This window comes from Calothrix sp. PCC 6303 (assembly GCF_000317435.1).
Taxonomy (GTDB): domain Bacteria; phylum Cyanobacteriota; class Cyanobacteriia; order Cyanobacteriales; family Nostocaceae; genus PCC-6303.
Genome location: NC_019751.1, coordinates 4,152,347 through 4,210,017, shown reverse-complemented (window position 1 = coordinate 4,210,017; position 57,671 = coordinate 4,152,347). Strand labels below are relative to the sequence as shown.

Annotated in this window: 51 protein-coding genes and 1 pseudogene (2 of these 52 running past the window's edge); 35 read left to right on the top strand and 17 right to left on the bottom strand. The window is 40.8% G+C overall.

The window, feature by feature from the left end:
• Positions 1–1,364 carry the 5' end (the start) of a DUF4347 domain-containing protein gene (locus tag CAL6303_RS17280; RefSeq protein ID WP_015199104.1) on the bottom strand. 1,792 nt of this gene lie to the left of the window's left edge, so the window shows 1,364 of its 3,156 coding nt (coding positions 1–1,364); it begins with the start codon at positions 1,362–1,364; its stop codon lies off the left edge, out of view.
• A gap of 462 nt (positions 1,365–1,826) precedes the next feature.
• Here CAL6303_RS17280 and CAL6303_RS17275 point away from each other — a divergent pair, with 462 nt between their 5' ends.
• The 3 genes from CAL6303_RS17275 (at position 1,827) to CAL6303_RS29390 (ending at position 4,484) form a co-directional block, all read left to right on the top strand.
• Positions 1,827–2,024: a hypothetical protein gene (locus tag CAL6303_RS17275; RefSeq protein ID WP_238993708.1), complete on the top strand. Its 198-nt coding sequence runs from the start codon at positions 1,827–1,829 to the stop codon at positions 2,022–2,024.
• A 401-nt stretch (positions 2,025–2,425) separates the two neighbouring features.
• Positions 2,426–4,060, top strand: a complete 1,635-nt coding sequence (locus CAL6303_RS17270; RefSeq protein ID WP_015199103.1) for an iron uptake porin — start codon at positions 2,426–2,428, stop codon at positions 4,058–4,060.
• A 340-nt stretch (positions 4,061–4,400) separates the two neighbouring features.
• On the top strand, positions 4,401–4,484 hold the full coding sequence (locus tag CAL6303_RS29390) for a pyridoxine 5'-phosphate oxidase C-terminal domain-containing protein (RefSeq protein WP_083866324.1): 84 nt from the start codon (positions 4,401–4,403) through the stop codon (positions 4,482–4,484).
• Positions 4,485–4,739: 255 nt separating this feature from the next.
• On the opposite strand, the gene CAL6303_RS28590 is transcribed toward CAL6303_RS29390, so the two are convergent.
• The 5 genes from CAL6303_RS28590 to CAL6303_RS17245 form a co-directional block, all read right to left on the bottom strand.
• Positions 4,740–5,450, bottom strand: coding sequence for a peptidoglycan-binding domain-containing protein (locus CAL6303_RS28590; RefSeq protein ID WP_015199102.1), 711 nt, complete (start codon positions 5,448–5,450; stop codon positions 4,740–4,742).
• Positions 5,451–5,887: 437 nt separating this feature from the next.
• The gene (locus CAL6303_RS17260; RefSeq protein WP_015199101.1) at positions 5,888–6,721 is read right to left on the bottom strand and encodes a DUF3153 domain-containing protein; all 834 of its coding nucleotides are present in this window, start codon (positions 6,719–6,721) and stop codon (positions 5,888–5,890) included.
• Positions 6,722–6,766: 45 nt separating this feature from the next.
• Positions 6,767–7,294, bottom strand: a complete 528-nt coding sequence (locus CAL6303_RS17255; RefSeq protein ID WP_015199100.1) for a tetratricopeptide repeat protein — start codon at positions 7,292–7,294, stop codon at positions 6,767–6,769.
• Positions 7,295–7,397: 103 nt separating this feature from the next.
• Entirely contained in the window at positions 7,398–8,294 is an 897-nt protein-coding gene (gene argB, locus CAL6303_RS17250; protein WP_015199099.1) for an acetylglutamate kinase, read from the bottom strand.
• A gap of 112 nt (positions 8,295–8,406) precedes the next feature.
• A complete protein-coding gene (locus CAL6303_RS17245) occupies positions 8,407–10,566 on the bottom strand; it encodes a Tex family protein (protein WP_015199098.1) in 2,160 nt (719 codons plus the stop codon).
• Positions 10,567–10,672: 106 nt separating this feature from the next.
• Between CAL6303_RS17245 and CAL6303_RS17240 the strand changes: the two genes are divergently transcribed.
• The 11 genes and pseudogenes from CAL6303_RS17240 (at position 10,673) to psb35 (ending at position 20,558) form a co-directional block, all read left to right on the top strand.
• Positions 10,673–11,287, top strand: a complete 615-nt coding sequence (locus CAL6303_RS17240) for a hypothetical protein (RefSeq protein ID WP_015199097.1) — start codon at positions 10,673–10,675, stop codon at positions 11,285–11,287.
• 28 nt (positions 11,288–11,315) lie between these two features.
• Positions 11,316–11,678 (top strand): hypothetical protein, encoded by a 363-nt coding sequence (locus CAL6303_RS17235; protein WP_015199096.1) that lies wholly within the window; start codon positions 11,316–11,318, stop codon positions 11,676–11,678.
• Between the two features lie 91 nt (positions 11,679–11,769).
• Entirely contained in the window at positions 11,770–12,015 is a 246-nt protein-coding gene (locus CAL6303_RS17230; RefSeq protein WP_015199095.1) for a DUF2281 domain-containing protein, read from the top strand.
• A gap of 3 nt (positions 12,016–12,018) precedes the next feature.
• Complete coding sequence (locus tag CAL6303_RS17225; RefSeq protein ID WP_015199094.1) at positions 12,019–12,411, top strand: type II toxin-antitoxin system VapC family toxin; 393 nt, start codon at positions 12,019–12,021, stop codon at positions 12,409–12,411.
• Positions 12,412–12,474: 63 nt separating this feature from the next.
• Positions 12,475–12,573: pseudogene (locus CAL6303_RS29385) on the top strand (transcriptional regulator); the annotation flags it as partial.
• 59 nt (positions 12,574–12,632) lie between these two features.
• Positions 12,633–13,700: a tetratricopeptide repeat protein gene (locus CAL6303_RS17220; protein WP_015199093.1), complete on the top strand. Its 1,068-nt coding sequence runs from the start codon at positions 12,633–12,635 to the stop codon at positions 13,698–13,700.
• Positions 13,701–13,924: 224 nt separating this feature from the next.
• Entirely contained in the window at positions 13,925–14,971 is a 1,047-nt protein-coding gene (locus CAL6303_RS17215; protein WP_015199092.1) for an NAD(P)/FAD-dependent oxidoreductase, read from the top strand.
• 187 nt (positions 14,972–15,158) lie between these two features.
• Entirely contained in the window at positions 15,159–16,406 is a 1,248-nt protein-coding gene (locus CAL6303_RS17210; protein WP_015199091.1) for a glycosyltransferase, read from the top strand.
• 75 nt (positions 16,407–16,481) lie between these two features.
• Positions 16,482–18,149 (top strand): hypothetical protein, encoded by a 1,668-nt coding sequence (locus tag CAL6303_RS17205; protein WP_015199090.1) that lies wholly within the window; start codon positions 16,482–16,484, stop codon positions 18,147–18,149.
• Between the two features lie 194 nt (positions 18,150–18,343).
• Entirely contained in the window at positions 18,344–20,089 is a 1,746-nt protein-coding gene (locus tag CAL6303_RS17200; RefSeq protein ID WP_015199089.1) for a helicase HerA domain-containing protein, read from the top strand.
• Positions 20,090–20,336: 247 nt separating this feature from the next.
• The gene (gene psb35, locus CAL6303_RS17195) at positions 20,337–20,558 is read left to right on the top strand and encodes a photosystem II assembly protein Psb35 (RefSeq protein ID WP_015199088.1); all 222 of its coding nucleotides are present in this window, start codon (positions 20,337–20,339) and stop codon (positions 20,556–20,558) included.
• A gap of 200 nt (positions 20,559–20,758) precedes the next feature.
• Here psb35 and CAL6303_RS17190 read toward each other — a convergent pair whose 3' ends face one another.
• A complete protein-coding gene (locus CAL6303_RS17190) occupies positions 20,759–21,805 on the bottom strand; it encodes an HAF repeat-containing PEP-CTERM protein (RefSeq protein ID WP_015199087.1) in 1,047 nt (348 codons plus the stop codon).
• Positions 21,806–22,536: 731 nt separating this feature from the next.
• Between CAL6303_RS17190 and recN the strand changes: the two genes are divergently transcribed.
• Positions 22,537–24,339 (top strand): DNA repair protein RecN, encoded by a 1,803-nt coding sequence (gene recN, locus CAL6303_RS17185; protein WP_015199086.1) that lies wholly within the window; start codon positions 22,537–22,539, stop codon positions 24,337–24,339.
• Between the two features lie 115 nt (positions 24,340–24,454).
• Here the strand turns inward: recN and CAL6303_RS17180 are convergent, their stop codons facing one another.
• Complete coding sequence (locus CAL6303_RS17180) at positions 24,455–25,306, bottom strand: acyl-CoA desaturase (protein ID WP_015199085.1); 852 nt, start codon at positions 25,304–25,306, stop codon at positions 24,455–24,457.
• Positions 25,307–25,576: 270 nt separating this feature from the next.
• Here CAL6303_RS17180 and CAL6303_RS17175 point away from each other — a divergent pair, with 270 nt between their 5' ends.
• Positions 25,577–26,800 carry a TetR/AcrR family transcriptional regulator gene (locus CAL6303_RS17175; RefSeq protein WP_015199084.1) on the top strand — a complete coding sequence of 408 codons (1,224 nt, stop codon included), beginning with the start codon at positions 25,577–25,579 and terminating at the stop codon, positions 26,798–26,800.
• A gap of 218 nt (positions 26,801–27,018) precedes the next feature.
• Positions 27,019–27,216 carry a heterocyst-inhibiting protein PatX gene (gene patX / locus CAL6303_RS31755; RefSeq protein WP_015199083.1) on the top strand — a complete coding sequence of 66 codons (198 nt, stop codon included), beginning with the start codon at positions 27,019–27,021 and terminating at the stop codon, positions 27,214–27,216.
• Between the two features lie 746 nt (positions 27,217–27,962).
• On the opposite strand, the gene CAL6303_RS17165 is transcribed toward patX, so the two are convergent.
• The gene (locus CAL6303_RS17165) at positions 27,963–29,018 is read right to left on the bottom strand and encodes a class I SAM-dependent methyltransferase (protein WP_015199082.1); all 1,056 of its coding nucleotides are present in this window, start codon (positions 29,016–29,018) and stop codon (positions 27,963–27,965) included.
• Positions 29,019–29,227: 209 nt separating this feature from the next.
• Between CAL6303_RS17165 and CAL6303_RS17160 the strand changes: the two genes are divergently transcribed.
• The 7 genes from CAL6303_RS17160 (at position 29,228) to CAL6303_RS17130 (ending at position 36,323) form a co-directional block, all read left to right on the top strand.
• A complete protein-coding gene (locus CAL6303_RS17160) occupies positions 29,228–30,118 on the top strand; it encodes an N-acetylmuramoyl-L-alanine amidase (protein ID WP_015199081.1) in 891 nt (296 codons plus the stop codon).
• A gap of 223 nt (positions 30,119–30,341) precedes the next feature.
• Positions 30,342–30,590 (top strand): TIGR02450 family Trp-rich protein, encoded by a 249-nt coding sequence (locus tag CAL6303_RS17155; protein WP_015199080.1) that lies wholly within the window; start codon positions 30,342–30,344, stop codon positions 30,588–30,590.
• Between the two features lie 1,265 nt (positions 30,591–31,855).
• A complete protein-coding gene (gene bchL, locus CAL6303_RS17150) occupies positions 31,856–32,722 on the top strand; it encodes a ferredoxin:protochlorophyllide reductase (ATP-dependent) iron-sulfur ATP-binding protein (protein ID WP_015199079.1) in 867 nt (288 codons plus the stop codon).
• Between the two features lie 31 nt (positions 32,723–32,753).
• Positions 32,754–33,455 (top strand): DUF5331 domain-containing protein, encoded by a 702-nt coding sequence (locus CAL6303_RS17145; protein ID WP_015199078.1) that lies wholly within the window; start codon positions 32,754–32,756, stop codon positions 33,453–33,455.
• A 74-nt stretch (positions 33,456–33,529) separates the two neighbouring features.
• A complete protein-coding gene (locus CAL6303_RS17140; RefSeq protein ID WP_015199077.1) occupies positions 33,530–34,930 on the top strand; it encodes a ferredoxin:protochlorophyllide reductase (ATP-dependent) subunit N in 1,401 nt (466 codons plus the stop codon).
• Positions 34,931–35,399: 469 nt separating this feature from the next.
• Positions 35,400–35,963 carry a thermonuclease family protein gene (locus CAL6303_RS17135; protein WP_015199076.1) on the top strand — a complete coding sequence of 188 codons (564 nt, stop codon included), beginning with the start codon at positions 35,400–35,402 and terminating at the stop codon, positions 35,961–35,963.
• A 3-nt stretch (positions 35,964–35,966) separates the two neighbouring features.
• Positions 35,967–36,323: a VOC family protein gene (locus CAL6303_RS17130; RefSeq protein WP_015199075.1), complete on the top strand. Its 357-nt coding sequence runs from the start codon at positions 35,967–35,969 to the stop codon at positions 36,321–36,323.
• Between the two features lie 176 nt (positions 36,324–36,499).
• On the opposite strand, the gene CAL6303_RS28585 is transcribed toward CAL6303_RS17130, so the two are convergent.
• From CAL6303_RS28585 to CAL6303_RS17110, 4 genes are all read right to left on the bottom strand, one after another.
• Complete coding sequence (locus CAL6303_RS28585) at positions 36,500–40,765, bottom strand: filamentous hemagglutinin N-terminal domain-containing protein (RefSeq protein WP_015199074.1); 4,266 nt, start codon at positions 40,763–40,765, stop codon at positions 36,500–36,502.
• 157 nt (positions 40,766–40,922) lie between these two features.
• Positions 40,923–41,876: a DUF1822 family protein gene (locus CAL6303_RS17120; RefSeq protein ID WP_015199073.1), complete on the bottom strand. Its 954-nt coding sequence runs from the start codon at positions 41,874–41,876 to the stop codon at positions 40,923–40,925.
• Positions 41,877–42,017: 141 nt separating this feature from the next.
• Entirely contained in the window at positions 42,018–42,449 is a 432-nt protein-coding gene (locus CAL6303_RS17115) for an NUDIX hydrolase (RefSeq protein WP_015199072.1), read from the bottom strand.
• 46 nt (positions 42,450–42,495) lie between these two features.
• Entirely contained in the window at positions 42,496–42,867 is a 372-nt protein-coding gene (locus CAL6303_RS17110) for a hypothetical protein (protein ID WP_015199071.1), read from the bottom strand.
• Positions 42,868–43,150: 283 nt separating this feature from the next.
• On the opposite strand from CAL6303_RS17110, the gene folD reads away from it, so the two are divergent.
• The 4 genes from folD to CAL6303_RS17090 all read left to right on the top strand — a co-directional run bounded on the left by folD (position 43,151) and on the right by CAL6303_RS17090 (position 46,152).
• Positions 43,151–44,023 (top strand): bifunctional methylenetetrahydrofolate dehydrogenase/methenyltetrahydrofolate cyclohydrolase FolD, encoded by an 873-nt coding sequence (folD, locus tag CAL6303_RS17105; protein WP_015199070.1) that lies wholly within the window; start codon positions 43,151–43,153, stop codon positions 44,021–44,023.
• A gap of 155 nt (positions 44,024–44,178) precedes the next feature.
• Positions 44,179–45,105, top strand: coding sequence for a geranylgeranyl diphosphate synthase CrtE (gene crtE / locus CAL6303_RS17100; RefSeq protein WP_015199069.1), 927 nt, complete (start codon positions 44,179–44,181; stop codon positions 45,103–45,105).
• Positions 45,106–45,321: 216 nt separating this feature from the next.
• Positions 45,322–45,789: a divergent PAP2 family protein gene (locus CAL6303_RS17095; protein ID WP_015199068.1), complete on the top strand. Its 468-nt coding sequence runs from the start codon at positions 45,322–45,324 to the stop codon at positions 45,787–45,789.
• Between the two features lie 39 nt (positions 45,790–45,828).
• Positions 45,829–46,152 carry an IS66 family transposase gene (locus CAL6303_RS17090; RefSeq protein ID WP_051036690.1) on the top strand — a complete coding sequence of 108 codons (324 nt, stop codon included), beginning with the start codon at positions 45,829–45,831 and terminating at the stop codon, positions 46,150–46,152.
• A 100-nt stretch (positions 46,153–46,252) separates the two neighbouring features.
• On the opposite strand, the gene CAL6303_RS17085 is transcribed toward CAL6303_RS17090, so the two are convergent.
• The 3 genes from CAL6303_RS17085 to CAL6303_RS17075 form a co-directional block, all read right to left on the bottom strand.
• Positions 46,253–47,419, bottom strand: a complete 1,167-nt coding sequence (locus CAL6303_RS17085) for a sugar phosphate nucleotidyltransferase (protein ID WP_015199067.1) — start codon at positions 47,417–47,419, stop codon at positions 46,253–46,255.
• A 484-nt stretch (positions 47,420–47,903) separates the two neighbouring features.
• Positions 47,904–48,722, bottom strand: coding sequence for a segregation/condensation protein A (locus CAL6303_RS17080; protein WP_015199065.1), 819 nt, complete (start codon positions 48,720–48,722; stop codon positions 47,904–47,906).
• Positions 48,723–49,245: 523 nt separating this feature from the next.
• Positions 49,246–50,334: an AI-2E family transporter gene (locus CAL6303_RS17075; RefSeq protein WP_015199064.1), complete on the bottom strand. Its 1,089-nt coding sequence runs from the start codon at positions 50,332–50,334 to the stop codon at positions 49,246–49,248.
• A 374-nt stretch (positions 50,335–50,708) separates the two neighbouring features.
• Between CAL6303_RS17075 and pdxH the strand changes: the two genes are divergently transcribed.
• The 5 genes from pdxH (at position 50,709) to pth (ending at position 55,156) form a co-directional block, all read left to right on the top strand.
• Positions 50,709–51,353, top strand: coding sequence for a pyridoxamine 5'-phosphate oxidase (pdxH, locus tag CAL6303_RS17070; RefSeq protein WP_015199063.1), 645 nt, complete (start codon positions 50,709–50,711; stop codon positions 51,351–51,353).
• 237 nt (positions 51,354–51,590) lie between these two features.
• The gene (gene mnmA, locus CAL6303_RS17065) at positions 51,591–52,658 is read left to right on the top strand and encodes a tRNA 2-thiouridine(34) synthase MnmA (RefSeq protein WP_015199062.1); all 1,068 of its coding nucleotides are present in this window, start codon (positions 51,591–51,593) and stop codon (positions 52,656–52,658) included.
• 184 nt (positions 52,659–52,842) lie between these two features.
• Complete coding sequence (obgE, locus tag CAL6303_RS17060) at positions 52,843–53,877, top strand: GTPase ObgE (protein ID WP_015199061.1); 1,035 nt, start codon at positions 52,843–52,845, stop codon at positions 53,875–53,877.
• Positions 53,878–54,185: 308 nt separating this feature from the next.
• On the top strand, positions 54,186–54,434 hold the full coding sequence (locus CAL6303_RS17055; protein ID WP_015199060.1) for a TatA/E family twin arginine-targeting protein translocase: 249 nt from the start codon (positions 54,186–54,188) through the stop codon (positions 54,432–54,434).
• Between the two features lie 92 nt (positions 54,435–54,526).
• Positions 54,527–55,156 carry an aminoacyl-tRNA hydrolase gene (pth, locus tag CAL6303_RS17050; protein ID WP_015199059.1) on the top strand — a complete coding sequence of 210 codons (630 nt, stop codon included), beginning with the start codon at positions 54,527–54,529 and terminating at the stop codon, positions 55,154–55,156.
• A gap of 212 nt (positions 55,157–55,368) precedes the next feature.
• On the opposite strand, the gene rpsU is transcribed toward pth, so the two are convergent.
• Entirely contained in the window at positions 55,369–55,548 is a 180-nt protein-coding gene (gene rpsU, locus CAL6303_RS17045) for a 30S ribosomal protein S21 (protein ID WP_015199058.1), read from the bottom strand.
• A 201-nt stretch (positions 55,549–55,749) separates the two neighbouring features.
• Between rpsU and CAL6303_RS17040 the strand changes: the two genes are divergently transcribed.
• Both CAL6303_RS17040 and sigC read left to right on the top strand, forming a co-directional pair.
• A complete protein-coding gene (locus CAL6303_RS17040) occupies positions 55,750–56,682 on the top strand; it encodes an NAD(P)H-dependent glycerol-3-phosphate dehydrogenase (protein WP_041740724.1) in 933 nt (310 codons plus the stop codon).
• Between the two features lie 729 nt (positions 56,683–57,411).
• On the top strand, positions 57,412–57,671 hold the start of the coding sequence (gene sigC, locus CAL6303_RS17035) for an RNA polymerase sigma factor SigC (protein ID WP_015199056.1). Its footprint extends 1,069 nt past the window's final position; the window shows 260 of its 1,329 coding nt (coding positions 1–260); it begins with the start codon at positions 57,412–57,414; its stop codon lies off the right edge, out of view.

Below are 57,671 nucleotides of genomic sequence, written 5' to 3'. Positions count from 1 at the left end.
TTGAGAGCATTCCAAGTGGAGCCACCATTGGTGGTGTAGTAGAGCGTTCCGCTATTAACACCTGTAACTGCAAGACCAGGACTTCCACCCGGATTGGTAAAGTTGTCTAAACCGCCTCCTGTATCGCTGTTATCGATCAAAGCGGAAACTAGAGTTGCACCTATCGTTGAGCCATTGGTTGGTGCGGAGATGTCTTCAACGGTGTTTGACAAAGTTGGCGATGCGTTGGTATTCAGGGTCGGGGCTGGAATGACAACGCGAATATTATCAATGTAGAGTGTAGAACCTACGGCTCGACCAAAGGTGGCATCATAGGAGCCTGCTGTGAAAACAAACTTCCATTGGCTACTTGTGACAGGTAGAGTTACGGAGGTGGTAGTCCAGTTACGCAAGGTTCCAACTTCTGAAATGATGGTGGATCTTTGCCCCGTGCTGTCGTTGACTATTTCTCCCTTGACATCATAGTAATCGCTAGTCTGTAGCGCCTTCCAGTCAAACAGAATTGTGTCACCTGCATCTCCCTCGAAATAGCTGCTAGTAATTGTTGGTCCGTAGGCTGTGCCTCCTCCTGTACTTACAGATCCCGAAATGTCTATCTTTGCGCTATAAGTGCCTTGATTTTTATCGCTTGAGACAACCGTTACAGTTTGGGTTGTGTTCCAATTAGGGCTAGTTAGGTTTTGCACAGTCCAACCAGTCAAGTCACCAGTTTCAAAGCCGGAATTGGTTGGCGATGTTGTCGTTAAAACACCCGAATAGCTTGTCAACATTGCTGGATCAAAGATTAGACCTGTTTCAATTGCTCCCGTTTTTGATTCCAACACCCAGTCTCCGCCGAGAGCCTTACTCCCTGTCAGGTTGTCTGATGCGGCAACATCGGCTCCAGTAATCTGGCTGATGTTTTGGACAAACGCCTGACCGAGTTGTCCTTCGGCAACGTTACAGCCATACAGCAAAATATCGGCATCATTAGTTAGTGCCTTGCCCCAACTCTGCAACTGTGACGTATACCCTGGCAAGTCGCCTAAGTTCATCTGACTGCTGCCAAAATCTAGTCCTCCGGCTTCCCCGTGGGAAACAATGTGCAAGCTGCCGATGTTTTGCCGCCCCAGCAGCGTATTGGTAATCTGGGTAACAGCATCCTGCACCGGGTCAAGCACATGGATTTCCGTGCCTGGTATCACTCCCGCTACCAACTGTTGATAGTCTGTCACCGATCCATCGACAAACAAAAGAGATTGGCTGGCTCCTGCGAGTCCTGTTAAAGAAGTCGTCAAAGTGTTTTGGGCAAAGACAGGCGTTAGGCTGGTTGTAGACAGCACACCAGCAGAAGGAGTACCTAACCCAGGAAGCTCAAAGGACATCGTGTTTCTCTACAAGAAGAAGGTATACAATGAGATAATAAGCGCATAAATACACAGTTCCCATCAGTGAAAACCCGGACATCATTATTCTTTGGATAAGTATAATACCTGCGCCGAATTTATGAACTGGCAGAACAAGGATCGGCAGAGTGGACAGGGTGAACGCATCTAAAAATTAAGCAGGGTGGGGCGTAGGCGCACCGACACCTTCCATGCGATCGCAAAAAAAGATGATCATGGCTCATAATTTAGTTCAATGTATATTTTGTATAAAAAAATACTTTCGCAAAATCAGACAGTAAATATACGTAAGTATATTTATCTATAAAAATTATTAAATATTCAATAACGTTATTTTTAGAATTAAGAACTTAATTGTAAAATTTTTAGCTAAAACAGAAGAAGCCCTACGTCTCACTCACCTTGATCTGTTACTCAAAGCCAGTAAATCAGTTTGAGTTGTTGAAAGAAACACCAGATATATTTCGCTTTCGGTTTAGCCTCGTTACAACTCACAAAATTTCCGGCAAACGTACCCATGATTTACGCATACAAGCAGTGATGCTGGCTTATAACATCAGTCATATTCTGACTTTAAATCCAAAAGATTTTGTTCCAGTTGAAGAAATTACTATTATTCACCCCAATAGCATCATCTAAGTAGTAGTGCAAAATTAATCATACATTCCTAAACGCTCAAACCTTTGGGATTGCTACCCTGTGGGAAGTCTTCGTCTACGTTCCAAGTCCTTCGGACACGGTACGCGTAGCTTGCTTCCACGGAGTGGTACGCGAATGCAATGACAATATATATTTAATTTTGCGTACCCACTTAATGGTAACTTTGAATGAGAGGATTCACGTTAAGTACATAAGTCCTACTATCATCATAAATGGTGTCAAAAAAAATGGGGACTTTCTGTGCAACTACACTCGGAGAAATAAGCTAATCCTATTGTGATGATTTATTAACTATTTGAGAATAATTATTATCATGATATCTTTTTCTAAACAGCATTAGTTAACAACTAATACTTATAAGAATGTGGTGAGGAACGAAAATGCGGAAGCTTTGGAAAATTTTGTTTTTGAGTCCAATGGTTTTAGGTGCAGTTTTCGCTGCAAACGAAAGTGCAGTAGCACAAACTGAAACTGTATCTCCCATCCAGGAAAACACCATTCCTTCAGCAACACAAACAGAGAATAGAGATACTAGCATGGCTCAGGTGACATCAGTGTCCCAGCTATCGGATGTACAGCCTACAGATTGGGCATTCCAAGCACTTCAATCACTGGTAGAACGCTATGGTTGCATTGCTGGATATCCAAATGGTACCTATCGTGGGAATCGAGCCATGACTCGATATGAGTTTGCCGCAGGTGTCAATGCTTGTTTGGAAAGGGTAAATGAACTTATTGCCACAGCTACCGCAGACTTAGTTCGGAAAGAGGATTTGGATGCATTACGCAAACTTCAGGAAGAATTTTCGGCAGAATTAGCAACACTGAGGGGACGTGTTGACGCTTTAGAAGCTAGAACTGCGGAATTGGAAGCAAATCAGTTTTCCACCACCACAAAACTCCAAGGACAAATTGTAGGAGTCATTAGTGATGTTTTGAGTGGTGATGATGTTGATGGTTTTAATGTCAAAGATGAAAATAACACCACCTTGGGAGCAAGGGCAAGAATCGAACTTGTCACCAGTTTTACAGGGAAAGATACCCTATTTACCCGGATTCAAGCGAATAATATTTTAAATCCCGATTTGGGTACACCGGAAGGTAACTTATTTTTTGCAGGTGATGCAGGGGATCTAAATGCAGTCATAGATGCACTGTGGTACAAGTTCCCCCTCGGCAAAAGTACAGAAGTGATTGCCATTGCCAACGCGGGTGCAGCAGATGATTTAACTACCACAGTCAACCTATTCGATGGTGACGGTGCATTTGGAGCTTTATCCACCTTTGGTACCCGCAACCCAATTTATTACAATATGGATGGTGCAGGGTTGGGAGTTACTCAGAACTTTAGTGATAAATTGTCATTGAGTCTAGGGTATTTAGCAACTAACGCCAATGATCCCACCCCCAAAAATGGTTTAACAGATGGAGCCTATGGTGCCTTAGCACAGCTAACATTTAAACCAAGCGATCGCATTAGCGTTGGATTAACCTATATTAATGCCTACAACCAATCTTTAGGAACAGGTAGCAACCGCGCTAACTTTAATGTTCCTTCTCCTTTAAATGGTGGAATCACCGATTTAGTTGATGAAGTTCCCTTCACCAGTAATTCCTACGGTATCCAAGCTTCTATTGGTATCAGTGAAAAACTTGTACTGGGAGGTTGGGCTGGATACACCAATGCCACTAGTTTATCAACCACAGCAGCCTTCCCAGACCGTGGGACAGCAGATATTTGGAACTGGGCAGTCACCCTCGGTTTACCGGATCTTGGTAAAAAAGGTAACTTAGCTGGGTTAATTGTTGGCATGGAACCAAAAGTTACAAGTACAAGCATCGACGGCTTAGGTAAAGATAAAGACACTTCCTTTCACCTAGAAGCCTTCTATCAATACAAAGTATCCGACAACATCACTATTACCCCTGGTGTGATTTGGCTAACAGCACCAGATCACAACAACGATAACAAAGATGTTGTAATTGGTGCATTGCGAACTACTTTTAGCTTCTAGTTATCAAAACAATTCCCAATACTCGTTCTGAGAAAAGCAAACGCGACGGTATGACTTTTTGCGACGGGGATTTAGACAAGGCAGGTTTATGGGGGAAGTTTCCCCCACAAAGCTGCTGGCATAAAAAACTTGAACTAAATAAAAAAGATAAAAAATGACCACCCTACCACAGATGGTCATATACTCAGTTGTCTTATATGTATTTTCTCGATTGGATTCAAACCTGCGTCGCGGCTTTATGGGCTAACAACGGTAAAGTTTTGTTAATGTACAACATTGTAACAGCAAGCACAGATTTTTTTAAAAAATTTTACAAAAAAAAGATATTTAACCGAAAATAATGGGATCTAGCTGTTTACATGATCGTTTACTCTATAGTCATTTAGAAGATGCTAGTTGGAAGATTGAACGGTTATCACCGTAATAGGCAGGAGGTAGTACATAAAATACTCACTTTTCGTCCTGTATTTTATCCCTACCCTCTTCGGGTAGGGACGGTTTTTGCATAGCAAAAATCAGGGAGAGGTTTCATCCGACTCACATTAAAGTAGGGTTAGGCATCAAGGATGAACGTAAGTCTTGTCATTTTCGGATATGTCTATTGAATTTGCATCATCATTAAGACACACCATAAAAATTATCAGTTTTTGTGATTATGATAATTTAGATGTGGATTAGTTTACGACTTCTTCCAAAGTTCAGTAAATCTCTTATATACATCTGGAGATATCTGACGTTGTAAGTAATCGAGCGCTTTATCTTGATGCGGTTTTGCTTCATAAGAATTGCACACATCCGTCAGCTTGACTATTACGGGATTGACATCATTGGTTTCTCGCCATCTGTTGGTAAAGTTCTTTAAAATGTCTGAACTTAACTGAACTTCTAAATATTTTAGTGCCTCGAGATAACTAGGCTTTTTCGGATTAGATTTGAATTGAATACACGCATCTATCAGCCTAATGTTATTCTGTACTAAAGTTGCCTGATTTAAAAGTGTACGTGCTTCTTTGTCAGCAATACCATTTACTGGAAAACCCTGTTTTTGCTCAAATATCGTCACTGCTTTATAAGTAGCAGGTCCATAAAATGGTTTGTCTGAAGGTATTTGAGCTTCAGTAGCAAAGCCATGACGCTTCAAATTATTCTGAAGACTAACAATTGTATCAAATAATATTTTCTTCGTTTGTTCACCAGCAATACCATCAGCTTTTAGAGGTGGGTAATCTTGCTGAAACTTTTTGATTGCAGTGACTGTACGTTCGTCTGTCAAAGGGTTATTATTGGTCTTCCAGGGAGGATTGTTACCAGGAACATTACTATCAGGAACAAGATATCCTAAACCGATTAAGAGATGGCGGATGGATTCGTTACTGTAACTAGTTGACATGTTTTTGGTTCCTTGATGACTATATTACTGATGATGGAAGCTGGGAAAACTACTCTCAATTTTATACCTTCGTAGACGTTAGTGAAGCTTTTGCCAACGCACAATATTATACTTTTTCATATTTTTATGCATTATAAATTAGGGCAAACAACCGTTTGCCCCTACAGTATCCTCGACCATAAACTGTATTTAACTTAACTAAGAACTGTTATATGGCAATTTCTAACCATATAAACTACACTCCCCGCTAAAGCGCATCTTCCCCGAAGCGGGGATAGAATTTAGCAGGGAGGGGGAGGGATTCTTTTTGCCATAGTTTAGTGTAAGTCCAACTTATACCGATTTGAAAAAACAACGCGACAGATAAATATTTGTAGAGACGTAGCACTGCTACGTCTCTACCGTTGCATGTGTTGCAATCATTATTTCAATTGGTATTAACTTTCAGAAATTACAGTTGTAACACTGGGAGTTAATTTGGTGTTAGGGGCAGGCATAAAGGTATAACGTAGATAAAAGCCACCCCAAACAAAGAGGATAATTAGCAAAGCGCCAATTCCTAGGGGACTGGGAAGCCAAAAGACAGCTTCGATGTGGTTCAGTTCACCGGGGGTGAGTTTCCAAACTAGTTGTTTTCCTTGGTGTTCGGGGGGTAAGCTATTTTCAAGTTGGATGCTTTTTGCTCCCCAAGGGGTTTTGAGGCTAAAGTCTAAGTCGAGAATGGAAGCTGTGTTAGCCAGAACGTTACCGTTGTTTGATATCAGTGCTAATGAACGCAAATCGAGATCGTAAACTAGACGATTGCGAACCAACAGTAAAAAGTTATTTTGGAATAGCAATAAGTTGGATTCTATTTTTGGTAAATCTGAGTTTTCTTCAACTGCTTTTGATTTCTGCTTTTGGTTGATATCGGGGTTGAAAAACTCATTAAATTTACTTTGCAGTTCTTGCCCATTGCTAAAGGGAATTGTGACAATAATTTCTTCTTTGGAAATGCGTTTTGTTTTGCCTTCAAGTTGACGGGTGCGGCGTTCTATGCTGTTTAGCCATTCGTATACTGATTCGCCGCTAAAACTAGTTAAGCGTTCACCTAAACGAATATGTTGAACTAATTCGCCACTATTGGGATGATCAAATGTGACTCCAACATCATATTTCACGCATCCGGATAGTAAAAAAGCTGCCAAGATCATTACCCAAACTAGTTTCTTGTGACGAACTAGTAATTGAAGTCTATGTGTAATGTTTTTCTTGACGATTGATAGATTCATAAATAAGTCTCCTCAAGAATTTAGCCGATTGTTACCAAGTACCGACTAATTAAAACCTAACCACAGTAAATATGAAACAGTTATGGCAACTGCTAATAATGCAACCCAAATAAATCGATTATCGCTGGTATTTACTTGATTGAGATCAATATATTCGCGTTCGGGAAGTTTTTTTTGTCCATTGGTTGCACCTTTGGAACTCCTAGCTAGACTGATTTTTTGCTTATTGTCGGATATGTTGCCAAAATCTGGGATTTCAGTCATCCATTCTTGAGGACGCTTTAATTTAGGTGCAGTCCAGATATATTCTAAACGTGATGCTTGTTTGCTGGTTTCGCTGTGGGGGTGACGCTTGAGTTGTTGACAAAGGGCAACTGCATCTTCATTTCTCCCGGCAGCTTCGTAAGCTGTTGCTAACCAAATTCTGATTTCACCACCAAGGCGAGAATTTTTGGCGGTGAGGGAACTGGCTGTTTCTAAATTTTCCACAGCTTCCCGATATTGCCCGTTTTCAAAGGCTGCTTTTCCTTTGTGGTAGCGATTATTTGCAATTTCGATACTTTCTGAAGTCATGTGTCCATACGCAGTAACTTTTTTATTTTGCCAAGGACAGGGAGATTTTTGAAGTGGTTAGATGGGGAAAGGTAGATATTTAGCGTCACCCTTTCAATGGAAACTATTTGCTATAGCGGGAACCTACAAGCATTGTACCAATACCAACATCGGTGAAAATTTCTAGTAAAAGGGCGTGGGGTATGCGACCATCAATAATGTGGGTTGCTTTAACGCCTTGAGCAAGCGATCGCACGCAGCAATTAACCTTGGGAATCATGCCCCCTCCCACGACTCCTGTGGCAATTAAGTCGCGTGCTTCTTGGATGTCAACTTTGGGTACTAGGGTTGATGAATCTGTATAATCTTTGAGGATGCCTCTGGTGTCAGTTAGTAAAATTAGTTTTTCTGCACCTAATGCGGCAGCAATTTCCCCGGCGATGGTGTCAGCGTTGATATTATATGCTTGTCCAGTTTCATCGGCGGCAACACTGGAAACTACAGGAATATAACCACTTTCCGCCAGAGTATTCAAAATACTCACGTCTACATTGCTGACATCCCCAACAAAACCGATACCTTCTTGCCCTTGGGGACGGGCTGTAATTAAGTTCCCATCTTTACCACACAGCCCCACAGCTTTGCCACCAGCTTGGTGAATTAGGGCGACAATTTCTTTATTGACTCTGCCTACCAAAACCATTTCTACTACATCCATGGTGGCGGCATCGGTGACACGTAAGCCGTTTTTAAATTGGGCTTCGATTCCCAGTTTATTCAGCCAACTATTGATTTCTGGTCCACCACCATGGACTACAATGGGTCGCAAGCCGACACAGGATAGGAAAACTATATCCCGGATTACCTGGTTTTTGAGTTTGCTGTCTTTCATGGCTGCACCGCCATATTTCACCACAACGGTGCGTCCGGCAAACTGTTGAATGTAGGGTAGGGCTTCGCTTAATACTTGGACGCGGGTGGCTTCTGCCTGTCTGATGTATTCTGTATCGTTAACGGTCATGGGTTCCTATTAATAGTTAAACTATTGGGAATTTGGGGAGTTTTGTATTGTCAATAATCTCTCACAGAAGCGTCACGATGCATATAGGGTTGAGGGGGAATATGTGATTTATCTATTGCTTAACTGCTTTCATAGATAGGCTAATTCTTTTTAACTTTTCGTTAATTTCTATAACTTTAACCTTGACAACTTGCCCAACCTTGACAACTTTTTTCGGGTCATCAACGAATCTGTCGGCTAGTTGGGAAATATGCACCAAACCATCTTGGTGAACTCCAATATCGACGAATGCGCCAAAATTTGCCACATTGGTGACGCTTCCTTCCAATTCCATCCCCACTGTTAAATCGGAAATTTCTTTAATTCCGGCTTTGAAGGTGGCATACTTAAACTCAGCACGCGGATCTCTGCCAGGTTTTTCCAATTCTTTGAGGATATCTCGTAAAGTTGGTTCCCCAATAGTATCTGTGACATATTTTTTTAAACCTGTTTTTTTCAGGTTTTCGGCGATGTCAGTGACTTGCTTTAATGGTAGTTTCAAGTCAGATGCGATCGCTTCCACGATTTTATAGCTTTCTGGATGGACTGCGGTGTTATCTAGGGGGTTCTCTCCACCCCGAATCCGCAAAAATCCCGCTGCTTGTTCAAATGCTTTTGGTCCTAATTTGGGGACTTTTAGGAGTTGACGACGATTTTTAAAGACTCCGTTTTCATTACGATAACTAACTATGTTGTTGGCAACGGTTGCTGTGATTCCGGAAACGGATGTTAATAGTTCTTTGGATGCTGTATTTAGATCCACTCCCACATAGTTAACACAACTTTCAACGGTTTCTTCTAACTTCTTTTTTAGGAGTTTCTGATCGACATCATGTTGATATTGTCCCACACCGATAGATTTGGGATCAATTTTCACCAACTCTGCTAAAGGATCTTGGAGACGACGACCGATACTAATGGCACCCCGTACTGTAACATCTAAATCGGGGAATTCTTCACCAGCAACTTTACTCGCTGAATATATCGAAGCACCCGACTCATTTACAATCACTTTGATGGGTTTGTTTGTTAAAGTTGAAAACACCTCATTTAAGAATTCATCTGTTTCACGGGAAGCTGTACCATTACCAATGGCAATCAATTCAATTTTGTACTTTTCAATTAGTTTTTTAATACTTTGTGCAGCTTGAATTCGTTTTTCGGCACCTGTATGGGGAAAAACTGCTTGATATTCTAAAAACTTTCCAGTAGTATCGAGAATTGCCACCTTACAACCAGTTCTGAAACCTGGATCTACTGCCATAGTTGGCTTCATCCCCGCAGGTGCAGATAACAGTAACTCCCGCAAATTGGTTTCAAAGGTTTTTATCGACTCAATATCAGCGTAGAGTTTTTTCTCAGCAATTACTTCGCTAATCAAAGAATTCTTCATCAACCGACTAAAAGCGTCCTTGACCATTTCCTGATAGAAACTGCGAATTTGGCGATGCTTCACCCGAATTTCTTGACTCTCCAAATAGGAAAGAATTACATCTTCTTCATAGCTAACTTCAAAACTCAAAACCCCTTCATTATCCCCACGACACAAAGCTAACATGCTGTGGGGAGCGATATTTTTCACCCTAGCTTGAAAATTGCGATACATCTCATACTTTGTCGAACCTTCAGGATGTTCATCTTTGATGCGAGAAACAAACACACCTTCATCCAACAAATACTCCCGAATATATGCCCGCAACTCGGCTTTATCAGCAACTTCCTCAGCTAAAATATCCGCAGCACCCTTGAGTGCATCCTCAGCAGTTTTGACACCCTTTTCCTCAGAGATATATTTGGCGGCTTCATTCTCCAAAGGAACCAAAGCGCCATTTTTAACATTTAAAGCCTGAATGAACTTAACCAAGGGTTCCAAACCCTTTTCCCTAGCGATGGTGGCACGGGTGCGGCGCTTCTGACGGTATGGCAAATAGAGATCTTCCAGTTCCGTCTTTTGTAAACAAGCCTCAATTTTTGCCTTCAACTCATCAGTGAGTTTATCCTGTTGCGCGATCGCATTCAAGATGGAAGCCTTACGTTCCTCCAATTCTGTCAAATAACTAAACCTATCCGACAAATCACGCAACTGAATTTCATCCATTTCCCCAGTGCGTTCCTTGCGGTATCTTGCCACAAAAGGGATCGTCGCACCTTCCGCGAACAATTCTAAGGCATTTTCGATTTGAAACGGCTTGAGATTGAGTTCAGTTGCTAGGAGTTGAGGAATATTCAGCATCGAAGGTTTAGCTTGAAAGGTCTAGGTACAAGTAAAATGGGTGAGAACAGATTATATACCTTTTAGGCAAATTTAGGTCATTCAAGAGAAAATAAATGTACATAGCATGATTTGGGAATCTGGTGATTGGAAAAAAGAACTATTGAAGACAGCTTCAAAAATATCTAAACGAATTGATCAAAAGCGATGGACACAGAGATCTCTCTTTCTGCTTGAGAAAGAGATATTTTTTGCATTTTACTCAATACGAAAACTTATAGAAGCGAAAAAGTTATCAGATTATGTAGTTGAGGCAAAGATATTGATTCATTCCTTCAAGTCAACTGGACTGACTGTGACAAGATTAAATCGAGACAGAATTGATGAACTCTACGATCTTCAAAACTCTTCAAGTGAATCAATTAAACTTCAAACTGTTTGTAATCAGTTCATTCATAGCTATATCTTTGTGCCATGCTTTGGGGAGTTTAATGAATTAGATGGGATCATATTTTGTTCAGATCATACCCGAAAAAATAAAGTATATAAACTTGCAATCACAGACTTAATTGAAATATTTAAAATGATCGGTTCTGATTATCCTACTTCAACGCAATTTGCGTTCGACGAAAAGTTGGACGATTATCATGTTGTAAATTCATCTGGGGATATACCAGAGTTTGATGATCAAGCTTTATATGATTTTTTTAATGTCGATTCTAAATTTTTTCTTGAATCATGATTCAACTTGAATTGAAAAATCACCAAGTATGGCAAATTTGACCAAACTTTTAGAAAACATAGATAGCAATGCGCTTGTGGGAGAACATCTCGAAGCATGTAACTATAAAGTTTGCGGTTACTGGGATGAGGAAGATAGATATTACGAAGAGATTATTTTACCTCATACTTTAATATCAGAATTAATTAGTAGTTCTATCGGCTTTACAGGCAAAGAACGCTTTTTACAGTTCAAATTTATCCTGAAAACTCCTGTTAATACTTCCAAGCAGCTAAGTGATAAAATTCAGAAAATTGGTGAGATTGTTCTAATTTATAATGAAAACCTAGAATTTGTAGATGAGCGTTGGATGTTAGATGTGGATTGTCCTTTGCTAGAGTGTTACAACTAGATGCGATCGCCCCTGGTGAAAGGGTAAGACGAGGGCGATCGCCGTTGGAATGAGCGCAGTGATAGAATAAAATCACTAGGAGGCAATCGTGATGTCACAAACCAATGCGATCGACAGTATCAACTCACTGCTCTCGAAGCTCCCTGAAGCACTCCAAGTCGAGGCATTGCACTATATTGAATACCTCGCCTTCCACAGCACGAATCGACCCTTACCAGAAGTTCTCGAACCGCCAACCCTAACCCAAAAGCGAAACGGCTTCGGCATTCTCAAAGGCAAAGTCACGATCGCCGATGACTTTGATGACCCGCTAGAAGAATTTGCCGATTACCAATAATTTATGAACCTCCTGATCGATACTCACATTCTGATTTGGTATATTGCAGGACATCCCAAACTGAACAAAAAGATGACTACTCTCCTAGAAAATACTGAGAACAACCTCTTTATAAGTGTTGCCAGCCTCTGGGAAATTGCGATTAAAATCGGCAAAGGTAAGCTGAATCTAGGCATTAAATTTCATGAATTGGACATGATTTTAAATCAACTTAATATCCAAATTCTTCCCATTCTATTTAGCGATCTCAATATTCATCTCACATTGCCGTCTCACCATTCTGACCCGTTCGACAGAATCATCATTTCCCAATCGATTAACCAAAATTTAATTCTCATGAGTGCCGATTCAGAATTTAGTGCCTATCCGATACAGAATATCTGGTCAGAGCTTTGATCCTTCCTACGCTCCGTTCCAGTTTTCCCCCTTGCTCCCTGCCCCCTGCCCCTTTTCCCCTTCTTGACATCGAAAGTTGTCAATGGTAAGCGAGAAATTAGCAAAACCCAAGCTAAAGCTTTAGGTGATTTTTTTCATGTAGATCCTGGATTATTTATTTGATTTTGGGAGAGTGTTACCATCTGCTGTAAACCCTCAAACAAAAATCTAAAAATCTATTTATGCTAAAACAGGTTGCTGCTGCGTTTGCACAGAAAGATTATCAAACTGCGAAAAAATTACTCAAACAACTATTTAAAGAATTTCCTGATGATCCTGGGGTTCAACTATATATTGCCAAGTTACAGGAAGTATCAGGCAAGTATCAAGATGCGGAGAAAATCTATCGACGCTTACTACAACAGACAACCAACACAAAAATAATTATGCAGGCAAGGCAGGGTTTGCAACATCTGCAAGAAATTGAACAGCAACAGCAGCAAAAAGCCATCGCTGAAGCAACAGCAAACATAGAAAATTCTGAACCCGGTTTATTAATCCTCGAACCTGTAGATAGCGATCGCAAAACTCAATTAGCCCAGGATTTTGCTAGAATCATGCAAATTGATCCTTACAGTGCCAGGTTAAAGTTACCTAGTCGAGGTTGGCGTTTTTATCAAACTGCGCCTGTTGGCAAACTGGAATTTTATGGTAAACAGTTACAACAGGCAAATATTCCGTGTTTTTGGTGTTCCCTTAGCCAAATCCCCAAAATTCAAGTTTTTCAAGTTCATCATTTCCAAGAAGCTACAGAACAAGCTACTGTTGTTTGTAGCAACCATACCAAACAAATTGGTTCATTGTCCTTTGATTGGTCAGAAGTTAGCGCAGTTGTGATGGGAAGACTACCCATTTTTGAGCAAGTTGTTGATCGGGATGCAAGGGGTAAACTAGAACGTAAAACCAAAATCCTGGATTATGCTGAATTTTGCGACTTACATTTACCAGGCAGAAATTGCATTATGCGATCGCATGATGGTAGTTATGAGTTTGACAAAGGCATCACATCGCCAAAAAATAAAGACACAATCCACGTCAATTGGCAAAATTTATTAACCTACTTTCGTCACCAATTACCTACAACTCCTATTTGGTGTGACTTTACCACCTTTGGCGAAACCATATTAGACCAAAATCAAATCCTCAACAGCATTGAATCTCACGTTCATTTGCTTCGCACAGACAAGACTCCCTGGGACTCAGCATTTCATTTATATAGTGTATTAGTATTAATTAATCACGCCAACTAAACAAGGAATATACTCATCTTTGTAGCTTCACCCTGTTGACTTTTTTCTCAAACTTAATGCCAATTTTAAAAAAGAATGCCATTTTTGAGTTCTTCAATCAAGCCTGCTGTCATAGATACCACAATTTGTCGAAAGTCTTACTGCCGCTTGGGTGCGCCCTCGCTTAAGTTTCTTACCTCAGTGTCAATTGAACCATTTTTCTCCCAAGAATGAAACAGCCCTCTATGACAGATATAGCAGTAATTGGTGCCGGAATTGCAGGTTTAGCATGTGCTCAACAGTTGAATCAAGCGGGTTATTCTGTGGTGGTGGTGGAAAAATCCCGTGGTTTGGGGGGCAGAGTAGCAACTCGCAGATTACATGGGACAATTGCTGATCATGGGGCATGTTTTTTGAAACCCAAGGATGAGTTTTCGAGTCAATTTGTAGAGTCCTTGTGTCAGCGGGATATTTTGCGAATTTGGGAGGGAGAATTTATTGAACAATCTGGAGATGCGTCAACACAACCACGTTATATTGCCCCTGCGGGGATGAGTGCGATCGCTAAACCGCTGGCACGGGGTTTAAATGTTATCCTCAATCAGCGTGTTATTGCCATTAATCCCACTCTCAATCACCAATGGTATTTGACTCTATCGGCGAATAATGAAATCATTACCGCCAAAGCTTTAGTGATTGCGATTCCTGCACCACAAGCTTTAGAACTATTAGAACCTTTGGAAAATAACTTAATTAATAGCCAATTTATTCATCAACTACGTTCTGTAGAATTTATCCCATCCATTAGCGTTATGGCTGGTTATCCAACCACATCCCAACCACTTCCCCCATGGCAAGCTTTGACTTTAGAACAAGATTCAATTCTCGGATGGATTGGATTTGATAGTAGTAAGCGTCTTGATGCATCTCAACCTGTATTTGTAGTTCAAAGTAGCGCTAATTTTGCTATCGAAAACATAGATACGGAAGATTTGCAACCATTCGGCAATCAAATGTTACAAACAGCCGCTCAATTAACAAAATTATTCTGGTTAGAAAATCCCGAATGGTTACAAGTGCATCGTTGGCGTTATGCTTTTCCTAGAAAACCCCTGACAACAGCTTGTTTAACCGCCGAAACACCGCTACCCTTAGTTTGTTGTGGTGATTGGTGCGGGGGAAACTTGATACCAGGGGCAATAAAATCTGGATTAGCTGCGGCAAAATCCGTCAATAGTCAGATGAAAAATTGCGTGATGCAGGATAAATTATCAGATTTTAGCCGTGATTAAATCCCCATTAACAAACCATTTAGTTGTATATATTAGGGACTCACTGCGGGGGTTTTCCCCGTTGTAGCAGGTGACACTGGAGTGGAATGCAACTCAACATTAATAGTCTCGTTAATCTTAGGTTTCCCAAAGCCTCCACCCAACCTACTGTGAAAGTTATACTATTTTCCCCATTGATTGTTTGCGAATGAGTATCATCGAACCAAATTCATTATTGTCAGTACCCATAGGTACACTACAAATCCCTGAATTCCCCCATGGAATTACAAATAGAGAACAGAAAGGAATTTTTTTCTCATTGGTGATACCAACCTACAAAGAAAGGGAAAATATAGCGAATGTGGTACAAACTCTGACTCAATTGTTAGATGATGCCATTGGACACGATTATGAATTGATTATTGTGGATGACGATAGCCCAGATGGCACCTGGGAAGTCGCACACTCATTAATGTCAGAATATCCCCATCTCCAAGTAATGCGACGGCAAAACGAAAGGGGACTATCTTCAGCAGTCATTCGTGGTTGGCAAGCTTCGAGGGGTCGTATTCTCGGAGTAATTGACGGAGATTTGCAACATCCACCCTACGTATTACTACAGCTAATTAGGGCAATGGAAGAAGGAGCAGATTTAGCAGTAGCTAGTCGTCATATTGATGGTGGAGGTGTGAGTAAATGGAGTTTTATCCGAAGATTTTTGTCACGAGGCGCTCAAATCTTAGGATTACTTATGTTGCCAAATATACTAGGGAAAGTATCCGATCCCATGAGTGGTTACTTTCTGGTTAGACGCGATCGCATCACAAATACAAACCTGAATCCAATTGGTTATAAAATCTTACTAGAAGTCCTCGGACGTGGTGACATTCGGGAAATAGCCGAAGTTGGCTACGTCTTTAACGAACGTACCCAAGGAGAAAGCAAAGTCACCTGGAAACATTACCTCGACTATCTCCATCATCTCCTAAGATTGCGCCTCACCACAGGGCACCTGAGAATTTTCAACAAAAAGTTTAACTTCCCCATCCAAAAATTCCTCCGCTTCGGAATCGTTGGATTTAGCGGTGTTTTTGTAGACTTAGCAGTATTTTATTTCCTCCGGCAAAAAATCAACCTCGGATTAACCCGCAGCACCATCCTTTCCTCAGAAATAGCCATCATCAACAACTTCCTGTGGAACGACATTTGGACATTTCGAGACGTATCCAAATGGCAAAAAGGCTGGAAACAACTCCTCAAAAGATTCCTCAAATTCAACGTCGTTTGCCTATCAGGAGTCATCCTGCAAACCCTAATCGTCAACTTCCTATTTAACATCTTAGGTATCAACCAGTATATCTCCAAACTCATAGCGATCGCACTCGTCACCCTGTGGAACTTTTGGATGAACCTCAAACTCAGTTGGAGAGTAACAGACATCAAAAGCGGAAAATAGAACCCAAAATCTCCCACAAACCCCTCTGCGTTTCTCTGCGTTAAAACTCTTTCTCTTTTCTTCCTCTCTTCCTCCATGCAAAACAGGCTAGCACTACTCACCATCATCGGAATCATCCTGAGATTCATCAACCTCAGCGACAAACCACCGTGGACAGACGAATTTTCCACCCTCGTATTTAGTCTCGGCAACAGCTTCCTGGGAGTCCCCCTAAATCAACCCATCCCCATCGATACCCTACTCCAACCACTGCAACCAACATCCACAACAGTCAAAGACGTACTCACCCATCTTTTTTCCGAAAGCAACCACCCACCCCTATACTTCATCCTCACCCATTTATGGCTCAAACTATTCCCCAGTGAGGGCGGACTAGTATCATTATGGGGAGCGCGATCGCTTGCAGCAATTTTTGGCGCTATTTCCGTTCCCGCAATCTACAGTTTTAGTTTTCTCACATTTCGTTCCCGCTTAGTAAGTCAGATTGCCGCAGCAATTATGGCAACCTCACCATTCGGAATTTTCTTAGCACAGGAAACCCGACACTACACCCTCCCAATCCTCTGGGTAATTGCCTCCCTCGCTTGTTTAATTATTGCCACACGCCACCTTGACAAAAACACAAAAATACCAATCAAGGTAGTTGCTGCTTGGATTGCAGTCAACGCATTGGGAATTGCCACCCATTACTTCTTTGTCCTCACCCTCTTCGCCGAAGTAATGGTATTAATCTTCCTGGGATGGCAGCAATGGCGACAAAAAAGCCTGATTTTCTCCAGATGGTGGCGAATTGTCGCAGTTGGATTAGGAACAGCCATCAGCGGATTAATTTGGGTACCAGTATTTTTACAGAATACTTATGGTGGCAAATTAACCGAGTGGATTCAAGGCGATCGCATCGGTTTAGCTTGGATTAGTCCGCTGTTTCAAGCATTCGCCGCCTGGGTGACGATGCTATTTTTATTACCTGTAGAGGCTCCAAATGTAGCCATCATGATCGTCTGTGGAGTGATCATGTTAATATTCGCCATTTGGATCACGCCAATTTTAATAGGTGGCATCAGAATTAGATTGAAGCAACCCAAAACCCAACTAGAAACTCAGATTTTAATCGGTTTCATTGCCAGCGCGATCGCGTTATTCTTTTTCTTCACATATTTCCTCGGCATCGACTTAACCAGAGGTGCCAGATATAACTTTGTTTACTTCCCCGCAGTGATTGTTTTATTGGGGACAAGTTTAGCCATTTGTGCCAGAGCTAAATTAGTAAAACTCTATAAATGGAAGGTTTCTGGACAGCAGGCGATCGCTCTTGTTTATTTGATGTCTTTCCTCAGTGCAATTACTGTAGTTTGTAACTTGGGATATCAAAAATACTACCGTCCTGACCTATTTGTGGAGTTGATTCAAAACACCTCAAAAGTACCCGTCCTCATTGCCACAACCCAAAAAACCCATGTCCACATTGGTGAGATGATGGGTGTAGCCAGGGAATTGAAAATCCACCCAAAACCATCAAATAGCCTGAATTATCAATTTCTTTTAGCACATCAGGACGCAGATCCAAACACCTCAACTGCGGCATTAGAAACAACCATGAAAAATTTACCACGTCCCCTAGATTTATGGATGGTAAACTTTTATGCCGATAACCCCAAAACAATCCAAATTTGTGAAATAGATAAAAATCCGAGTTTTCCAGGAATTAACGGTTACGATTATAAACTTTATCATTGTCTGTAAACTGCCCCAGTGGCGTTTCTAGCTTTTAGATAGTACTGCCTCAGTTTTAAAGGAGTTATATACAGAAAAAATCCCCGATTTATAATTCCCAATATAAGATAAATAAGTCCATTGCAGCAGTTTTTACAAAATAGAGTACAAAATAAAGATCTATAAATTCTGCTGTAACTTCTCGTCACTAAAAGTCAGATGCAATGAATCTAACGCAATTGGGACAACCACTAGGTTCAGTTATTCAAGGTTCCCTTACAGGTGGACTAGAAGTAAGATTACACCCAGATATATCTGTTGAGGATATGCGAGTGGGAAAATTCTTAGTTGTACAGGGAATGCGATCGCGTTTCTTCTGTATGCTAACTGATGTCATCCTCGGTATTTCCAATCAGCGGATTGTTGCTAATCCTCCCGATTGGGAAGACACTTTGTTACGGGAAATTTTAGCAGGTAGCGGGACATTTGGAACTGTCACTTTAGCCCCAATGTTGATGTTTACCCCAGAAACCAAAGAATCATTTCTGGAAATGTCCAACGGGAAATCTGCCAATAGCTTCATCCCTTCAGCCGGAAAAGGTTTAGCATCCTTCCAACCCCAAACCAGCACCACTATGGAATTGTTACCAGTCAAAACAATTCCTACCCATTTTAGCCAAGTTTACGAAGCATCCGCAGAGGATTTTCGTCGAGTATTTGGTTGGGAGGATGACATTCATCGCAAGAATTTTTCCATCGGCAAACCATTAGATATGGATGTTCCTGTATGTATCGATTTAGATCGATTTGTGGAACGTAGTAATGGTGTATTTGGGAAATCTGGAACCGGAAAATCCTTCCTAACTCGGTTACTTTTAGCCGGAATTGTCCGCAAAAATGCCGGGGTAAATCTCATTTTTGATATGCACTCCGAATATGGTTGGCAAGCTGTATGTGAAGGTAAACAATACAGTACCGTCAAAGGTTTAAAACAGCTATTTCCCGACAAAGTAGAAGTATACACCCTCGACCCCGCATCAACCCAGCGTCGTGGTGTGAAAAATGCCATGGATTTGTATCTTAGTTATGATCAAATTGAAGTGGAAGATATTCGTCTTTGTAGTCGAGATTTGGGACTTTCCGAAGCAAGTTTAGATAATGCCAATATTTTATTTGCAGAATTTGGTAAAGGTTGGATTCTGCAACTGATAAATATGACAAACGAGGACATCAAAATGTTCTGCGAGGAAAAACGCGGACACCAAGGTTCAATTACGGCATTACAGCGGAAGTTAATGCGGTTAGAAAACCTGAAATATATGCGTTCATCTTGTCCCCAAAACTACGTTAACCAAATGTTAAAAGCATTGGAAGCAGGGAAAAATATCGTCATCGAATTTGGTTCCCAATCAGATATGCTTTCCTACATGTTGGTGACAAACATGATTACCCGACGCATTCACCATCATTATGTCGCCAAAGCCGAAAAATTTCTCCAAAGTGGCAATGTTCTCGACAAACCCAACCAATTAGTAATTACCATCGAAGAAGCACACCGATTTCTTGATCCGGCAATCGTTGCCAGTACGATTTTTGGGACAATTGCACGGGAGATGCGGAAATACTTTGTCACCCTCTTAGTTGTAGATCAACGTCCATCAGGGATAGATAATGAAGTCATGTCCCAAATTGGTACCCGCGTCACTGCATTACTTAATGACGAAAAAGATATTGAGGCAATTTTTACCGGGGTATCTGGTGGTACCGCTTTGCGTTCAGTTTTAGCGAAGCTAGATTCTAAACAGCAAGCTTTAATATTAGGTCATGCTGTTCCCATGCCTGTTGTTGTGAGAACTCGTCCCTATGATGAACAATTTTACCGCGAAGTTGGTGATCCAATTTGGGAAGAACAAAGCGACGCAGAAGTGTTTGCAGCAGCGGAATTAGCAAAGGCAGATTTAGGATTTTAACTATATCGCCGTAAGTCCCCCATTGAATTTGGTAATCCGAATCAGTGGCGGGATATAAGGCGCTGCTACGTCTCTACGGGATTGTGGATGCGTATATAACCGCCAAAATAAAATTGACAGACTACTAGAGACCTTCCGGTGGAAAGTCTTCTAAGATTTTCCCATCCCTAGGTTAGATTGATGTTGTGTAGTTTATATATTAAGATTTTGTAATAGTCGTTTATTATTATTTACACAGAACAGCACTATGAGTATCTTATTAGCAACAATCGATAAAGCAACCTATGACTGGTACATTCAAGCAGCCTTAGTGCTTTTGGCAATAGGTGGATTTGTCGCCGCAACCGTCATTGGTTCCATTGGTTGGTACAATTCTAAGCGTCCGGCTGGCTGGGAAGACGGTGAAGTACCTGGTTGGGTACCCAAGGTAAAACCCAGAACTAAGAAAACTGCGGTATCTAACGATTAGAAAACAGGAGGCAGTTGCTACGCTTCAAATTTCTGCCTCTATAAAAAGAATTTATCAACTGGTAAGTGGTTACAAAACATAATTGCGTAGCTTGCTTCTCGCTCTGCGAATATTGTGAATTCTTTTAAGTATTCCGCTCAACTAGTTAAGGGAGCCCAATTTCTATCGAATACGCAAAAAATTAATCCTAAAATTCTAGTTTAATTCAAATTTGTAGCTTGTTTGCGTCTTGATTTGGAAATACCACCAACAGCTAATACAGCCAACAAACCAAGTGTAGTATTAGATTCAGGTACAGAAGTTGATGGTTGATATTTCAACAGGAAAGCACGGTAATTCCCATCGAAGTAACCAGTACCGACAATATCACCTGAATTATTAATAGCGTTTGCGTAAGATAAAATCCAACCGCTACGAGGTGAAATCAGGTCATTTAAGTCTTTCATGACTCCGTTTTCCCATAAAAACGCCCCGCTACCAGATTGACCAACTACCTGACCTTTGTCATTGATTCCATTGGCATAACTGGGGTTGTGGGAACCATCAGTACTTAAATAACCAAGATTTTGCATGACTCCGTTTTGCCAAATAAATGCCCCCTCATCCGAGTAACCAACTACTTGACCTTGGTTATTGATGGCAGTGGCACGACTATCGCTACTACCAAAGCTTTGCATGACTCCGTTTTGCCAGATAAATAGCTGTTCACCAGAGTAACCCACTACCTGACCTTGGTTGTTAATGGCAGTGGCATAACTATTGTCAGTGCCAAAATTTTCCATGATTCCATCTTTCCAGATAAATGCCTTGCCAGCAGATTGACCAACTACCTGACCTTGATCATTGATGCCAAGGGCATAACTGCCACTAGTACCTATGCTTTGCATGTTTCCATCTTCCCAGATGAATGCTTTGTCGCCAGATTGACCAACTACCAGACCTTGATTATTGATGCTGTAGGCATAGGTAAAGTTGTAGCCTTCACTACTATTCAAAGCACCAAGATCTTGGATAACTCCATTTTGCCAGATAAATCCTCGATCACTATCCCCATCCACAGAGGATGAGTAACCGACTACTTGACCTTGTTTGTTGAGACTATTGGCAGAACCACCATTGTAATTACTACCCACAGTACCCAGGTCAATAACTGAATATATGGATCCTGCGATTACTGGATGAGATGTTGCCAAACTAAGTATGGTAGAACTGAAAGATGCTAAAGCGATTTTCGATATTAAACGCATTTGTATGTGTTTTTGCGTATTATTTTAGACTGGTTTTGATATTTATACAGGTAGTACTGAGTGACTTATGCTAAGTAGTCGAAACTTCTACCTTGCATTGCAATGATGTAAATTTGTATTGCGTGAGTTCCAATTTGGTTTGTTTAAACACGTTTGGGGTTTAAATCCTCGTCACAAAACAGACTTATTACTCATTACTCATTACTGGTTTTTTAATTTGTGGTACTTCACAAAGTAACATAGTAAAAATCTCAATTAGGAAAATTCATACGTAATTTTTACAATGGGATAATAATATTAATCTATGTCGAGCGTCTGACTTGATCAAGTGTTTATACTGATGTAGACGATTGAAAATTATGTTAAAAACTGACTTCCTTAAACCCTATGAGTCGGGGAATACAAGTAACCAAGCAGAATTAATTACACAATGTCATTGCGTAATTAATTTAAGTCTAGACTTGAGTAGTTATGGGTAAGTTTAACGGAGCGGTAAATCAAACTGATTTTTGTCACCGTTTATTGCAAACAAAGTCAAACTAAGGGAGGTTTGGTACACTCTATAATGGTTGGGACTGATACACTAATTACAAATGCATCCAGCAGGTAATCTTTGGGTCAGTTCTAACGGTGGAATTCTTAGCCAATTTGAGGTTTAGTAATTTGAAAAGCTATCCCAAATATCTTCCAATTTTCCATGTATCCTGTGCCTTGACGGAGATTTGAGCTAGATGTTGATTTCTCTGCGGATCGAAAATTTTGCCCTCATCGACCAGTTAGAATTGGAGTTTGGTGGGGGTTTGAATGTCCTCACAGGTGAAACTGGTGCGGGAAAGTCAATTATTCTTGATGCTATTGATGCAGTTTTGGGTGGTAAAGTATCTAGTCGGGTGATTCGGACTCAAACAAATAGAGCTTTAGTTGAGGGAACTTTCAGTATCAACCCGAATTTGGCTGCTTGGTTGAGTGAGCAAGAAATTGATTTAATTGATGATAACTCCATCGTCGTCAGCCGGGAAATTACGGCAGTGACAAGTAATATCCGCAGTCGTTCACGGGTGAATGGGGTATTGGTAAACCGTCAAGTGATGGTGGGATTGCGGGAAAAGCTGGTGGAAATTACCGCCCAAGGACAGAGTGTACAGGTGGGGCAATCCAACCAGATTCGGGATTGGTTGGATGTTTATGCAGGTGATAGTCCTAATCAACAGCGTCAAATTGTAGCTAGTAGCTTTGCTGAGTATCAACAGGTTCACCAAGCTTTAGAACAACGTCGCACTTCCGAACGCGATCGCTTGCAGCAATTAGACCTATTATCTTATCAAGTTCAGGAATTAAACGAGGCAAATCTCACCGATGCCAACGAATTAGAACAGTTGCAGCAAGAAAGCGATCGCTTAACTCATGTAGTGGACTTACAACAGATGAGTTACACTGCTTACCAAGCTCTCTACCAAAATGATGGAGATAATCCCACGGCAAACGACCTATTAGGGGATACAGAATCATTACTCACCGATATGATTGAATATGATTCTGGATTGCAATATCTCTTGGATATGATTCGGGATGCTCAAACTGCGGTGAGTGAAGTCGCTAGAGAAATTAATACCTATGGGGAAGAATTGGAAGCTGATCCCCAACGTTTAGAAGAAGTGGAAGCCAGAATCAGAGAACTTAAGCAAATTTGCCGGAAGTATGGTCCAAGTTTAGCCGAAGTAATTACCCACTACAACCGCGTCCAAGCAGAATTAGCCGCACTCACAGATAGTGAGCAATCGGTTGAAAGTTTAGAGAAACAAGAAAAAGTATGCCTTGACAAATTAACAAAAGCGTGCAGTAAGTTAACACAACTCAGACGCACAGCCGCAGCCCAATTAGAAACTCAGATTATTAAACAACTCAAACCTTTGGCAATGGAAAAAGTCCAATTTCAAGTAGGAATTGTCCCCATTGCCCCCACCCCGGCAGGTGCTGATAAAATTAGCTTTTTATTTAGTCCCAACCCTGGAGAACCACTCCAACCCCTTACAGAAACCGCATCCGGTGGAGAAATGAGCCGCTTTCTATTGGCTTTGAAAGCTTGTTTTTCCCAAATTGATGCACCAGGGACAATGGTATTTGATGAAATTGATGTGGGTGTATCGGGAAGAGTTGCCCAAAGTATCGCCGACAAATTACATCAAATTAGTCAGCAGCAACAGGTATTGTGTGTAACACACCAACCACTGATAGCAGCAATGGCAGATAGACATTTTAGAGTGTCAAAACAGATAGTTAATCAAATTAAAGGTAAAAAAGAGAACAACGGCAATGGGGAAGAGCGCACCGTTGTCCGTGTAGCTGCCCTAGATAACCTCAATAAACGCCGGGATGAACTGGCACAGTTAGCTGGTGGGAAGTCTGCACAGGATGCGATCGCATTTGCCGATTCGTTGTTAAATCAAGCAGCAAACCATCGTCAAACAGAAGCAGGGGAGAAGGGGGCAAGGGGGCAGGGAGCAAGGGGAAAAACTGAGACGGAGCTTGATTAAACATCTGCCGAAAAGATGCAGAGCGGTTAACGGGGGGCTTCGTATCCCCCGTTATGGGTTAAAGAAACTTAAAAGTAGAAATGCTACAGCTACACATAAAATCAGCAGCGCGACATTACGATTTATATAAGATGACTTTTTTCGCTAAACCCAATCTCTGCAATGCTCGAATACTCCACCAAGTAGGATCTATTTCCCACCATTTATACCCAGATTTGGCGACATTGGGATAGGTATGGTGATTATTGTGCCATCCTTCTCCATAGGTGACAACGGAAACCCACCAAAGATTACGGGCATTATCATCTGCGGCAAAAGTTTTATATCCCCATGTGTGTGTTGCGGAATTAACAAACCAGGTTGAGTGCCATAGCAATACTGATTTGACAAAGATTCCGTAGATCACAAAAGACCATCCACCCAAAGCGTATAGTAATAGAGCTAAAGGAACTTGCAACAAGAGGAAATGACGGTCAAGCCATTGATAAAATGGTTGTCGTGCTAAATCTGGGGCAGATTTTTGGTATATTTCGCGGTTGAAAAACTCTGGACGTGGGTAGAAAAGCCACAGTATGTGACTCCACCAAAATCCGCGCTTGGCAGAATAGGGATCTTTATCGACATCCTCTGTATGGGCATGATGTATCCGGTGTCCACCAACCCAAAATATTGGACCACCTTGTAGTGCTAGAGCGCCGCAAATAGCGATCGCATATTCCAACCATTGGGGTACTTGAAAACTTTTATGGCTTAATAATCGGTGATATCCTAAGCAGATGCCAATACTACCACATAGCCAATGCAAAAACAGCGCTGTAAATAAGGCTTGCCAGGAAAAAAACCATGGTGCAAGTAACGCTAACAGATGAAATGCGGCAAAAAATATGATGTATGTCCAATTGAGTGGCTGCGCGATCGCACCAGAATCTCCGCCCGTAGTGGCGTGGGAATTTGATTTAACTGTCATAAAATTTCTTGACTTTATATATATGGGTGTAAAAGCTACTTATTGCTCAATAATTGGCTAAAATGAGGATTTTCGACCCTTAGGTGAGCAAATTTCTTTAATGAACTAGTAGAAGAAAATGAGCCTTGAATATCAAGATATGAATCTTCTACAGGACAAAAGCAAGTATTGCTTACATTTACTAAGTTAGCACCTCTGAAAAATTATTGCAAGTATCGCTTGCAATAATTCCTCAAATTTCCCTACAATATTGTTTTGTTATTCAGTTATATGTCATCTCAACTCAGTCCAGCTCGTCAACGTATAATTAAAACTGCACTTGAGTTATTTACAACTCAAGGTGTCACAAGTACCACAACTAGACAAATTGCCGACTTAGCAGAAGTAAACGAGGTAACTCTATTTCGACAATTTGGAAACAAGTATGGATTACTTTTGGCACTGCTGGAAGAATCAACAGCATTTCAAAATCTGGGAGAATATTTAGCCAAAAACCTCTATAACGAGGGTGATGTCAGTCAAATTATTCACGACTATGCAAGTAATGCTTTACTGAGTTTGGAACAGGTTCCAGAGTTAATGCGATCGCTTATCGGCGAAGCCAGCCAATATCCTACAGAAAATCGGCAGGTATTAGGAAGAGGGATCAAAAAAATAAATCAACAGCTGGGAGACTACCTAGCAAAAGCAGTAACTCAAGGTTCCCTAAACACGAACTTACCTCCCCACAAACTTGCAGCTTTATTAAATGCCACAATTTTTGGATATGCAATTATCGAGTTTACCAGCGAGTTTACCGAGCTATGGCAAAATCAAGACGATTTTATCAACAGTTTAATTAACTTATTTGTAACCCAAAATAATTTATCCACACCAGCTTTTAGTATGAATACGGCGAATTTAGAATTAAGCTCTGAAGTTGTTGACTTACCAGGCAATCTAGTTTTCAAAATCTTACAACAGGCTAGAAAATCAGGATTACAAGATTACGCTTTAGCATACGTGCTATTCGCAGCCGGATTATCAGTCAATGAAATCATTTCCTTGCAAAAAACTCAGCAAATACAAACTCCACAAGCACACATTCTGCAAATCTCTACCCCTACATCCAGCCGTCAGGTACCCCTCAACCAATGGATAATGGGCAAGCACTACGGAGTTTATAACAATAACCCCTTAGCTAAATGGCTTAAAAGCCGCAAAGATGATTATCCCACTATGTTTATCAACGACAAGGGTTCATCAATATCAGAACTAGAAATCCAGCAACGATGGCAAAAATGGACAGACAATATGTATACACCACAATCTCGAAAACCTACGATTATCCAAACACAACACACATGGCGAGTAGAAATGTTAATGCGTGGCATCAGTATCGAAAATTTAACCATCTTAACAGGTTGTACTGATAAGCAACTCCAGCCATATGCCTATCGAGCAAAAGAAAAAAGCGCCATCGAACAAGCTACTAACTTAGATCAAAAAAATTAATCTACTTGATAGAGCAAACCTTGCTATCCATCCCCAGCTTGTAAAGGCATGGGGAATTCCGTAAATTTCGTTAAAATCATTTTTATAAATCACCTTGACAACAAATCAGCAACAGTAATTTCCTGTAGTAAAAAACAATACTACAAAATAAACCATCCGGATACACAAACTAAATCTAAGTATCAGTGTATTGGAGAGTTCAGAAATAAACATTTGCTATGCGTGTTGCCATCTCACTTTTAGCTACAACCTTTGTACTTGGTTCCTTTGCTATTAATAACCAAGGGCAAACCTTTAATCTAAAAACAGAAGTTCTATTATCGGCCAAACCAAAGACAAATACAAAGCCTAAGAGTTCTAAAAGACCTGAAAGACCACCATCATACCGTGGTAGTGGGCGCAGAGAGTTAGTATAGTAAGTTATTTAATATATTAATTGCAACTAAATTTGTAATGAAATATATCCTGATAACATAACATATACATGTAATAATAAATGCATTCTTACACCTTCAATTGGTGTTAATAATTACATGTTTATCGTACTAGCGATTAACTGTAATGTAAAAATTGTAATCAAACATCTGTATTCTATTTTGTTCGTATAGTCTGTATCATTATCAAGTACAGCCCCGTATGCTAAATTTCAAAGTTTAAAAAATAAGTAATGAGTAATGAGTATGCTTTGTAACGGGGATTTTACCCCGACACAAAATAGCGCACTCGTTCGTGGGGACTTTGCCTTCACTTAACTTTGTAAAAAGCGCAAACTTAACGGGGGCTGTGCCTCCGTTAAAGTTTGTAAGAAAGCTGTCTGTAGAGACAGGGGAATTAAACCCCCAGACTTTGGTAAATTATCCCAAAGCCCAAATTGACCTGTAGGGGGCAGGGTATTGCACCCTGACGATGGGATAATCTTTTGATTAGGAATCCCCCGTATCTGGCAGACTAGTGGTCTGTCCCGTTAATTCTGAAGAATATAGAGATGCAAAATTTTGCTTCTCTACAAGGGTTTTGGCATCCAACTAACCCCCTAAAACCAGTGGGACAGACCACTAGTGGTCTGTCAAGATAAAAATGACGGTTGTAGAGACGTAGCAATGCTACGTCTCTACAGGATTGTGGATGTCTACATAATCATCAAAATAAAATTGACAGACTACTATTTGGGCTTATGAGCAATCCAATATTTACTAGCGAAGTGAACCTGTGTCTCAATATTCACAAACCCAGCTTTTTCTAATCTTTCAACCAAATTGTCACTCATGTAGTGCCTGTAATAGGGTTCGTGGAAAGTTGCGTGAAAATTATCCATCATTTCCTCAAATTCAGGAGAGTCACTCGTTTGGATTGAGTCACAAATAATGAATGATCCACCTGGTTTTGTCACCCTAAAGCACTGCTCAATTACATTTTGACGTGCTACCCCAGGCAACTCGTGAAATAGAAAAACCGAAGTTACAGCATGAAAATAATCGTCCAAGTAGGCTAACTCCTCAGCGTTTCCATTAACCAATTGTGGCAATTCTCCAGGTATCTGAGATAATGTCTCATTAGCTTTACGCAAGTAAGCAGGAGACAAATCAGTCCCAAATAAAGAAGCTTCCGGCAATGTACTACGCATGAGCTTTAAAGTTCTACCTGTGCCACAAGCAACATCAAGAACCTTAATTTGGCGTGGTGAAATATCTGCAAAAGCTTGAAGTTCTTGTTTGAGTGGTGCCAGAATTCTGCGTCGCATCGCATCTGTTGAACCACCAAATAATATTTCCACTTGCAAATCATATAGATTTGCCGACAAATCACTTAAATAACCATTGGTTTGGTTATGGAAATTTTGTAGATAGTAGCTGGGATAACCTTCGGTATTAACCTCTGAGGAAAAATCTTGATATTTCTGCTGTTGGCTTCGTTCCCAAACTTGAGGAGCATCAAGCCATACCATCGGGTAGTAGCGGAAAAAATCTTCCCAAGAATTATCAAATAGTAAGCTTTTGGGGTAAACACCGTCTTCAGCATCCTGCCAGTCTATTTCTAGCAAGGTGTTTAATCTGTTTTGCAAATTCAGAAGCAGATTAGCGGAGATTGGCTTAAGAGAGCTTTTGCTCGGTGATACCAACTTCTTTAGCTCTGCACTTAAAGCTTTGTGCCCCAAAGCAAAGTAGTTTTTACCTTGTTGGAAAGTCTGGTAAGTAAGTTTTGTCAGGATGTCGGACATAGAACAGCGTAGTCTCGAATACTTTGCATGTATATATATGAATAATTGTAACGAAAAATTAAGAGTCCATCTCATCCATGAGAAATATTTCAAAAAAGATTGAAAATCCGCCTATCAAGAGGTATTCAAAATTAGTATCAATAACACTTGCCTAGAAACGATAAAAAAAGAGATAGTAAAACTAGTAGTTCGCAAAAGAATTGGGGAAAATGCGAGATAGCGTCTGGATAACTAGGTTACTGATAATCTCTCTAGTAGTTTTTACCCTAATTGGACTTCTATTTGGTAGTAAAGACACCGTACAGCCTAGTCAGGAACCAGCATCAAATCTAATTTCCGATATTAAATCTTGGAACCCTTCCCAGGTAGAGGTTCAACAGGCAGAAAAAAATCAGCCAAAACCAATAATTACTTCTCAAGCAAAAGTAACAAAAACACCCGCTCCCACCAAAACAAAACTTCAGAACTCGCCACAACCCTTATTCAAGACTACTTCTGCTTTCAAAAACTATACCCCTCAATACGTAGTTATGTGGGCAGATCCCAGTAACTACGGAGAACGCTTTGCTACCGATATTAATGGTGTACCTGTTTACAACCAACCAATTATTGTCCTTCATGAGACTTCAAACTCTGCACAAAGCGCCGTAAATACATTTACTAATAATCAGAACGACGAAACAAAACAAGTTAGTTACCACACCCTAATTACCTTATCGGGACAAGTTGTTTACTTGGTTCCTCCAGATAAACGCGCTTTTGGTGCAGGCAACTCGGTATTTGAAACTGCTAATGGTTTGGAAACGGTTCAAACTAGCCGGAATTTCAAACCATCTGTAAATAATTTTGCCTACCATGTTTCTTTAGAAACTCCCCCAGATGCGTGGAATAAAAATGTATCGAGCCACAGTGGATATACAGATGCTCAGTATAATTCTTTAGCTTGGCTAATTGCTCAAAGTGAAGTTCCCGATGAAAGAATCACCACTCATCGTAGTGTCGATCGCTCTGGACAAAGAATTGATCCGGTAAGTTTTGACTTTGATCGCTTTTTTAGTGTGCTGCACTCTTTTAGGAAAGCAAATATACCTAAGGGTTAGTCAACAGTTAAAATGTTTGTCTAACTTAGTTTTATCTTCTGAGTTATAAACCTCGTCCATGATTAAAAGTCCAGTTTTGTCATAACGACGTAAGTTAGACGCAGATAGGCTTGTCCCACACTAGCATCAGCCAGTAGTGCTGGCTACGCCTACTCAGAATCTTGAGTTACAAACTACGGTTCTCAAAATAGACGAAGTTTAGAAACAGAAAATTGCCGAAATCATGCCCAAAAAACAGAAATTTCCCTATCTCCTGGCTTCCAAATGGACAGCACAGCGAAAAATTGATGGCTGGAGACATTTTCAAGTTATTAACCGCAAGAATCAAGGTAAGTGGGTTTATGCTGAAATGGTTGCGTCTTGTGATCCAGAAGTGCGTTTTTGGTTAAATGCAACCTTATTACAAGATCGTTCTCAGTGGGAACCTGGTTGGCAGTCTTTACAAGAAATCCAAGCAGGTGCGGAAGAGTGACATGCTCCACACACTCCCTTACCCTTCGGAAACGCGAAGCGGGAACAGGTGAGTGTCGGCTTCTCAGCGATTCTTCGATCAAGATATTAAGTGAAGTACCCCATCTTGCCTATCCATCCCCAGGCTATAGAGCCGTGGGGAATTCCCCAAGTTTGGTTAAAAGAAGTCTCAAGCAAGTTTTGTGACGGGGACTTTACTTAGGTAGAGTCTCTGGGAATACTTTCCCCAGATGGAGCCTAGAAAGTCTTCTAGATATGAGTTTTGGCTGATCTTCGTGCCACTAGTTTATATATATTCTCAGTCTATTGTAATAAGTATTTATATTTTCCTTGTCTGATTAACCGATTTTGCAGGGCTTGATGGGATTGTGTAGATATTGAGTGACTTTCCTGGGGTTTAGAGATAATAAGAATTTGAAAAAGAATACAACAGAGGTGTTGGTAGGGGTAGCATCTGGCTGGAAATGAGATGAGAAAGGGAATTTAACTTGAGTTTTGGCATAAGTTGCTCGTTGTGTTTGCCAAGGAATATAGATTTTAAGGCTGCGTTTCCAGCCCAGACAAGAGAGGGAGCCTAGACTCTTGAGTTTGATGAGAATTTCCTGTTTTTGGTTGATCCAACTTTTATATCGCCCTAAAATTAGGGCAAACAGCCATGTCCCTAGAGTCAGCTGTGAAGTGCCTAATTTGTATATCTAAAGCGGGCAAGATGCTCCGTTCGCCTAGCGTGTCCGCAGGGCTTAGTTTGCCGGAAAGAATATCTCCCCAGAACCCCTTCTCTGGGCACCACAAAGGTTATAGTTTTTTAATTTATAGGATTTAGCTGCTACGCAGCTTATTCTTGAATCGCCAACTGCTTTTAATTCAACATTTGATTGAACTCAAAACCAGTATGGAGAGTTCTGTTTTAGCCATCTATGTTATTTGTAAACTTTTTTTGTTTATTGCAACTAATTTTATAAAAAAAATGAGCAAAAAATTTTAAAAAAGGTTTTTTAGGACTTTTTAGAGTTTTAAAGCGCTAATAAACTACCATAATCTTCTTTAGTCTTTAAATCATCCATTATCAGCCCAACTTAATAAAATAGCCCCTTTCCTTTCTAGGGCATCTATGACAACAATTAGACTCGAAGACTTAAATATCCAACTTGAAAAAGGGTGCAAGCGTCCTCAAGGATGTGGGGTGTGAGGGAAAACCAATACCCAATACCCGTTTTCATCCAACCAAAAGTTTGACAATCAACTATTTTAAAGAGGCAAACAAAGGTGAAACTAGCTGTTTATGGAAAAGGTGGTATCGGTAAATCCACAACTAGCTGTAATATCTCAGTAGCTTTGGCAAGACGGGGTAAGAAAGTTTTGCAAATTGGTTGCGATCCTAAGCACGACAGCACCTTTACTTTGACTGGGTTTTTGATTCCGACAATTATTGATACGCTCCAAGAAAAAGACTATCACTACGAAGATGTTTGGTCTGAAGACGTAATTTACAAAGGTTATGGTGGTGTTGATTGTGTAGAAGCGGGTGGTCCTCCTGCTGGTGCCGGGTGTGGTGGTTATGTAGTTGGTGAGACCGTAAAATTACTTAAAGAGCTAAATGCTTTTGATGAGTACGATGTAATTTTATTTGATGTCCTTGGTGACGTTGTATGTGGTGGTTTTGCAGCTCCATTAAATTATGCTGACTACTGTATGATCGTTACCGATAACGGCTTTGATGCTTTGTTTGCTGCAAATCGTATCGCCGCATCAGTACGGGAGAAAGCGAGAACTCACCCTCTGCGTCTAGCTGGTTTAATTGGCAACCGTACCGTCAAGCGCGATTTAATCGACAAATATATTGAATCAGTACCAATGCCAGTTTTAGAGGTTTTACCTTTAATTGAAGACATCCGTGTTTCCCGCGTCAAAGGTAAAACTTTGTTTGAAATGGCTGAGTCGGATCCTTCTCTGAACTACGTTTGCGACTATTATCTCAACATTGCTGACCAAATTTTGGCGCGTCCAGAAGGTGTAGTTCCCAATGATTCACCAGATCGGGAATTATTTACTTTGTTATCTGATTTTTACTTAAATCCGCGTAAACCACAGGTTCCTAATCCGGAAGAGGAATTAGACTTGATGATTGTATAAATCATCTTTAGTTTTCAGGATGGCAGACAACATGGCTTTCTTTTACAGCTTTACGGAATCTCTAAAGCAAAAGTGGTTAGATTTTTTTCAAGCTAACCGCGATTGGATTAAGCTACACATGCAGGTAGAATCTGTCTACACGCCCGATGGCGGTAAGCGACCACCTTCTTACCTGATTTTAGGAGTAGCGAACGCCCTAGAGCCAAAATTGGCGCAGTTGATGCTGCCTTTTTCTAAGTTAAATCCTGATGCTGACACCTTGGTAGAAGTTTTGGGTTTGAATTTTGATCCAGATATTGCACTGGGCAACCATGGAACCCATGAAGTTGAATCTGGTTTGGGTGAATCCGATCCAAACCAGATGATGGTAGATGAAGAAATTTCCTTGGATGGTATCGACGAAATTAATGACGATGAATTTGGTGATATTTCTGGATTTAGCCAAGAGAATCACAAAATTGAGTCACATCCGATGTCAGTAGCGACATCAAGTCATGAATTTGCAGATATTTCTTTGGACACACCAAAACAGGGCAGAATCGATTACCAGGAGATGGAAGAAATCAGTGGTATTGACGAGGAAAGCGGTTTTGGGAATGTCTTGGTAGATGTTTGGGGTGAGGAAAACTCTGCATCTAGAGGGAAAGATGACGGGGAAATGTTACTAGGGGAAGAGTTTGGAAGTGGGGCTTTTGACGATTCGGAGATTGCCCGTCTCTTCCCCAACGCTTAAAAAAAATAGTTAGGAATTCGGGTTTACAACTTGTAATTCCTAACTTTAAAAAATCAAGGGGAGAAAAATCAAACATGACCATTGCAGAATCACAAGCTTTAACTTTTGATTGCGAAACAGGTAATTATCATACTTTTTGTCCTATTAGCTGTGTCGCTTGGCTGTATCAGAAAATTGAAGATAGCTTCTTTTTGGTAATTGGGACAAAAACCTGTGGTTACTTCTTGCAAAATGCGATGGGGGTAATGATTTTTGCAGAACCTCGCTACGCGATGGCAGAATTGGAAGAAGGGGATATTTCGGCGCAGTTGAATGATTATGAAGAGTTGAAAAGATTGTGTACGCAGATAAAGCGCGATCGCAATCCCAGTGTAATCGTTTGGATTGGTACTTGCACCACCGAAATTATCAAGATGGATTTGGAGGGTTTAGCACCTAAACTTGAAGGTGAAATTGGTATCCCCATTGTAGTTGCCCGTGCCAATGGTTTAGATTATGCTTTCACCCAAGGTGAAGATACTGTCTTGGCAGCAATGGCAAACCGCTGTCCAGAGAATTCTCCAGTGATGGAAACCGAGAAAGAAGAAAGAAACGCTATTTCCAAACTTCTCAATTTTGGTAAAAAGAAAGATGATGTTGCCAGAGAAGAGTCTGAATACGTAGATCATCCGCCTTTAGTGTTGTTTGGCTCACTTCCTGACCCCGTAGTTACCCAGTTAACCCTGGAACTCAAAAAACAAGGCATCAAGGTTTCTGGTTGGTTGCCTGCTAAACGCTTTACTGAATTACCCACCATTGAAGAAGGATATTATGTCGCTGGTGTGAATCCTTTCCTCAGCCGCACCGCCACAACCTTGATGCGTCGCCGCAAATGTAAGTTAATTGGCGCACCCTTCCCCATTGGTCCCGATGGTACCCGCGCTTGGGTGGAGAAAATCTGCTCGGTGTTTAATATTACTCCCCAAGGTATGGATGAACGGGAAGCCAAAATTTGGGAAGGTTTGGAAGATTATGTTAAGTTGATTCGCGGCAAGTCGGTATTTTTCATGGGTGATAACCTCTTGGAAATCTCCTTAGCCCGCTTTCTCGTGCGCTGTGGCATGATTGTTCAAGAAATTGGCATCCCCTACATGGACAAGCGCTACCAAGCCGCAGAACTGGCATTGCTGGAACAAACCTGTAATGAAATGGGTGCCCCATTACCGAAGATTATTGAAAAGCCCGATAATTACAACCAGTTGCAGCGGATTAACGAACTCAAACCCGATTTAGTAATTACCGGAATGGCACATGCTAACCCGTTAGAAGCTAGGGGAGTTAATACTAAATGGTCGGTAGAATTTACCTTTGCCCAAATTCACGGCTTTGGAAATGCACGGGATATCTTGGAATTGGTAACTCGTCCAATGCGTCGTAATACTAATCTCAAAGATTTGGGTTGGGATAAATTAGTTAAGGAAGATGCAAAGGTTTAAAAAACAAGTAATAAGTAATAAGTATGTTTTGTGTCGGGGTTAAATCCCCATTACAAAACAGCGCACTCGTTCGTGGGGGCTTTGCCTCCACTTAACTTTGTAAGAAAACTGCTTGTTAGTTGCAGGGGAATTAGACCCCCCAATGTTGCTAAATTGGCTGTTAGCTAACAGCTAAGAAGATGTAGGACTAGTATCTGATTTTGAAATATACGTAGGGTGCGTATAGCCTGACGGCATCCAAGAAAAGACGGAACGTCGTAACGTACCATTCACAAGAAGTTGGTGCGTTAGAAGTTTGTTCTTATCTTTTTGGAGAATTAAATATAATTCTGATAAGACAATACGGTTAACTTAAGACAGTCCGAGATCCTGTGATTGCTACACTAAGACACTCGCAATGACAAAAAAATTTACGTTAACCCAGGTGTATTTGAATATAGTATGATTGCACAGAATTGGGATATTGTGGATGCAAAAGTTGAACACACGAACCTTAATTTCGCTATGTGCAATTATCATCACCATGGGTTTGATGGGGTGTGACAAAATTTTTCCACCCAGCGGTGACTTAGTAGAACGAGTCAGCGATGGTGATACGATAAAAGTCAAACAAGCCAATGGACAAGAATTTAGCGTGCGTTTTGCCTGTATGGATGCACCCGAAGTTCCCCATTCTAAGAAAGAAAGGGATAGTAAAAGTTTAAGCGATCGCAATCAGTTTGGATGGGGCGAAAAAGCCCAAGCAAGATTAAAAAGCCTGATTCAGAAAAATAGCGATCGCGTTACCCTCAAGATCACCGATAGTGATAGATATGGACGCAAAGTTGCCGAAGTCAGACTCAAGGATGGTACCTTTGCCCAAGAAGTCCTGATTCGAGAAGGATTAGCAAAAGTTTACCGTCCCTATCTCAATAAATGCCCCAGTCGAGCTATCGTAGAACAAGCAGAAGCGGAAGCAAAACAACAAAAACGTGGTGTTTGGGGAGATGCTAAGTTTGTTAATCCCTGGGAGTATCGCAGCTTAGGTAAATAGAACATGCAAATTCTTACATTTTTGCACACGGCAATTATTGTCACCGACTTAGAAAAAGCCGAACATTTCTACTCTGATGTATTAGGACTTGTGAAAATAGATCGAGTTCTTAAATATCCAGGTGCTTGGTACCAAATTGGAGACAATCAACTTCACCTCATTGTTGATGTTGACGCACCAAAGCAACCTAAACACGAAAAATGGGGTCGCAACCCCCACGTAGCGTTTTCAGTTTCCGACTTAGATGCCGCTAAAAAGCAGCTATCCCATTATAACTTTCCTTTTCAACTTAGTGCGTCCGGTCGTTCAGCTATTTTTACTCAAGACCCAGATGGAAATACTATAGAATTAAGCGCCTAGAAACCAGTCGAATATTAATGAAAACAGTTATCTAGCATACCCGACATAACGCCCCAGGCTTACAGCCTGGGGCTATCGATACGAAGTCCACCTCCGTGGACTGAATTTTTTAGCCCACGGAGGTGGGCTTTGTCCGATTAGCCGCACCCTTCTAGGGCGACGGCTGGGATTTTCAATTATCGTTTGCCGACATCCGCACAGGCAGATACCGCAGGGCGAGAGTAGGGTGTTGCATTAGGTGCTTCTGCTACTAAGTGTATAGTTCCATCGGCATCCCGAACTATAGCTTGAGCCTCCACAATTCTGTTTGGAGTTGGCTTTTGTTGCATCAAATTATCTGGAAGTTGATTGACTCGCTCAGTATAATTACTACTATCCAAAGTAGCAAGTTGAGTTAAATCAAGCTCGCCGGAGATCATATTTACTACAGGATTTGATTGGATAGTGCCATTCTTTCCAACAACAACAAACCTACCTAAAGGTTTTCCATTTCTACCACATAGCTGATTTAGTTCATCGCTTTTATCTTTGAAGACTTCAGGTGACTCCACTAAAACTCGATTGGGATCTACATCAGGTTTGCGGATTGAAACCTGTCCTTGTACACCAAGTTCGGAACTTGCAGTGATATCACTTTGGTTACTTGGTTTGGGACTTGCTTCGATACCAAAGATGTTTTGGGTTTGGATATTTACGTTACCACCTTTCCCTGTGAAAGCATTAGCTGAAATATCGCTGTTTTCGTTGGGTACCGCGACGATGAAGGGTGTATTTATGGTAATGTTACCACCATCACCCCCGGCTTGGGCTGTACCTGCGGTAGTTGAAATAAAACTTCCACCACGCAGTAGTAAATAATCTGCAAGCTCTAAATTGATGTTACCACCTTGGCTACTGGCAGTTTGGGCAGAGATTGTGGCACCATTGTCTAGCCTCAGAGTATCCCCAATAATGAAAATATTGCCTGCATCTCCTGTACCATCACTATTCACTGATACCTTTGCCCCATCTGTGATGTTAATTTGGGGTGGATCAATGAAAATACTACCACCTCTACCTGTGGAACCAACTTCAGTATTGGCAAAAAGTCCACTTTCAGCACCTTGATTGAAAATTACGTCCTTGAGTTGGTCGGTTTCTCCAGGTTGTTGTAATCTTTGGGTTACTTTGGTCACGCGATCGCTAAAATTGGGATCACTGCCTGTTATCGTTACTTTGTCTGTAACATTCAGCTTGATGCTGCCAGCGTTACCACTACCACGGGTATTTGTAGCTAATTGTCCACCATTGATAGCTGTAAAGTTTTTGGCATTAATTGTAATGTTGCCACCATTATCTGAGTTGGAGGTTGCAGCCGAAACAATTGCCCCATCACTAACTGTAAAATTACCTGTGTTCACAGTAATATTTCCAGCTTCTCCTGATGTTCCTCTGTCAGTAGAAGTAAATAAAGCGCTAGAATATCCTCGGTTACTGATACCAGAAAGAGTAATTGCATCAGTTGCATCAATACGAATATTTCCGCTTCTTCCCCTTGCTGCTGGTTTTCCTTGTGAGGATCTAGCTAAAACTGAATCAATTTCCGAACCGTTGGTAAGTGATAAAGTACTTGCTCTAATATTAATATCTCCAGCAGTTCCCACACCTCCAGCAAAAACACTGCTCAATATATAACCTTGGTTGAGTGTGAGTGCATTATTAATGTTGAGAAATATTTGACCTGCATCTCCTTGCCCAAAAGTACTAGCATTAATTTGAGCGCGATCGCTTATTGCCACAGAATCTGCATTAACGTTAATATTACCTCCCTTTCCTACACCTGTTGCTTGGACGAGGGAAAAAACACCGCTGAAGTTTTGATTACTACCAATACCTTCAAAATTTATGCGATCGCGTGCATCAATGGTAATATCACCACCATTACCTTTTCCTGATGTACTGGCATTAATTTGAGCACCATTAGTTAAAGAAAGGGTTCCGGTTTTTACCGAAATATCACCACCCTGCCCTTCTTTAGCAGTAATGGTGTTCGCACCACTGGAAACTTGAAAACTACCACCAACTCCATCAAAACTGACTTTATCTTTGGCATCAATGATAATGTTACCTGCATTTCCTCGTCCAAAGCTGGAAGCATTAATTTGACTACCATTTTTAAAAGATATTTCCCTCGCGCTAATCCTAATATCTCCTCCATTGCCAACAGCATTAGAACCCACTTCATTTCCGATTCCACTGCCAAACTCATTTCCTAAAAAAGTATCAAAACTAACTACATCACGGGCATTAATAGTAATATTACCTGCATTTCCTTGCCCGTTGCTACTAGCCAACAATGCCGCTCCATTTATGGCGAATAGTGAGCCTGTTGTAATATCTATATTGCCAGCCTTACCCACACCCTGAAGTAAACCACTTTGAATCCCAGTTAGCTTATCTCCTGTCACATCATCTAATGTTATTGTTTCTCTGGCATTAACAGTAATATTACCTGCATTACCTTGTCCGAGGGCGTTAGTAGATAATAAGGAACCAGCAGTCATAAACAGGGTTCCTGTATTCAGCCGAATATCTCCACCATCACCTACACCGGAGACATTAGTGGTTATAAAGCCCCCATTTTCCACTTTGGTAGCATCCCGAACATCAGCCGTAATATTTCCAGCATCCCCTTTCCCGAGAGTAGCACTACTCAAGAAAGCACGGTTAGTTATGTTTAAGTTGCCAGTATTGACATTAATATTCCCTGCGTTACCTTCAGCACCAGGTTGAACTGCGGTAATAATCCGACTAGAAAAACGTTGTTCCCTATCTTTACCATCTAAAACCACACTATCACGGGTATTAATCGTGATGTTTCCCGCATTTCCTTTACCACGGGTACTACCTTGAATTTCCGAACCCTCTTTAATTTCCAGCGAATCTGCATTGATAGTCAGATTACCAGCATTACCTATTGCACCTACACCCACTAAAGTCACAATCCCGTTTGTTTGTCCTGGTATAGGTTTAGTAAAACTAATATTACCCTTGACGTTAATATTAATGTTACCTGTATTCCCCCGTCCTGCTGGCAAATTACCATCAGTTTCTTGAGTTGCAGATTGAATTTGTGAACTATCAGTTAAGGAAAGGGAACCCCCATTAATATTTATTTCCCCACCATTACCGACACCCCCCGCTGCAATATTGTTGAATATGAAAGCGTTGGAAAGTTGTATCCCGTCAGAGATTTCCAGCGAGATATTACCAGAATTCCCCTGTCCAAAAATACCATTAGTCAGGGAAGCATCGTTTTTGAGGTTTAAAGAAGCGGATTTAATATTGATATTCCCAGCACTACCGATGCCAGTAGCATCTACGTTACTGTAAATACCACTACTGTCAACTGTAATAGCATCTTTGGCTCGCAAAAATACATTACCTGCTTTACCATTTCCTGTAACTGAGTTATCAATAAAGCTATTTTGAGAAATAGAAATTGAACCAGTAGCATTCAAATTGATATCTCTTGCTTGAGTTGTCGGGGTTCCCCTACCTACGGATATTCCTGCCAACAAAAAGGAATTGTCAATACTGATATTTCTGGCATTAATGGCAATTTCTCCACCTTTATCGCCAAAAACACTAATCGGCGAAGCGTTTCCTAGGAATACATCTGCAAAGCTAGCATCATTGGGAATATTTAAACTGAGATTATCTCCAGCAACATTTAACCCAATATCTCCCGGTGCAGCCAAACCCGTCAACTCAACTCGACCATCATAGGCTCGGAATCTGCCACCATCAGAGTTAATATTACCACCCACAAGTAACAAGCTTTTGCCGTCGGGTACACGCAACCCTGTAGCCGGATTCCCATCTGGATTAATTCCCGCAGGTGCTTGGGATTGATTGGTAATTGCACCCGATTGTTGCTGACTAAATGCCAACGCATTCGGATTAATCGTCAACAAAGCTGGTGCTTCGGGATTTGTCGCGCTAAAAACTCCCTGATTCCCAAATTTTAAACCGTTTGCCGTTGTCCCGATAAAACTTCCTTGAACATCCAAACTTGCATTTTTCCCAAATAAGATACCATTGGGATTCATCAAAAACAAATTGGCATTTCCGTCAACACCCAAAGTCCCGAAAATACTTGACGAATTCTTCCCAGTCACCCGCGTTAGTATATTTAATACCCCAGAGGGATTGGTAAAATACACCCTTTGCCCATCTGTGATATTAAACTCACTAAAACTATGAAAAAGGTTACTTCCTCTGGTTGCACCACCATTGATTTGGTCTGCATTAGAACCCTTAATTAACACATTGGGATTAACTTGCGAAGATTCGTTCCCCAAGGTGCTATCAGGTGTAATTTGTGCTTTCGCGGGGAGATTGTTAAATAATATTAAATTGTATAAAAACACGCTGGAAAATAATAAGTGTAATCTGCTCATCAGCTAACCTTCAGATACTGTAAATACGCACTGCTGAAGTTACATATATCACTATTTTTATTCTTTTTAAAGCCTATATATCGGTTTTGTAGCGAATACTCATATCCTTGACTTCTTAAAGAAATGGGGGATCTAGAAAGCCTGAAAAAATTTAGTTCTAAATCACGAATTTCTCAGTGATTTGATAATTATTTAACTCTATCTTCAGAGAAAAATGTTCTCCTGCTTCCCCGTTAAATTGCAATTGCATCTGATTTTTGCTACTTTCAACTTCTACTTCTAAAAATATCGTTTCACAATCATCAAGTACAGCCAACTTTAGCCCTGAAGGTAAAACGCGGCTAATTGAGTATAATTGAATTTGAATATGGGTTCTTTCTCCCGATTGGGGACAAATTTCCACAACTAACACCAGATTTATCGGGATAATATTAGTACCCAAATTAATCAGCTTGGCACGCTGAGTGATAGATAGAGACTTACGTTGTTCTGCTGAAATACCAGAATTGCGAAAACCTAGATTAGTTAGCAAATCTGGCTGGTTCCACAAATTTTCCCAGGTTTGCCAACCTATTTCAAATATTCCATGAAACCACTGACTTAAGTTAGTAACTATTCCCAATCGTGCAACTTTTAATAATTCTAAATGCTCAAATAAATCTTCAATCGGCAATATCTGATTTAAACAAAGATATTCATCTTTAACTTGAGGAACAAATCCGAGGATTTTGGCTGTTAGTTGAGCATCATCAATTTCAACAATCACATATCCAACTCGATTTTCCCAAGTTTCTGGAGGAACATAACACTCTGTTTGTTGACTTTGTACCGGACGACATTCTAAACATCCAATACCTGGTAACTCTAAATCCGCAATATCAGCAATCATCCGCATCATTGAGTTCCAGCTTTGACTATTTACTAAGTCAGTAGGAATATCCATCATCTGCAAGTAGTCTCTTACTACCCACACTGCCAAGGTATTTAAACGTACTTGCTGAGATTTTTCAGGAGAGTTTTGCTGCTGGGCAAATTGTTGTGCATAGGTACGAGCAGCTTGCACAATGGGTAATGATAAAGCTGAATTTTCCCGTTTAAATATAGCACGCATGATTGTTGACTCTCCGATGGAAAAATCTGCTATCTACATATCATCGCTATTTGTGAACATTATGCAGGAAAGAACCAATATCTTCTAATTTTGGGAGTTGCAGATCCCCACTTCTCAAAGAAGTCGGGGATGTGAATTAAATTACCTAGAGTTAATAAAATCTAATAAAATCCCTTGATGAATTGGTCCTAGGGGTCGGTTTTCCTTGGCAATTGGGGAATAAAAGTTACCCTGTTGAATTTCTGTTAAACTTAGTAAACCCATATCCCAACCTTCGTTGAGGACTAATTGAGAAAATTCTACTTCTAAAGGGGCATGAAAAACGTGACGAATCACATGCTCGTCTGAGTAAGTATCAAAAAAAGCAAAACTAGGGGGAAGAGTGTAGCCGATTTCTTCGAGGATTTCTCGTTGAACAGCGATTTCTGGGGTTTCACCTGGTTCAATGTGTCCACCAAAAAAAGCCCAGTAACCAGGATAGAGGATATTGGGGATGTTATCGCGCAGTTGCATCAAAAATTTATCCTGTTGGTGGAGAATAGCGATCGCTACTTCTTTCCGTTGACTATTCATAATTAATTCTTAATTTTAAAAACAAAATTCAAAGTATATAATATCACTATTCTTCTAAGTAAAATTCCCCTAATTCCTTGCCGCCCAAGGGTATACTTTGGTAGCGTACTTGACCCTTAATCACGATTTGTGACCCCACACGTAAGTTCTGTTGATTGGTTAATACCCAGATTTTTCCAGTTGTATCATCAAGTTGGTAAACATGCTTCTTTAGTAGGGGAGCATGTTTTTCAATTTTTCCTTGGATATAAACCGTAACATTGTTTTTTTGAGGTGTGAGATCACGAATGGGAGTGATATTAGTACCAATAGTCGCCAGGTTAAGATTACTGCAACCTGTTAATCCTGCCAAAATCAAACAGAATAATCCCCAGTAACCAACCGATAAAGAATCATAAAAATTGTTTGCTTGTCGCATAACACCCTAAGTTTGGGGAAAAGTTTGAATATGTTGAACAATGACGAATTCAGCCTGATAATACCAATTAATAATTATCAATGACCAATTTGCTTGAATCTGAGAAGATAAAGAATGTGGTTTGGGAAATAAGCAATGAGAAGGCAAACAATACTCAAATAAACATTGCGAGCATCCTCTTGTTTCCCCTTACACCATACATCTTTGTTCAGTTATGTATTTTCTGCCATAAAGTTACAACTATTTTGAATTAAAAAACCACAAAGCATCACCTTGAGAACTTATGGATACAAAAACAGCCAAAATACTTGATGGTAAAGCGTTATCCGCCAAAATCCAGGAGGAACTATCTGAACAAATTCAACAAAAACAATCTCAAATTGGTAGACCTCCAGGTTTAGCAGTGTTGATGGTTGGTGACAATCCGGCATCTGCTGCCTATGTACGGGGGAAGGAAAAAGCCTGTACAAATGTTGGTATTGCTTCCTTTGGTCAGCATTTTCCCACAGAAACGAGCCAAGAAGAATTAGCAGCAGCAATTGATACCCTGAACCAAGATGAAAAAGTAGACGGTATTTTAGTTCAGCTACCACTGCCCCAGCACCTAGACGCGATCGCACTTCTCCACCGCATCTTGCCAGATAAGGATGCTGATGGACTCCACCCAGTAAATTTGGGTCATTTAGTGCGGGGTGAAGTTGGGTTACGCAGTTGTACCCCAGCGGGGGTAATGCGACTGTTGGCAGAATACGAAATATCCGTAGCCGGAAAACAAGCTGTAGTTATTGGACGCAGTATCCTGGTGGGGAAACCACTGGCATTAATGTTACTAGAAGCTAATGCCACAGTCACTGTAGCCCATTCAAAATCCCAGGATCTAACCAGCATTGCTAAAAATGCTGATATTCTGATCTCGGCAATTGGTATTCCCGAATTTATTACCATCGATATGATTAAACCGGGCGCAATTGTGGTAGATGTGGGAATAAACCGTATCACTGATGTCAATGGTAAAAACCGTCTCGTCGGTGATGTTGATTTTGAGTCAGCAGCTAGGGTGGCAGAATATATCACCCCGGTTCCTGGTGGTATTGGTCCAATGACAGTAGCGATGTTATTGCAAAATACTGTTTCAACCTATCTGAAAAAATTTTAGATCTGGACTTTAGATTTTAAATTAATAAATAGTCCGATTCACAAAGGTCTATCAGGGGTTAGTGCTAAACATTCAAAATAAAATTCCTAAATCCCAAATCTCAAGCCCAACATACTTTTTTATTAACTCACGATCAAATCTCAAGGACTTTTAGCATGGTAGCAGCAGATAATCTTCAAAAAACCCAAGGACAAACTACATTTGACCTCAAAGCTTATCTTAAAGACAGACAACAGCTTTGTGAAGCTGCCTTGGATCAAGCAGTTCCCATGCGCTACCCCGAAACCATCTACGAGGCAATGCGCTACTCCCTCATGGCAGGTGGTAAACGCTTGCGTCCCATCCTCACCATCGCTACCTGTGAAATGACTGGTGGCACAATTGAGATGGCAATGCCAACCGCTTGTGCGATGGAAATGGTTCACACAATGTCGTTGATTCACGACGATTTACCAGCCATGGATAATGATGATTATCGACGTGGAAAGTTGACAAATCACAAAGTTTATGGTGAAGATATCGCAATTTTAGCTGGTGATGGTTTACTAGCTTATGCTTTTGAGTATATTGTCGAACATACCAAGGATGTCCCGGCGGAAAGAGTATTAAAGGTAATTTCCCGCCTGGGTAGGGCTGTGGGAGCCGCAGGCTTAGTCGGTGGTCAGGTGGTAGATTTAGAATCAGAAGGTAAAACTGATACATCCCTAGAAACCCTAAACTTTATTCATAACCACAAAACGGCAGCACTCCTAGAAGCTTGTGTTGTCTGTGGCGGAATCTTAGCAGGAGTGTCGGAAGATGATTTACAACGCTTGTCCCGGTATTCCCAAAATATTGGTTTAGCCTTCCAAATTATCGATGATATCCTAGACATCACGTCTACCCAAGAGCAACTGGGCAAAACCGCAGGCAAGGATCTCGCATCCCAAAAAGTTACATATCCTAGTTTGTGGGGTATTGAAGAATCCCGCAACAAAGCCAATCAATTAGTGGCAGATGCTTGTCAAGAATTAGAACCATTTGGAGAGAAAGCCCAACCACTGATGGTAATTGCCCACTATATTACGCAACGCGATCGCTAACAGCCTAGAACACCAAGGCAAAAGTAAAAAGGGAAAAGTAAAAAGAAAGAAAATTCTATCTATAAGCTTTTCGCCGATTGTAATTGTCGCTTTATTTACGCCAACTTGTACTATAAGTTAATCAAATCATCTGCGTAAACCTCGAAAATTTCACGACCTTCCCCCTTTATTTGATCACCATTCGCTGTTAATATTTACACACTTAAACACAACACTATGCAGGTCGTAGGCGACATCTTTAACAACCGGGTGCTGCTGGTTGCCCTGGTAGCATGTTTACTTGCCCAAGCTATTAAGCTCGTCGTCGAGCTAGTTAAAAATCGGAAATTAAATATAAGTGTATTATTTACTACTGGAGGAATGCCCAGCGCCCACTCAGCCCTAGTTACTGCCTTAGCCGCAGGAGTTGGGCAAACAATTGGCTGGAGTTCCCCAGATTTTGCCCTGGCTGTGGTTTTTGCCATCATCGTCATGTATGATGCCGCTGGAGTTCGTCAAGCAGCAGGCAAACAAGCCCGTATCCTTAATCAAATGATTGATGAACTATTCGATGAACAACCCGAATTTCATCAAGATCGATTAAAAGAATTATTAGGACATACCCCATTCCAAGTTATTGCTGGTTCTGTACTAGGTGTGGCTGTCTCTTGGTTGGCAAAAGTTGCTTATGTGGCAATTCAGTAAGTATTCAAATCCCCCGCTCGCCTTTATCGAGTCTGCCGATTGGCTACGGTTGGCGAGCATACCAAGTTAAAAGCTCTCGCAAATGAGATTTTAAATGATTGGGATGCTCTAGTTGCTTGTTTTTGTAATCCGCAATTACCGCCTACTAATAATGAGGCAGAACGGGCTTTACGACATGCTGTAATTGCCCAAAGTATTAGCTATGGAACTCGAACAGCAGAGGGTAGTTTGGCTTACTGCTCTATTTTGAGTGTTATTGAAACTTGTCGTCTAAGGAAAGTTGACCCTTGGGCTTATATTGCGATGATTCTTACCCCGGCTCGTAGAGGTATAAAAGATCCTCCTATTCCGATTGCTTCTTAATCGCTTTTTAATGGGGGAGAGTGAAAAACCTTGTAGAGACGTAGTACTGCTACGTCTCTACAAGGTTTTTGGTTCTATCTGAACTGTATTGGGCTATATCCTAGGTAGCATTTGTCTCCAATAACTCGGCAATAGCCTGTCTTTCTAGTGGATCTTGATTTGGTGGATCTTGACGTGCATCAGTAATCAACCAATCTAAAGCAGCTTCTTGAACATCAATAGTTGCACCGGCTTTGTCAACACAATAACGTCCAAATACCAGCTTATCAACCAAGCGAACACCAGGACCAAGACGTGACCATTCAAAAATCACACTATTTTCCACTGTCGCACCGCTGCAAATCCAGCAGTTAGGACCAATCATTGCTGGACCAACGATTTTTGCTCCATCTTCAATTTTGGTCATAGCACCGATGTAAACTGGACCTGTGATATCAACTTTGTCCCAATTAACCGCGACATTTAATCCAGTATAAATACCTGGTGCAACTTCATGACCAGGTATTTGGACATTTTTGATTTCTCCAAGCAAGACACCACGAATAGCTCGCCAATAATCGGGAACTTTACCGATATCAACCCATTCAAAATCCATCGGTATCGCGTAGAAGGGAGCGTCCATTTCTACTAATTTCGGGAATAAATCGCTACCAATATCAAATTCTACGCCAGAGGGAATATATTTCAATACTTCCGGCTCAAAAATATAAATACCTGTATTGATATTGGTACTAAGGGCTTCTTCCACCGATGGTTTTTCTTGGAATGCTTGAATGCGCCCATCTTCATCAGTGACAACTACCCCATAGCTAGAAACCTCTTCCTGGGGGACAGATTTCATAATAATGGTGGCAATTGAGCCTTTTTCTTTATGCCACTTGACAGCAGCGCTGAGGTCTAGATCAATTAGAGCATCACCGCACAAAACCACAAAGGTGTCATCGAAAAACGGAGAAAAGTCTTGGATGCGTCGCATTCCACCAGCGGAACCAACAGCTTCACCAACTAATGTACCATCCATGATTCGCCCTTCAAAGGAGTAGCCAATCTGGACACCAAAACGCTGACCGTCACGGAAATAGCTTTCGATTTCTTCAGCTAAATGGCTAACATTGACCATAATTTGGTCAAATCCATGCTGACGTAAAAGCTCCAGTAAAAATTCCATCACTGGCTTTTGCAGGATAGGAATCATCGGTTTGGGAATGGTGTATGTAATCGGACGCACGCGTGTGCCTTTGCCCGCTGCGAGAATCATCGCCTTCATATGTAATTATTCCTCAACCACAAGCCAGTTTACTTTTATTGAGTGATATTTCATCATCGGTTTAATTCAATACTAAGTCATCCCGAAATGCACGGATAACCGTATTTGTTTGATTTTGTATCATTATCAGCATTATGGTAGATGCTTAATAATGGGTTATGTTTACAATTTACCCAGATTTCGGGTTGTGCTTTCCCAAAAATCTATAATTGGATTCAATTTCAACAAACAAGTCAAAGAATCAGAATTCCTGATCCTACTTTAAGGGAAGTCGCTACCACAGATGTAGTTACTAATTTTCTACTTTAGCCAATTTTACAGAACTCACGTTGAATTTGACAGTTCCCAAGATACTGGGAGAATTAGGTAGCTGGAATCAGCCTGATGTCAAAATCCAGAGGGTAAAAAATCCCGAAAGTATTGATAAATAAGTGTTTTATAGTTATTCAGCAACCCCTACACATGTTCTGCCTCTTTTTTGACCTTATTTACTCAATAAACGAACCTTAAGTTCTTGATAAAAATCTTCTTGGTAAATCTCTACCTTCGATTGAGCAGAAAGTAGTAGTAACGCCCAGAAAACACCAACTAAACTACTGTTGGGTGATTGGTGATGGGCTGATAGTGATTGCAATGGTTGTTTTTCTTGTTGCCATAATTCAACCAGTTGATCTAACTTAATCCATTCTTCCTCTAAAAGTAGTTCGCTAGCTGAACGATATAGTAATTGTTCTAGTTCAGCGGCGACTTCAGTTAAATTTTCTTGGTGAGCTAAATCCAAAGCTTGCCGCATGGAACGGACGCTATTAAATGGTGTGCGTTGTTCCCTATCGGAGATATCGCGTAATGGTTTAACTTCTTTTTGTTGCACCTTTTTCAGTTGATCAGCCATGACTTGCAATTGCTCGATCAACTCGTTGAGGGTTACGCGGCGCTTCGGAGGTGGCATTGCTGATGAGCGACGACGAATAGCTTGTTCTAGGGGTAGTCGCTTTGTATGGTGCAGTAAACCTTCTTCGAGATCTGGCAATAGTTCATCTAGAAAGGCTTCTTGTTCATCTTCCGCGACTTGCATCTGCATTAAGGTATTTGCCTTAAATAGAACTAGCATTGATGCTGATAAAAAGGCTTGTCCCGATTGAGATAAATCAGCTTCATAGCCGCGTGTTGTCACCTCCGGTGCCATTAGTTCTAAAAAACGATCAATTACCTCAATTACTTTCACATCCCAAGGATCTATATCTCCTTGTTCTGCTTGGTGAATGAGTTGTGTAATTTTTTCTAATAACTCCGAAGCATCCATGAATATTTGGAAGTGTGGGTTTACAGGAAGGGAAAAATAGGAAAGTATAGCTAGAATCAACAACTGGATGTCAAAGTAGGTAGGGGGAAAACTGGGACTTAGTTTTGTATTCCGAGAAGCATAAGAAGTTGCTGGAATGGTGTAGTTCTATACCCATGTTCTGTTACGCTCCTTACTCACGAAAGTGAGAAAACTCCCTTCCCCTTTGCTTCTTCGCTCAAGAGATAGTTTCGACTCTAGCCAACTATGTTTGCTCCCTTAACGGGAGATGATTCTTAAATTACAGGACAGTTCAAAGAAATATAAAAATAATTGCAATCTTTAATTGTTTCATTAGATACCCACTACTAAGTAACAGATGTCACTAACGCTGAATGACAGTTCTCACGATAAACTATATATTTAAATATATTTAAATGTTTCTCACAAATGATATAAAAAGGATATTTCATCAGCAATTCAGACCTGAAATTTATACAATCACATATTACAGGTATTACTTAGATATCACACCTAGATGTAACTAGTCACTGGTGAGGGGAATTGAATTTTTTTCTTCCAGATTGGTAGTAATAATAGCATCATAGGTTCCTTTAATGGTTCCAGCTACGGGGATCGCCACTAAGGTACCAAGCAATCCAGCTATTTCAAAGCCCATTAAAATTGCGACAAAGATCCAAATCGGATTTAGTCCAATAAATTCTCCCAATAACTTAGGTGCGATTAAATTATCTTTAATTTGTTGGACAATAATTGCTACACAAGCAACTTGTACTGCTAACCACCAATTCTGCAATAACAAAACCATTGTCACTAGACCAATCCCCAAAGTAGCGCCGAAGATGGGAATAAGTTGGGAAATTCCAATAATGATTGTAAATAAAAGGGCAAATGGCACCTTCAAAACAATGAAAATCGGAATCAGAGTAGCAGTCATGAATAATGCTAGCAAAATTTGGCTAAGGAAAAAATAGTGAAAGTTCAGCCGTAGCGAATTATTGAAGGGAGCACGAAATTTTTCGGGTAGTAAATTAATCATTCCCAGCCAGACGCGATCGCCATATATCAGCATGTAAAAAGCTAGCACCACCACCAGTAAAAAATCAAAGATTACCGAAAGCAGAGTCCCGGCAAATCCCACAGCCCCTGTCGCTAACTGCTGTAAGATATTTTGAGTATTGGCGTTATTTTCAATGGTGGCATTAATTTGTCTTCTAATCACGCTGAAATCAAGAGGTAAGCGTAATCTTCTTGCCCACGCTTCCACAGATTGAAGATTGGCTTGGCTAGTTGTTAACCAGTCGGGTATCTTCGCAAATAGTTGGGTGGTTTGGTCAATTAATACAGGCACTAAGGTTACTGCTAAAATCACAAATAGTGTTAGCGTCACCAGCAACACTAGTGCCACCGCCTGAGTCCTGACAATACGAACACGTTCAAAAAAATTCACAGGGTAGTTGAGCAAAAAAGCCAAAATCGCAGCTATACAAATAATGGTGAATGGATGCTGAAAAAATCGGTATAGCACCGATAGCAACCACAAATTTAAAGCAGCGATGGGAACGCTCAAACCGTAAAATAGGAGATTTTGAAAATAGGCTGAACGTTGCATTCAATTTTCTGATGCCAAATTGGACGAATGTAATTTTAACTAATGTAATTTTAACTATTGATTATGAACGATATTTTTGCTCAAGGAGATGTTAAATTTTGTAAACTCCGAGCAGTTAGAAATTAGCCATTTTAGAGGGTGTTTATTAATAAAATATTAAGTAGGGTGTGTTACGGCTTAATAGCTACTTAGGGTTGTCCATCGGATTTTTTGAGCCGTAACGCACTGATTATTTGGTGCGTTACGCTTGAAGCTTTTCTTGGATGCCGCAAGGCTATAGGCACCCTACGCTTTAATAATTATTTTATAAACAGGCTCTTAGATGTCTAATTTTTAACCATTCCTTAGTATAAACCACCAGGATGCACACCATAATGGATACAAATATAGCTGACCTACGCAAAAACTACACCTTACAAGCTTTAAGCAAGAATGAAGTTGATCCCAATCCTTTTGTTCAGTTTCGACGATGGTTTGATCAGGCATTGGCAGCTAAATTAACTGAACCAAATGCAATGACCCTGGCGACTACAACAGTCAATGGTACACCATCCGCTCGTGTTGTCTTGCTGAAAGATTTTGATGAACGGGGTTTTGTATTTTTCACCAATTACAACAGCCGTAAGGGGCAAGAGTCTTTTGCAAATCCTCAAGCTGCTTTAGTGTTTTGGTGGGCAGAATTGGAACGCCAAGTAAGGGTTTGTGGAACTATAGAGAAGACATCAGCTACTGAATCTGATAAGTATTTTGACATTCGTCCTTGGGAAAGTCGCCTTGGTGCTTGGGCTTCCAATCAAAGTGAAGTCATCGAAAATCGTTCTTTTTTAGAGCGCAGGTTTGAAGAATTTCGACAAAGGTATGAAAATCAAGATATTCCTCGTCCTGAACATTGGGGAGGTGTGCGGGTAGTTCCAACAGAAATTGAATTTTGGCAAGGACGATCTAGTCGTTTACATGATCGCTTACTTTATAGTTACCTAGAAGATGGTGGTTGGCAGATTGAACGATTATCGCCTTAGTAAATGATATATACCCGTAACCCATCACTATCATACGGTGGGTTAGGAGTAGCTTTAACCGCGTTTGGGGGTTGGCAGCCGGGAAACTTCCCCCGTAAACGTGCTTGTATAAATGCCCGCTACACAAGAGACTCATTACTTGTTTTTTAATTTTGGTGTTTAATTTTGGTGTATTGTAAGTGCTTCACTATTCAATAGTGTTAGCCTATAATTACTTGTTTAGAAACATTCACGGACATGAAAAAGGTCGTCGTTGGTCTTTCTGGCGGCGTTGACAGTTCCACAGCTGCCGCCATCTTACAAAATCAAAGTTATGAAGTTATAGGTTTGACCCTTTGGTTGATGAAAGGAAAGGGTCAATGTTGTTCTGAGGGAATGGTAGATGCGGCAAAACTTTGTGAACAGTTAGGTATTCCCCACCATGTTGTTGATATTCGTGATACTTTCCAAACATATATTATTGATTACTTGGTAAATGGTTATAGTGCTGGAATAACACCTCTACCCTGTTCCCAATGCAACAAAACGGTGAAATTTGGTCCGATGTTGGCATATGCAAAGGCGAATCTTGATGCTGACATCATTGCTACCGGACATTATGCACGAATTAATTTTAATCCTGATAGCGGGAGATACGAATTAATCCGAGCGATAGATCGTAATAAAGACCAAACTTACTTTCTTTACGACTTGGCACAAGATATACTTGCGTCGGTGATTTTCCCGTTGGGTGAAATTCAAAAATCTGATACTCGTCGCATCGCAGCCGAACAAGAATTGGAAGCAGCCGATAAACCTGAAAGTCAAGATTTGTGCTTAGTGGAAAGCAACGGGTCAATGCGTGCCTTTTTAGACAAGTATTTAACCCCGAAACAAGGTGACATTGTAGATATGGACGGGAAAGTCCTGGGTCAACATGATGGTATACATCACTACACTATAGGGCAAAGGAAAGGATTGGGAATTGCAGCGGCTGAACCTTTATATGTAATTGCCTTAGACGCAGTTAGTAATAAAGTTATAGTAGGCGATCGCATGAAAGCTACACAGCCTGAATGTACGATCCATCGAGTCAACTGGGTATCAATCGCCGAACCTTCTAGCCCCATTCGCGCAGAAGTGCAAATTCGCTATCGTTCAACTCCCACACCCGTCACAGTTATTCCCTTAGAAAATTCACGGGCAAAAATTGTCTTTGATGAACCACAATTTAGCGTTACCCCAGGACAAGCAGCAGTTTGGTATGACGGCGAAAAGGTACTGGGTGGTGGAATAATTGAGGTATTACCAGGGAGTAGGGAGTAGGGGGAAAAGGAGCAGGGGAAGCAGGGGAAGCAGGGGAAGCAGGGGAAGCAAGGGAAGCAAGGGAAGAAGGGGGAGTAAGAGCTAAAGGAGCAGGGGAAAATAGGTCTAATTTGTGACATTTGACCTGTTTTCAGAGAATTAACAGAATTTAGAGAAAACTTAACAACAAACTTAACAGCAAACTATGCAATTTATTGATCAAGCAAATATTGAAGTTGAAGCCGGAAAAGGTGGCGACGGAATGGTAGCCTTTCGCCGGGAAAAATACGTACCAGCCGGGGGTCCAGCAGGTGGGAACGGTGGTAAAGGAGGTTCGATTATTTTCCGCTGTGTGGAACATCTCCAAACACTGCTGGATTTCCGTTACAATCACCGCTTTAAGGGTCAAGATGGTGAACGCGGGGGACCAAAAAACTGTACTGGTGCCAATGGCAAAGATATGATTGTGGAAGTTCCTTGTGGAACTGTTGTGTATGATGCCGCAACTGATGCAATTATCGGTGATTTAACTGAGCCAGAACAAACCCTAGTAGTGGCGGCTGGTGGGAAAGGTGGATTAGGAAACAAGCATTTTTTAAGCAATAGTAATCGCGCTCCCGAATACTGTCTCCCTGGATTAATGGGAGAAATCAAACTACTGCGCTTGGAATTAAAATTGTTGGCAGAAGTTGGCATAATTGGCTTACCAAATGCCGGAAAATCAACTTTAATTTCAGCTTTATCATCAGCACGTCCCAAAATCGCTGATTATCCTTTTACTACCTTGATTCCTAACTTAGGAGTGGTTCGCAAACCTACGGGAGATGGTACGGTTTTTGCTGATATTCCTGGTTTGATTGAAGGTGCTTCCCATGGTGCTGGTTTAGGATATGATTTTCTCCGCCATATCGAGCGTACTAAGATCTTATTACACCTAATTGATGCCACTAGCGATGATGTAATTGCTGATTACAATACAATTCGCCAAGAACTAAATGCATACGGACGGGGATTAGAACAACGACCACAAATTTTAGTTTTAAATAAAATCGACGCAATTGATCAAGACAGCGTTGATTTAGATGTACTAGCCGAAGAACTCAAACAACTGTCCCAACTTCAGGTTTTTGTGATTTCAGCCGTTACCCGCACCGGATTGGAAACTATGATGCAGGAAGTTTGGAAAATTTTAGACGAAATGAAGCTAAAAGAGCAAGAATACGAGTTAGTAGAAGTCTAAGACACTTCCAAATAAAAAAATATCCCAAAATTTATTGTGGTGCACGCATCTTGCCTGCTACTAATACAAGAACAGGCAAGACTTCGGCGTGAGCGCTCAGTCCTTACTTCCGGTACACTTCGTTCCGACAGCCTCAGGAACCATCGAACGCTGCCTATCCCACAATATTGGATTATCTTTTTTGTGGAGTTCTCTAAAGTCCAAGGTAGGATATCAATAACCCGTAGAGACATTCCACCGGAATGTCTCAAACCTAGTGTTCCACCTAAAGTATTTGCCGCACCCTTTACATTTAGTAGGAGAAAATTATGAATTTTTTTGGTATTGGTTTGCCAGAAATGGGTTTAATCATGGTTGTAGCACTATTAGTCTTTGGTCCTAAAAAACTACCAGAAATTGGACGTAGCATGGGTAAAGCAATCCGTGGTTTTCAGGAAGCATCACGGGAATTTCAGGATGAATTCCAAAAAGAAGCAGTACAGTTACAAGAAGCTGTAAAGACAACTGCGGAAATTGAACCCAAGAAGATTGAAGCGGTAAAGCAAGAAGAAGCTTAGTGAAGTGGAGGTTGGGAGTGTAAAACTATGGGATATTTTGGGATATCAACCAACACTCCTTAATCTTGATTGTTGAATGTGATACAGAAACAATGACGGAAACAGCGAAAAAAGAACTAGTAATTCCTCAATTAATTGTAGGTTTAGGAAATCCAGAGCCAAAATACGATCAAACGCGACACAATATTGGTTTTGCCGCGATAGATGCTTTATCTCGTGGGTGGAAAATACCCTTAAGCGAAAATCGCAAGTTTCAAGGCGATTATGGTGAAGGCATCGCACCATCAGGTGGTAAGCTGAGACTGTTAAAGCCGATGACCTATATGAATCGCTCCGGACAGTCGATGCAGGCTGTAACTAGTTGGTACAAACTGGCACCAGAATCAGTTTTAGTCATTTATGACGACATGGATTTACCTATTGGAAAAACCAGGTTACGTTTATCTGGATCCGCTGGGGGACATAATGGAATGAAAAGCGCGATCGCACATCTTGGTAATGACCAGTTTCCCCGTTTGCGAATTGGTATCGGCAAACCTAAAAACGTCTCCGCAGAAGACAAAGATACAGTTTCCCACGTTTTAGGTAAATTTAATGCCGCAGAAACCCAATTAATGGAGCAGGTATTGACATTTGTTATAGAATGTGTAGAACTATCGATTCAACAAGGTGTGGAAAAAGCTATGAATCGTTGTAATAGTCAGACAATTACAATTCCATAAGAATAGAGACGCTATAAATAACGTCTCTACCCCAAAAAACTATATGTTAGTAAATAATTTCCCGGTTTTTTTGCCTAAAGCAATTTCACACTACATAAACAGCACTGTTGATCACTCCCTAAATAAACTAATAGCTTCTAATCTTAAATTGATTGATGGAATTGGTTGATGGGCAGCATTAACAGCTTGCACCACCCAACCGGAAAATCGACCTACTTAAAACGCCGTTTACGTCTAGCTGATACAGCCTTACGTTTGCGCTTTTCTTGTGGATTTTCAAAGTGTCGATGGTACTTGACATCAGCTAAAATCCCAGCTTTGGAAACCTGACGCTTAAAGCGACGTAGCGCAGACTCTATACCTTCGTTTTCGCCTAAAACCACCTGGGTCATTCTATCCCCTTATTCTCCTCGTAATTGATCATTTTCTATTGTAATAGCTAAGGGGAAAACAGAAAGGGGTGAGTGCAGAGGAAGTTAGGAGAGCGAAATTTACCAAATCCCCCGGTTGTGCAAAAATTAGATCAGCTGTTTTTCAAGCTGGAATGCTGTAAAGTTTATTCTTTAACAAAAACCCCAAAATTGGCTAATCCCATACCTTCCGATTCCAAATCAATCGCTGTCCTCGGTGCTGGTGCCTGGGGAAGTAGTTTAGCATCCATAGCATCTGCCAATGGTCACGATGTGAAAATTTGGTCACGTAGTGGTTCGGCATCTTTAGCTGATACCGTGAAGGATGCCGATATTATTTTATCTGCGGTTTCCATGAAGGGAGTATCTAAGATAGCAATGGAACTCCAATCTTTATCCATTCCGGAAAATGCAGTTTTTGTCACAGCAACCAAAGGTTTAGAAGCAGAAACAGCCTGTACACCATCGCAAATCTGGCAGAAAACCTTTCCCACCCATTCAATAGTTGTGCTATCTGGTCCCAATTTATCCCCAGAAATTCAGCAAAAATTACCATCCGCAACAGTTGTTGCTAGTTATTCGGCAACCGCTGCGGAATTGGTGCAGGTGGTTTTCTCTTCCCGGCATTTTCGAGTTTATACAAATCTTGACCCCATCGGTGTCGAACTGGGAGGAACCCTTAAAAACGTAATAGCGATCGCATCCGGTTCCTGTGATGGTTTACAGTTAGGTACTAATGCAAAAGCAGCTTTAGTGACTCGTGGACTAACTGAAATGGTTAGAGTTGGTGTCTGTTGGGGAGCAAAAGCAGAAACATTTTATGGTTTATCAGGTTTGGGAGATTTACTAGCAACTTGTAATAGTCCCCTCAGCCGAAATTACCAAGTTGGTTATCAATTAGCTCAGAATAAAACCCTAGACCAGATCCTTATCCACCTCAAAGGAACTGCTGAAGGTGTCAATACTTGTTCGGTATTAGTCAAGCGTAGCCGAGAACAAAATATTTCTATTCCCATCACTCAACAAGTTTATCGCGTTCTCCAAGGTGAAATATCACCTCGACAAGCACTTGAAGAACTCATGGAACGGAATATTAAGCCCGAATATAATGATTAATATTAAGTTTTGATCATTTATGCTCAAAAAATGTATTTAACTTCAGATACAGCCAAGTTAAAAAAATCATAAGTATTCAGACAGAATTAATTAGACATATTCTTGATGTCGTTCCTCTTACATAGCATCCCTTATCCTGTACCGCAGCTTCAGGATTGAACATTCGCATCAATTTTTCCTCAGTAGCTCTTGATACCGCATTTCATACACTCTTTATATTTCACCAACAATACTTAATCAAAGATCGTTGACACTTGGCTAAAACCTTCAGGAAATCACCACTACAGCTATGTAGATATGACTATAAATTTAGTTGATTGATATTTATACTTAACTAAATTTAAATTACGTCATAAAAATCACATCTAATACTTTGGGATTTGCAATCTGCTTAATTATGAAAAAGCCCGTTTATAGAGACACAAAGAATTTTATCAAGTCAAATTTGATTCCTAAATTAGCAGTACAAAGCTTAATACTTAAGTATTAAATAAAACTAAAGATACTTTTTCCAAAAAAAATCAAAAAATTTCTTTCAACTGTGTTAGTTCATGCAGAATCGCGGGAACAATAGCAACAGTTGATTAGCTGACCTTCGGGTTTGCAGTCTCAGAAGGATGAGCCAGAAAGGTTTAGGGAAGATTCTTCCCAAGCATCTAGCACCAAAACACCTTCCGCAGTCCTGCTTACCACAATCTATTGTTACCTGGAGCCATTGAGACGATTCTTATGCCAGCAACATCTTTTTATGCAGATGCCGCCTACGAAGCCCAACAGTCTAACCAAGTATTTGACCCAGAACTTGCAGTTGATGTAGATGTGGAAGCTGAAGTTGATACTGAAGTCGAGCTTGATATTGAGATAGAAGCCGATATTGATGTAGAAGTCGAAGAAAGCGACTTGACACAGGAGGATTTAGAGGAACTGGAAATGGTTGCTCAAGATCCGTCTAGTTTTGCGGTTGCACCAAACCGTCGCAGCACTGACTT

What these genes read in the sequence shown, in the direction of transcription:
- recN (WP_015199086.1), top strand. Translation starts at nt 22,537, where the DNA reads ATGTTGATTTCTCTGCGGATCGAAAATTTTGCCCTCATCGACCAGTTA.
- folD (WP_015199070.1), top strand. Translation starts at nt 43,151, where the DNA reads ATGGATACAAAAACAGCCAAAATACTTGATGGTAAAGCGTTATCCGCC.
- CAL6303_RS17110 (WP_015199071.1), bottom strand. Translation starts at nt 42,867, where the DNA reads ATGCGACAAGCAAACAATTTTTATGATTCTTTATCGGTTGGTTACTGG.
- CAL6303_RS28590 (WP_015199102.1), bottom strand. Translation starts at nt 5,450, where the DNA reads ATGTCAACTAGTTACAGTAACGAATCCATCCGCCATCTCTTAATCGGT.
- CAL6303_RS17135 (WP_015199076.1), top strand. Translation starts at nt 35,400, where the DNA reads ATGCAAAAGTTGAACACACGAACCTTAATTTCGCTATGTGCAATTATC.
- CAL6303_RS17200 (WP_015199089.1), top strand. Translation starts at nt 18,344, where the DNA reads ATGAATCTAACGCAATTGGGACAACCACTAGGTTCAGTTATTCAAGGT.
- CAL6303_RS17160 (WP_015199081.1), top strand. Translation starts at nt 29,228, where the DNA reads ATGCGAGATAGCGTCTGGATAACTAGGTTACTGATAATCTCTCTAGTA.
- CAL6303_RS17245 (WP_015199098.1), bottom strand. Translation starts at nt 10,566, where the DNA reads ATGCTGAATATTCCTCAACTCCTAGCAACTGAACTCAATCTCAAGCCG.
- CAL6303_RS17235 (WP_015199096.1), top strand. Translation starts at nt 11,316, where the DNA reads ATGGCAAATTTGACCAAACTTTTAGAAAACATAGATAGCAATGCGCTT.
- CAL6303_RS17075 (WP_015199064.1), bottom strand. Translation starts at nt 50,334, where the DNA reads ATGCAACGTTCAGCCTATTTTCAAAATCTCCTATTTTACGGTTTGAGC.
- CAL6303_RS17270 (WP_015199103.1), top strand. Translation starts at nt 2,426, where the DNA reads ATGCGGAAGCTTTGGAAAATTTTGTTTTTGAGTCCAATGGTTTTAGGT.
- CAL6303_RS17230 (WP_015199095.1), top strand. Translation starts at nt 11,770, where the DNA reads ATGTCACAAACCAATGCGATCGACAGTATCAACTCACTGCTCTCGAAG.
- CAL6303_RS17115 (WP_015199072.1), bottom strand. Translation starts at nt 42,449, where the DNA reads ATGAATAGTCAACGGAAAGAAGTAGCGATCGCTATTCTCCACCAACAG.
- CAL6303_RS17175 (WP_015199084.1), top strand. Translation starts at nt 25,577, where the DNA reads ATGTCATCTCAACTCAGTCCAGCTCGTCAACGTATAATTAAAACTGCA.
- CAL6303_RS17120 (WP_015199073.1), bottom strand. Translation starts at nt 41,876, where the DNA reads ATGCGTGCTATATTTAAACGGGAAAATTCAGCTTTATCATTACCCATT.
- CAL6303_RS28585 (WP_015199074.1), bottom strand. Translation starts at nt 40,765, where the DNA reads ATGAGCAGATTACACTTATTATTTTCCAGCGTGTTTTTATACAATTTA.
- CAL6303_RS29390 (WP_083866324.1), top strand. Translation starts at nt 4,401, where the DNA reads ATGGGATCTAGCTGTTTACATGATCGTTTACTCTATAGTCATTTAGAA.
- CAL6303_RS17155 (WP_015199080.1), top strand. Translation starts at nt 30,342, where the DNA reads ATGCCCAAAAAACAGAAATTTCCCTATCTCCTGGCTTCCAAATGGACA.
- CAL6303_RS17260 (WP_015199101.1), bottom strand. Translation starts at nt 6,721, where the DNA reads ATGAATCTATCAATCGTCAAGAAAAACATTACACATAGACTTCAATTA.
- CAL6303_RS17215 (WP_015199092.1), top strand. Translation starts at nt 13,925, where the DNA reads ATGACAGATATAGCAGTAATTGGTGCCGGAATTGCAGGTTTAGCATGT.
- CAL6303_RS17240 (WP_015199097.1), top strand. Translation starts at nt 10,673, where the DNA reads ATGATTTGGGAATCTGGTGATTGGAAAAAAGAACTATTGAAGACAGCT.
- pth (WP_015199059.1), top strand. Translation starts at nt 54,527, where the DNA reads ATGACGGAAACAGCGAAAAAAGAACTAGTAATTCCTCAATTAATTGTA.
- mnmA (WP_015199062.1), top strand. Translation starts at nt 51,591, where the DNA reads ATGAAAAAGGTCGTCGTTGGTCTTTCTGGCGGCGTTGACAGTTCCACA.
- argB (WP_015199099.1), bottom strand. Translation starts at nt 8,294, where the DNA reads ATGACCGTTAACGATACAGAATACATCAGACAGGCAGAAGCCACCCGC.
- CAL6303_RS17085 (WP_015199067.1), bottom strand. Translation starts at nt 47,419, where the DNA reads ATGAAGGCGATGATTCTCGCAGCGGGCAAAGGCACACGCGTGCGTCCG.
- patX (WP_015199083.1), top strand. Translation starts at nt 27,019, where the DNA reads ATGCGTGTTGCCATCTCACTTTTAGCTACAACCTTTGTACTTGGTTCC.
- CAL6303_RS17190 (WP_015199087.1), bottom strand. Translation starts at nt 21,805, where the DNA reads ATGCGTTTAATATCGAAAATCGCTTTAGCATCTTTCAGTTCTACCATA.
- CAL6303_RS17165 (WP_015199082.1), bottom strand. Translation starts at nt 29,018, where the DNA reads ATGTCCGACATCCTGACAAAACTTACTTACCAGACTTTCCAACAAGGT.
- CAL6303_RS17130 (WP_015199075.1), top strand. Translation starts at nt 35,967, where the DNA reads ATGCAAATTCTTACATTTTTGCACACGGCAATTATTGTCACCGACTTA.
- CAL6303_RS17055 (WP_015199060.1), top strand. Translation starts at nt 54,186, where the DNA reads ATGAATTTTTTTGGTATTGGTTTGCCAGAAATGGGTTTAATCATGGTT.
- obgE (WP_015199061.1), top strand. Translation starts at nt 52,843, where the DNA reads ATGCAATTTATTGATCAAGCAAATATTGAAGTTGAAGCCGGAAAAGGT.
- CAL6303_RS17220 (WP_015199093.1), top strand. Translation starts at nt 12,633, where the DNA reads ATGCTAAAACAGGTTGCTGCTGCGTTTGCACAGAAAGATTATCAAACT.
- CAL6303_RS17140 (WP_015199077.1), top strand. Translation starts at nt 33,530, where the DNA reads ATGACCATTGCAGAATCACAAGCTTTAACTTTTGATTGCGAAACAGGT.
- CAL6303_RS17080 (WP_015199065.1), bottom strand. Translation starts at nt 48,722, where the DNA reads ATGGATGCTTCGGAGTTATTAGAAAAAATTACACAACTCATTCACCAA.
- CAL6303_RS17180 (WP_015199085.1), bottom strand. Translation starts at nt 25,306, where the DNA reads ATGACAGTTAAATCAAATTCCCACGCCACTACGGGCGGAGATTCTGGT.
- pdxH (WP_015199063.1), top strand. Translation starts at nt 50,709, where the DNA reads ATGGATACAAATATAGCTGACCTACGCAAAAACTACACCTTACAAGCT.
- CAL6303_RS17145 (WP_015199078.1), top strand. Translation starts at nt 32,754, where the DNA reads ATGGCTTTCTTTTACAGCTTTACGGAATCTCTAAAGCAAAAGTGGTTA.
- CAL6303_RS17255 (WP_015199100.1), bottom strand. Translation starts at nt 7,294, where the DNA reads ATGACTTCAGAAAGTATCGAAATTGCAAATAATCGCTACCACAAAGGA.
- CAL6303_RS17210 (WP_015199091.1), top strand. Translation starts at nt 15,159, where the DNA reads ATGAGTATCATCGAACCAAATTCATTATTGTCAGTACCCATAGGTACA.
- CAL6303_RS17095 (WP_015199068.1), top strand. Translation starts at nt 45,322, where the DNA reads ATGCAGGTCGTAGGCGACATCTTTAACAACCGGGTGCTGCTGGTTGCC.
- rpsU (WP_015199058.1), bottom strand. Translation starts at nt 55,548, where the DNA reads ATGACCCAGGTGGTTTTAGGCGAAAACGAAGGTATAGAGTCTGCGCTA.
- CAL6303_RS17225 (WP_015199094.1), top strand. Translation starts at nt 12,019, where the DNA reads ATGAACCTCCTGATCGATACTCACATTCTGATTTGGTATATTGCAGGA.
- CAL6303_RS17205 (WP_015199090.1), top strand. Translation starts at nt 16,482, where the DNA reads ATGCAAAACAGGCTAGCACTACTCACCATCATCGGAATCATCCTGAGA.
- crtE (WP_015199069.1), top strand. Translation starts at nt 44,179, where the DNA reads ATGGTAGCAGCAGATAATCTTCAAAAAACCCAAGGACAAACTACATTT.
- psb35 (WP_015199088.1), top strand. Translation starts at nt 20,337, where the DNA reads ATGAGTATCTTATTAGCAACAATCGATAAAGCAACCTATGACTGGTAC.